This window comes from Flexivirga aerilata (assembly GCF_013002715.1).
Lineage (GTDB): Bacteria > Actinomycetota > Actinomycetes > Actinomycetales > Dermatophilaceae > Flexivirga > Flexivirga aerilata.
The window spans coordinates 1867448-1923069 of the sequence record NZ_JABENB010000001.1; the positions used below are offsets into that span (position 1 = coordinate 1867448).

58 protein-coding genes and 4 tRNA genes (2 of these 62 running past the window's edge) are annotated in these 55622 nt (G+C 68.8%); 40 read left to right on the forward strand and 22 right to left on the reverse strand.

What is annotated here, in order from left to right:
* The 5 genes from ilvN to HJ588_RS08870 form a co-directional block, all read left to right on the forward strand.
* On the forward strand, positions 1–36 hold the final stretch of the coding sequence (ilvN, locus tag HJ588_RS08850) for an acetolactate synthase small subunit (protein WP_171154090.1). The gene continues 477 nt to the left of window position 1, outside the view; 36 of the gene's 513 nt are visible here — the last part of the coding sequence; its start codon lies off the left edge, out of view; the stop codon is at positions 34–36.
* Between the two features lie 49 nt (positions 37–85).
* A complete protein-coding gene (ilvC, locus tag HJ588_RS08855) occupies positions 86–1120 on the forward strand; it encodes a ketol-acid reductoisomerase (RefSeq protein ID WP_343036643.1) in 1035 nt (344 codons plus the stop codon).
* Between the two features lie 556 nt (positions 1121–1676).
* Complete coding sequence (locus HJ588_RS08860) at positions 1677–2729, forward strand: 3-isopropylmalate dehydrogenase (protein ID WP_171154092.1); 1053 nt, start codon at positions 1677–1679, stop codon at positions 2727–2729.
* A gap of 103 nt (positions 2730–2832) precedes the next feature.
* Entirely contained in the window at positions 2833–3933 is a 1101-nt protein-coding gene (locus tag HJ588_RS08865) for a branched-chain amino acid aminotransferase (RefSeq protein ID WP_171154094.1), read from the forward strand.
* Between the two features lie 3 nt (positions 3934–3936).
* A complete protein-coding gene (locus tag HJ588_RS08870; protein ID WP_171154095.1) occupies positions 3937–4755 on the forward strand; it encodes a Cof-type HAD-IIB family hydrolase in 819 nt (272 codons plus the stop codon).
* Here the strand turns inward: HJ588_RS08870 and HJ588_RS08875 are convergent.
* Complete coding sequence (locus tag HJ588_RS08875; protein ID WP_171154097.1) at positions 4735–4893, reverse strand: hypothetical protein; 159 nt, start codon at positions 4891–4893, stop codon at positions 4735–4737. The two genes, HJ588_RS08870 and HJ588_RS08875, sit on opposite strands and share 21 nt — an antisense overlap.
* A 388-nt stretch (positions 4894–5281) precedes the next feature.
* On the opposite strand from HJ588_RS08875, the gene cimA reads away from it, so the two are divergent.
* A complete protein-coding gene (gene cimA, locus HJ588_RS08880) occupies positions 5282–6865 on the forward strand; it encodes a citramalate synthase (protein ID WP_171154099.1) in 1584 nt (527 codons plus the stop codon).
* Here the strand turns inward: cimA and HJ588_RS08885 are convergent.
* Positions 6837–7718 carry a 3-methyladenine DNA glycosylase gene (locus tag HJ588_RS08885; protein WP_171154101.1) on the reverse strand — a complete coding sequence of 294 codons (882 nt, stop codon included), beginning with the start codon at positions 7716–7718 and terminating at the stop codon, positions 6837–6839. The two genes, cimA and HJ588_RS08885, sit on opposite strands and share 29 nt — an antisense overlap.
* Positions 7719–7778: 60 nt before the next feature.
* Between HJ588_RS08885 and HJ588_RS08890 the strand changes: the two genes are divergently transcribed.
* The 4 genes from HJ588_RS08890 to HJ588_RS08905 all read left to right on the forward strand — a co-directional run bounded on the left by HJ588_RS08890 (position 7779) and on the right by HJ588_RS08905 (position 11364).
* Positions 7779–8870 (forward strand): SGNH/GDSL hydrolase family protein, encoded by a 1092-nt coding sequence (locus HJ588_RS08890; RefSeq protein ID WP_171154102.1) that lies wholly within the window; start codon positions 7779–7781, stop codon positions 8868–8870.
* Between the two features lie 31 nt (positions 8871–8901).
* Complete coding sequence (locus tag HJ588_RS08895; RefSeq protein ID WP_171154104.1) at positions 8902–9681, forward strand: fumarylacetoacetate hydrolase family protein; 780 nt, start codon at positions 8902–8904, stop codon at positions 9679–9681.
* Between the two features lie 67 nt (positions 9682–9748).
* Entirely contained in the window at positions 9749–10582 is an 834-nt protein-coding gene (gene murI, locus HJ588_RS08900; RefSeq protein WP_171154107.1) for a glutamate racemase, read from the forward strand.
* Positions 10579–11364 (forward strand): MBL fold metallo-hydrolase, encoded by a 786-nt coding sequence (locus HJ588_RS08905; RefSeq protein ID WP_171154109.1) that lies wholly within the window; start codon positions 10579–10581, stop codon positions 11362–11364. The genes murI and HJ588_RS08905 overlap by 4 nt, the downstream gene beginning before the upstream one ends.
* Here the strand turns inward: HJ588_RS08905 and HJ588_RS08910 are convergent.
* A complete protein-coding gene (locus tag HJ588_RS08910) occupies positions 11350–11706 on the reverse strand; it encodes a GatB/YqeY domain-containing protein (protein WP_212755353.1) in 357 nt (118 codons plus the stop codon). The genes HJ588_RS08905 and HJ588_RS08910 overlap by 15 nt on opposite strands.
* A 75-nt stretch (positions 11707–11781) precedes the next feature.
* Between HJ588_RS08910 and rph the strand changes: the two genes are divergently transcribed.
* The 3 genes from rph to HJ588_RS08925 all read left to right on the forward strand — a co-directional run bounded on the left by rph (position 11782) and on the right by HJ588_RS08925 (position 14802).
* The gene (gene rph, locus HJ588_RS08915; RefSeq protein WP_171154114.1) at positions 11782–12543 is read left to right on the forward strand and encodes a ribonuclease PH; all 762 of its coding nucleotides are present in this window, start codon (positions 11782–11784) and stop codon (positions 12541–12543) included.
* Positions 12544–12554: 11 nt separating this feature from the next.
* Positions 12555–13166, forward strand: a complete 612-nt coding sequence (gene rdgB / locus HJ588_RS08920; protein ID WP_171154116.1) for an RdgB/HAM1 family non-canonical purine NTP pyrophosphatase — start codon at positions 12555–12557, stop codon at positions 13164–13166.
* A gap of 73 nt (positions 13167–13239) precedes the next feature.
* Complete coding sequence (locus HJ588_RS08925; protein ID WP_171154118.1) at positions 13240–14802, forward strand: molybdopterin-dependent oxidoreductase; 1563 nt, start codon at positions 13240–13242, stop codon at positions 14800–14802.
* Here HJ588_RS08925 and HJ588_RS08930 read toward each other — a convergent pair.
* From HJ588_RS08930 to HJ588_RS08940, 3 genes are read right to left on the reverse strand one after another with little or no spacing between them, the layout of a single operon-like run.
* Positions 14789–16024, reverse strand: coding sequence for an NAD(P)/FAD-dependent oxidoreductase (locus HJ588_RS08930; RefSeq protein WP_171154120.1), 1236 nt, complete (start codon positions 16022–16024; stop codon positions 14789–14791). The two genes, HJ588_RS08925 and HJ588_RS08930, sit on opposite strands and share 14 nt — an antisense overlap.
* Before the next feature lie 28 nt (positions 16025–16052).
* Positions 16053–17606 (reverse strand): multicopper oxidase family protein, encoded by a 1554-nt coding sequence (locus tag HJ588_RS08935; protein WP_212755355.1) that lies wholly within the window; start codon positions 17604–17606, stop codon positions 16053–16055.
* Positions 17603–18031 (reverse strand): hypothetical protein, encoded by a 429-nt coding sequence (locus HJ588_RS08940; protein WP_171154122.1) that lies wholly within the window; start codon positions 18029–18031, stop codon positions 17603–17605. The genes HJ588_RS08935 and HJ588_RS08940 overlap by 4 nt, the downstream gene beginning before the upstream one ends.
* Positions 18032–18395: 364 nt before the next feature.
* Between HJ588_RS08940 and HJ588_RS08945 the strand changes: the two genes are divergently transcribed.
* From HJ588_RS08945 to HJ588_RS08980, 8 genes are read left to right on the forward strand one after another with little or no spacing between them, the layout of a single operon-like run.
* The gene (locus HJ588_RS08945) at positions 18396–18899 is read left to right on the forward strand and encodes a PhzA/PhzB family protein (RefSeq protein ID WP_171154124.1); all 504 of its coding nucleotides are present in this window, start codon (positions 18396–18398) and stop codon (positions 18897–18899) included.
* Positions 18896–20101: a 3-deoxy-7-phosphoheptulonate synthase gene (locus tag HJ588_RS08950; protein WP_212755357.1), complete on the forward strand. Its 1206-nt coding sequence runs from the start codon at positions 18896–18898 to the stop codon at positions 20099–20101. The genes HJ588_RS08945 and HJ588_RS08950 overlap by 4 nt, the downstream gene beginning before the upstream one ends.
* On the forward strand, positions 20098–20742 hold the full coding sequence (locus tag HJ588_RS08955) for an isochorismatase family protein (RefSeq protein ID WP_171154126.1): 645 nt from the start codon (positions 20098–20100) through the stop codon (positions 20740–20742). The genes HJ588_RS08950 and HJ588_RS08955 overlap by 4 nt, the downstream gene beginning before the upstream one ends.
* Positions 20739–22580, forward strand: coding sequence for an anthranilate synthase family protein (locus HJ588_RS08960; RefSeq protein WP_171154129.1), 1842 nt, complete (start codon positions 20739–20741; stop codon positions 22578–22580). The genes HJ588_RS08955 and HJ588_RS08960 overlap by 4 nt, the downstream gene beginning before the upstream one ends.
* On the forward strand, positions 22580–23410 hold the full coding sequence (locus HJ588_RS08965) for a PhzF family phenazine biosynthesis protein (protein WP_171154131.1): 831 nt from the start codon (positions 22580–22582) through the stop codon (positions 23408–23410). The genes HJ588_RS08960 and HJ588_RS08965 overlap by 1 nt, the downstream gene beginning before the upstream one ends.
* A complete protein-coding gene (gene phzG / locus HJ588_RS08970) occupies positions 23403–24056 on the forward strand; it encodes a phenazine biosynthesis FMN-dependent oxidase PhzG (RefSeq protein ID WP_171154133.1) in 654 nt (217 codons plus the stop codon). Before HJ588_RS08965 ends, phzG begins: the two co-directional genes overlap by 8 nt.
* A 20-nt stretch (positions 24057–24076) precedes the next feature.
* Entirely contained in the window at positions 24077–24520 is a 444-nt protein-coding gene (locus HJ588_RS08975; RefSeq protein ID WP_212755359.1) for a PhzA/PhzB family protein, read from the forward strand.
* Positions 24521–24546: 26 nt separating this feature from the next.
* Positions 24547–25551: a methyltransferase gene (locus HJ588_RS08980; protein WP_171154135.1), complete on the forward strand. Its 1005-nt coding sequence runs from the start codon at positions 24547–24549 to the stop codon at positions 25549–25551.
* Here the strand turns inward: HJ588_RS08980 and HJ588_RS08985 are convergent.
* On the reverse strand, positions 25544–26461 hold the full coding sequence (locus HJ588_RS08985; protein WP_171154138.1) for a LysR family transcriptional regulator: 918 nt from the start codon (positions 26459–26461) through the stop codon (positions 25544–25546). The two genes, HJ588_RS08980 and HJ588_RS08985, sit on opposite strands and share 8 nt — an antisense overlap.
* A gap of 182 nt (positions 26462–26643) precedes the next feature.
* Complete coding sequence (locus tag HJ588_RS08990) at positions 26644–27153, reverse strand: hypothetical protein (RefSeq protein WP_171154140.1); 510 nt, start codon at positions 27151–27153, stop codon at positions 26644–26646.
* 170 nt (positions 27154–27323) lie between these two features.
* On the opposite strand from HJ588_RS08990, the gene HJ588_RS08995 reads away from it, so the two are divergent.
* On the forward strand, positions 27324–28055 hold the full coding sequence (locus tag HJ588_RS08995; protein WP_171154143.1) for a 3-keto-5-aminohexanoate cleavage protein: 732 nt from the start codon (positions 27324–27326) through the stop codon (positions 28053–28055).
* A 9-nt stretch (positions 28056–28064) separates the two neighbouring features.
* Here HJ588_RS08995 and HJ588_RS09000 read toward each other — a convergent pair whose 3' ends face one another.
* Positions 28065–28388 (reverse strand): antibiotic biosynthesis monooxygenase family protein, encoded by a 324-nt coding sequence (locus tag HJ588_RS09000; RefSeq protein WP_171154146.1) that lies wholly within the window; start codon positions 28386–28388, stop codon positions 28065–28067.
* A gap of 49 nt (positions 28389–28437) precedes the next feature.
* On the opposite strand from HJ588_RS09000, the gene HJ588_RS09005 reads away from it, so the two are divergent.
* Together HJ588_RS09005 and HJ588_RS09010 are read left to right on the forward strand one after the other, a co-directional pair.
* Positions 28438–29325, forward strand: coding sequence for an alpha/beta fold hydrolase (locus tag HJ588_RS09005; protein WP_171154148.1), 888 nt, complete (start codon positions 28438–28440; stop codon positions 29323–29325).
* Positions 29322–29807 (forward strand): glutathione peroxidase, encoded by a 486-nt coding sequence (locus HJ588_RS09010; RefSeq protein ID WP_171154150.1) that lies wholly within the window; start codon positions 29322–29324, stop codon positions 29805–29807. The genes HJ588_RS09005 and HJ588_RS09010 overlap by 4 nt, the downstream gene beginning before the upstream one ends.
* A 144-nt stretch (positions 29808–29951) precedes the next feature.
* Here HJ588_RS09010 and HJ588_RS09015 read toward each other — a convergent pair.
* Positions 29952–30033, reverse strand: a tRNA-Leu gene (locus HJ588_RS09015).
* A gap of 37 nt (positions 30034–30070) precedes the next feature.
* Complete coding sequence (gene bcp, locus HJ588_RS09020; RefSeq protein WP_171154152.1) at positions 30071–30538, reverse strand: thioredoxin-dependent thiol peroxidase; 468 nt, start codon at positions 30536–30538, stop codon at positions 30071–30073.
* 77 nt (positions 30539–30615) lie between these two features.
* Here bcp and HJ588_RS09025 point away from each other — a divergent pair, with 77 nt between their 5' ends.
* Positions 30616–30900: a DUF3618 domain-containing protein gene (locus HJ588_RS09025; RefSeq protein ID WP_171154154.1), complete on the forward strand. Its 285-nt coding sequence runs from the start codon at positions 30616–30618 to the stop codon at positions 30898–30900.
* Between the two features lie 45 nt (positions 30901–30945).
* Positions 30946–31245 (forward strand): GroES family chaperonin, encoded by a 300-nt coding sequence (locus tag HJ588_RS09030; protein WP_171155569.1) that lies wholly within the window; start codon positions 30946–30948, stop codon positions 31243–31245.
* Positions 31246–31280: 35 nt separating this feature from the next.
* Here the strand turns inward: HJ588_RS09030 and HJ588_RS09035 are convergent, their stop codons facing one another.
* From HJ588_RS09035 to HJ588_RS09050, 4 genes are all read right to left on the reverse strand, one after another.
* Positions 31281–32510 carry a glycine C-acetyltransferase gene (locus HJ588_RS09035; protein ID WP_171154156.1) on the reverse strand — a complete coding sequence of 410 codons (1230 nt, stop codon included), beginning with the start codon at positions 32508–32510 and terminating at the stop codon, positions 31281–31283.
* A 3-nt stretch (positions 32511–32513) separates the two neighbouring features.
* The gene (gene tdh / locus HJ588_RS09040; protein ID WP_171154158.1) at positions 32514–33551 is read right to left on the reverse strand and encodes an L-threonine 3-dehydrogenase; all 1038 of its coding nucleotides are present in this window, start codon (positions 33549–33551) and stop codon (positions 32514–32516) included.
* A gap of 60 nt (positions 33552–33611) precedes the next feature.
* A tRNA-Lys gene (locus HJ588_RS09045) sits at positions 33612–33687 on the reverse strand.
* A 51-nt stretch (positions 33688–33738) separates the two neighbouring features.
* Positions 33739–34383 carry a hypothetical protein gene (locus HJ588_RS09050; RefSeq protein ID WP_171154161.1) on the reverse strand — a complete coding sequence of 215 codons (645 nt, stop codon included), beginning with the start codon at positions 34381–34383 and terminating at the stop codon, positions 33739–33741.
* A 122-nt stretch (positions 34384–34505) separates the two neighbouring features.
* Between HJ588_RS09050 and HJ588_RS09055 the strand changes: the two genes are divergently transcribed.
* From HJ588_RS09055 to HJ588_RS09070, 4 genes are all read left to right on the forward strand, one after another.
* Positions 34506–36239, forward strand: coding sequence for a YihY/virulence factor BrkB family protein (locus tag HJ588_RS09055; protein WP_171154164.1), 1734 nt, complete (start codon positions 34506–34508; stop codon positions 36237–36239).
* A 145-nt stretch (positions 36240–36384) separates the two neighbouring features.
* On the forward strand, positions 36385–36873 hold the full coding sequence (locus HJ588_RS09060; protein WP_246241786.1) for a BatC protein: 489 nt from the start codon (positions 36385–36387) through the stop codon (positions 36871–36873).
* Positions 36870–38075, forward strand: a complete 1206-nt coding sequence (locus tag HJ588_RS09065) for a cupin domain-containing protein (protein WP_171154166.1) — start codon at positions 36870–36872, stop codon at positions 38073–38075. Before HJ588_RS09060 ends, HJ588_RS09065 begins: the two co-directional genes overlap by 4 nt.
* The gene (locus HJ588_RS09070) at positions 38072–38968 is read left to right on the forward strand and encodes a sucrase ferredoxin (RefSeq protein ID WP_171154168.1); all 897 of its coding nucleotides are present in this window, start codon (positions 38072–38074) and stop codon (positions 38966–38968) included. Before HJ588_RS09065 ends, HJ588_RS09070 begins: the two co-directional genes overlap by 4 nt.
* Before the next feature lie 43 nt (positions 38969–39011).
* Here HJ588_RS09070 and HJ588_RS09075 read toward each other — a convergent pair.
* Positions 39012–39084, reverse strand: a tRNA-His gene (locus HJ588_RS09075).
* 93 nt (positions 39085–39177) lie between these two features.
* The gene (gene orn, locus HJ588_RS09080; RefSeq protein ID WP_343036644.1) at positions 39178–39792 is read right to left on the reverse strand and encodes an oligoribonuclease; all 615 of its coding nucleotides are present in this window, start codon (positions 39790–39792) and stop codon (positions 39178–39180) included.
* Positions 39793–39868: 76 nt separating this feature from the next.
* Here orn and HJ588_RS09085 point away from each other — a divergent pair, with 76 nt between their 5' ends.
* The 6 genes from HJ588_RS09085 (at position 39869) to ettA (ending at position 47326) form a co-directional block, all read left to right on the forward strand.
* Complete coding sequence (locus HJ588_RS09085; RefSeq protein ID WP_171154172.1) at positions 39869–41041, forward strand: PrsW family intramembrane metalloprotease; 1173 nt, start codon at positions 39869–39871, stop codon at positions 41039–41041.
* 108 nt (positions 41042–41149) lie between these two features.
* A tRNA-Arg gene (locus tag HJ588_RS09090) sits at positions 41150–41223 on the forward strand.
* Positions 41224–41366: 143 nt separating this feature from the next.
* Positions 41367–43079 (forward strand): ABC transporter, encoded by a 1713-nt coding sequence (locus tag HJ588_RS09095; RefSeq protein ID WP_171154174.1) that lies wholly within the window; start codon positions 41367–41369, stop codon positions 43077–43079.
* Between the two features lie 55 nt (positions 43080–43134).
* Positions 43135–44787 carry a GTPase gene (locus tag HJ588_RS09100; protein ID WP_171154176.1) on the forward strand — a complete coding sequence of 551 codons (1653 nt, stop codon included), beginning with the start codon at positions 43135–43137 and terminating at the stop codon, positions 44785–44787.
* A 136-nt stretch (positions 44788–44923) separates the two neighbouring features.
* Entirely contained in the window at positions 44924–45568 is a 645-nt protein-coding gene (locus HJ588_RS09105; RefSeq protein WP_171154177.1) for a single-stranded DNA-binding protein, read from the forward strand.
* Positions 45569–45643: 75 nt separating this feature from the next.
* A complete protein-coding gene (ettA, locus tag HJ588_RS09110; protein WP_171154180.1) occupies positions 45644–47326 on the forward strand; it encodes an energy-dependent translational throttle protein EttA in 1683 nt (560 codons plus the stop codon).
* 109 nt (positions 47327–47435) lie between these two features.
* Here the strand turns inward: ettA and HJ588_RS09115 are convergent, their stop codons facing one another.
* Together HJ588_RS09115 and HJ588_RS09120 are read right to left on the reverse strand one after the other, a co-directional pair.
* Complete coding sequence (locus tag HJ588_RS09115) at positions 47436–47849, reverse strand: VOC family protein (protein ID WP_171154182.1); 414 nt, start codon at positions 47847–47849, stop codon at positions 47436–47438.
* Positions 47850–47972: 123 nt separating this feature from the next.
* Complete coding sequence (locus HJ588_RS09120; RefSeq protein ID WP_171154184.1) at positions 47973–48575, reverse strand: GNAT family N-acetyltransferase; 603 nt, start codon at positions 48573–48575, stop codon at positions 47973–47975.
* 76 nt (positions 48576–48651) lie between these two features.
* Between HJ588_RS09120 and pdxR the strand changes: the two genes are divergently transcribed.
* Complete coding sequence (gene pdxR, locus HJ588_RS09125) at positions 48652–50061, forward strand: MocR-like pyridoxine biosynthesis transcription factor PdxR (protein WP_171154186.1); 1410 nt, start codon at positions 48652–48654, stop codon at positions 50059–50061.
* Between the two features lie 27 nt (positions 50062–50088).
* On the forward strand, positions 50089–51030 hold the full coding sequence (locus HJ588_RS09130; RefSeq protein WP_171154189.1) for an alcohol dehydrogenase catalytic domain-containing protein: 942 nt from the start codon (positions 50089–50091) through the stop codon (positions 51028–51030).
* A gap of 19 nt (positions 51031–51049) precedes the next feature.
* Here HJ588_RS09130 and HJ588_RS09135 read toward each other — a convergent pair whose 3' ends face one another.
* Positions 51050–52339, reverse strand: a complete 1290-nt coding sequence (locus HJ588_RS09135) for a YncE family protein (RefSeq protein ID WP_171154191.1) — start codon at positions 52337–52339, stop codon at positions 51050–51052.
* Between the two features lie 86 nt (positions 52340–52425).
* A complete protein-coding gene (locus HJ588_RS09140; protein WP_171154193.1) occupies positions 52426–53382 on the reverse strand; it encodes an acyl-CoA thioesterase domain-containing protein in 957 nt (318 codons plus the stop codon).
* 49 nt (positions 53383–53431) lie between these two features.
* On the opposite strand from HJ588_RS09140, the gene HJ588_RS09145 reads away from it, so the two are divergent.
* On the forward strand, positions 53432–53893 hold the full coding sequence (locus HJ588_RS09145; protein ID WP_171154195.1) for an acyl-CoA thioesterase: 462 nt from the start codon (positions 53432–53434) through the stop codon (positions 53891–53893).
* A complete protein-coding gene (locus HJ588_RS09150) occupies positions 53890–54522 on the forward strand; it encodes a DUF8185 domain-containing protein (RefSeq protein ID WP_171154197.1) in 633 nt (210 codons plus the stop codon). The genes HJ588_RS09145 and HJ588_RS09150 overlap by 4 nt, the downstream gene beginning before the upstream one ends.
* 328 nt (positions 54523–54850) lie before the next feature.
* Here the strand turns inward: HJ588_RS09150 and HJ588_RS09155 are convergent, their stop codons facing one another.
* Positions 54851–55622 carry the final stretch of a glycoside hydrolase family 13 protein gene (locus tag HJ588_RS09155; protein WP_171154200.1) on the reverse strand. Its footprint extends 932 nt past the window's final position, so the window shows 772 of its 1704 coding nt (coding positions 933–1704); the start codon falls outside the window, past its right edge; its stop codon occupies positions 54851–54853.

The following is a 55622-nucleotide window of genomic DNA, read 5'->3' on the forward strand; positions in this document are numbered from 1 at the left end:
AAGTCGATCACCGACCGCGGTCGCAAGACCGCCTGAAAACTTTTCTGCCCCAACGAAGTTCACGTAACACAACAAGGAGATTCCAGTGGCCGAGATGTTCTATGACGACGACGCCGACCTGTCGGTGATCCAGGGTCGCAAGGTTGCCGTCATCGGCTACGGCAGCCAGGGCCACGCCCACGCGCTCAACCTGCGCGACTCGGGCGTCGATGTGCGCATCGGCCTGCGTGACGGCTCGACGTCGAAGGAGAAGGCCGAGAACGAAGGCCTGCGGGTGGTGCCGGTCGCCGACGCGGTCAAGGAGGCCGACGTCGTCGTCATCCTGGCTCCGGACCAGGTGCAGCGCACCCTCTACACCGAGGAGATCGAGCCCAACCTGCAGGAGGGCGCGGCGCTCGTCTTCGGGCACGGCTTCAACATCCGGTACGACTACATCAAGCCCAAGTCCGACTCGGACGTGCTGATGGTCGCGCCGAAGGGTCCCGGTCACATCGTCCGGCGCGAATACGTCGACGGCCGTGGGGTGCCCGTGCTGCTCGCGGTCGAGCAGGACGCGTCGGGCAAGGCATGGGACCTGGCGAAGTCGTATGCCAAGGCGATCGGCGGCCTGCGCGCCGGCGGCATCAAGACGACCTTCACCGAGGAGACCGAGACCGACCTGTTCGGTGAGCAGTCGGTGCTCTGTGGTGGCGCCTCCCAGCTGATCCAGTACGGCTTCGAGACGCTGACCGAGGCCGGCTACCAGCCGGAGGTCGCCTACTTCGAGTGCCTGCACGAGCTGAAGCTGATCGTCGACCTGATGATCGAGGGCGGCATCGCCAAGCAGCGCTGGTCGATCTCGGACACCGCGGAGTATGGCGACTACGTCTCCGGCCCGCGCGTCATCGACCCGCACGTGAAGGAGAACATGCAGGCGGTGCTGAAGGACATCCAGGACGGCACCTTCGCCAAGCGCTTCATCGACGACCAGGACGCAGGTGCACCGGAGTTCAAGGCGTTCCGGGAGAAGGGCGCGCAGCACCCGATCGAGAAGACCGGCAAGGAGCTGCGCGGCCTGATGAGCTGGCTGAAGGACAACGACACGGACACGGACTACGTCGAGGGTTCAGCCGCCCGCTGACAGCAGCGCGAGGACACGAGCGAGGTAGGAGTGAGGCCCGGAGCGGTGCGCGGAAGCGGGCAGTTCTACTCCGCCCGCTGACAGCAGCGCGGTCCTTCGTCGTTGGGCCGGTGGACGCGTCCGCATCGTGGGAATTGGGTATCGCGAAGTGGACGACGCGGCGTACTCTTCGACGTTATGACGCGGTGGATCATCCTCATTCCCAGCCGCGGCGAGCTCTAGGTCAGCCCCTCGCCGCGGAGAACCCGCGCTGCGCTGACCACTCGCAATTTCCTTTATTCGCAACACCGTTCGGCTCCCGAACTTGGGGGATGAGCCGACCCGAGATCCCCCGGAGGATGACATGACCGAAGAGCAGCAGGACGCCCGCCGCGCATTGCAGGAGTCGATGGACCTGCGCGACTGAGTCCGACTGAGTCCGACTGAGTCCGCTCGTCTCGCACGCCCGAGCCCGGGTGACCGCAACGGTCACCCGGGCTTCCTGCTGTCCGCGAGCGACTGTCCGGCATACAAGACTCAGATATCGTATGGCGAGACGCGCGCCTATGGTGGCGGCATGACGACAGCAGGCGACACGATCAATCTGGCGGTCATCGGGGGCGACGGGATCGGGCCGGAGGTGGTGGCCGAAGGTCTGAAGGTGCTGGACGCCGTCTCCGACGCGAAGGTCGCGCGCACCGACTACGACCTCGGCGCCAAGCGCTGGCACGCGACCGGCGAGACGCTGCCCGACTCGGTGCTGGAGGAGCTGCGCGGCCACGACGCGATCCTGCTCGGCGCGATCGGCGATCCGAGTGTGCCGAGCGGCGTGCTCGAGCGAAACCTGTTGCTGCGTCTGCGATTCGAGCTCGACCACTACATCAACCTGCGGCCCTCCAAGCTCTACCCGGGCACCGCATCGCCGCTCGACGTCGACCGCGTCGCACCCGACGGTATCGACTTCGTCGTCGTGCGGGAGGGCACCGAAGGTCCCTACACCGGCAACGGTGGCGCGCTGCGCGTCGGCACCCCGCACGAGCTCGCGACCGAGGTGAGCGTCAACACCCGGTTCGGCGCAGAGCGCGCGGTGCGCGACGCCTTCGCCCGCGCCCAGGCGCGCGACCGCAAGAAGCTGACGCTCGTGCACAAGCACAACGTGCTCACCCACGCCGGACACCTCTGGCGGCGCACGGTCGAGGAGGTCGGCACGGAGTTCCCCGACGTCACCCACGACTACGCCCACGTGGACGCGGCGACCATCTACCTGACCACAGACCCCGGCCGGTTCGACGTGATCGTCACCGACAACCTGTTCGGCGACATCGTCACCGACCTGGCCGCGGCCGTCACCGGTGGCATTGGCCTGGCAGCATCCGGCAACGTCAACCCCGACCGCACCGCGCCGAGCATGTTCGAGCCGGTGCACGGCTCGGCACCGGACATCGCCGGGCAGGGCAAGGCCGACCCGACCGCGGCGATCCTCTCGGTCGCGCTGCTGCTGTCCCACCTCGGGCGCGACGCCGAGGCCCAGCGCATCGAGGACGCGGTCACTGCCGATCTCGCGGCGCGAGGTGAGCAGCCCCGCACCACGAGCGAGGTGGGCGACGCGATCGCCGCCCGCATCGGATAGCAAGCCGTCGCGGCGGCCACACCGCCGCGCAGCACCCTCCGGCGGTAGCTCTACCCTTAGTAGGAAGACCTAGTACTACGTCCCGGAACCGTCGGAGGTTGCCATGGCCCTGGAGTTCACCGTCACCGAGCGCGCCGATCGCGCAAGCGACGCGCAGCGTCAGGAGGTCCTCGCCAACCCCGGCTTCGGTGACCACTTCACCGACCACATGGTGCGCATCGAGTGGGACGCCGAGAAGGGCTGGCACGACGCGAGCGTCGCGGCATACGGCCCCTTCCAGCTCGACCCGGCGGCCGCCGTCCTGCACTACGCGCAGGAGATCTTCGAGGGTATGAAGGCCTACCGGCACGCCGACGGGTCGGTCTGGACCTTCCGCCCGGAGGCCAACGCCGCCCGGTTCGCGCGCAGTGCCACCCGTATGGCGCTGCCGCAGCTGCCCGAGGAGGACTTCCTGCAGTCGCTGCGCGAGATCGTCTCGATCGACCAGGCCTGGGTGCCGGACGCCTCCGGCGGTGCCGAGACCTCGCTCTATCTGCGGCCGTTCATGTTCGCCTCCGAGGCATTCCTCGGTGTCCGGCCGGCCCGCAAGGTCACCTACTCGGTCATCGCCTCCCCGGCCGGCGCCTACTTCGGCGGCGACGGGATCAAACCGGTCAAGCTCTGGATCTCCACCGACTACGCCCGCGCCGGCGAGGGTGGCACCGGTGCCGCCAAGTGCGGCGGCAACTACGCCTCGTCGCTCGCCGGCCAGCTCGAGGGCATCGCCCACGACTGCGACCAGGCGGTGTTCCTGGACTCCTCGACGCACACCTACATCGAGGAACTCGGCGGGATGAACCTCTTCTTCGTCTACAAGGACGGCCGCATCGTCACTCCGGAGCTGACCGGCACGATCCTCGAAGGCGTCACCCGCAGCTCGATCCTCGAGCTCGCCAAGGACCTCGGCCTGTCGCCGGAGGAGCGCCGCATCCCGATCCAGGAGTGGAAGGACGCCGCCGAAAACGGTGAGTTGGCAGAGATTTTCGCCTGCGGCACCGCCGCGGTCGTCACGCCGGTCGGCGAGCTCCGGTGGGACGGCGGCTCGGTCGACCACCGCCGCGAGGGTCACACCGACGAGATCGCCACCAAGATCCGGTCGACCCTGCTCGACATCCAGTACGGCCGCGCCGAGGACACCCGCGGCTGGATGACGCGCCTGGTCTAGTCGGTGAAACGTCCCCGCCTGGTCGCCAGCGATCTCGACGGCACGCTGCTGGCACCGGACGGGACGGTCTCGCCGCGCACCGCGGCCGCCTGGAGCAGGCTGCCCGCGCTCGGCATCGAGTCGGTGCTGGTCACCGCCCGGCCGCCGCGGTGGCTGCACCCGCTGCAGGACATCGTCGGCGCGCACGGCCTCGCCATCTGTGCCAACGGCGCCTTCGTGTATGACGTGAGCAACCGAACCCTCCTGCAATCACAAGGGATCGAGCGTTCGCTCGTGTGCGAGCTGGTGGCCGAGTTGCGCGCGGAGCTGCCCGGAGTCGGCTTCGCCGCCGAACTCGCCGACGGGCTGCACATGGAGGACGCCTATCCGGATCTGCACTCCCAGTGGGTGCCGGCGGACGCGGTGCGGGCCCCGATGGACGACCTCGCCGACTCGGCGGTGGTCGGCAAGCTGCTCGCGCGGAGCATGCAGGTGCCGGAGCAGTGGTTCCTCGACCGGGTCGCCGAGCTGGTCGGCGACCGCGCCGTCGTGTCCTACTCCGGCGCCGGCGGGCTGGCCGAGATCGCTGCGGCCGGCGTCACCAAGGCGTCCGCGCTCGCGCGGTGGTGCACGGCTCGGGGCGTCGACGCGGCCGACGTGTGGGCGTTCGGCGACATGCCCAACGACCTGCCGATGCTGCGCTGGGCCGGCACGTCATACGCAATGGTCAACGGGCACCCCGACGTGCGCGCCGCCGCCGATCACGTCTGCCCGAGCAATGCCGAGGACGGGGTGGCGCAGGTGCTGGAGGGGCTGCAGTCGTCAGGTCCAGGGCGCGGTTGATCGCTCTACGCGCGCGGCCAGTGTGGGGATGTCGTCGAGGGCACCAGTGGTGACATCGATGATCAGGGTGTACGCCTCGTCGTTGCTAAGGACGAAGCGGTAGCCGTTGATGCCGCAAAAGGCGATGGTCGCCGTCAACGCGAGGCGCTTGTTGCCGTCAATGAGCGCGGGATTGCGCGTTATCGAGTGTAGGAGTGCAGCGGCTTTGTCGTGGATTGTTGGGTAGGCATCTTCTCCGAACGCTGTCGCTACCAAGATTGGTATCGCGCGGCGTCCTGATATTCGAGACACCCATTCCGCGCACCGGACGCGCAGTGGCAAGCTACGACCGTGGCTTCAGCACTGACCACGGTCACCACCGCACAGGTCATTATCAGCTAGCGCGTCGGACCCGGTCCGACGCGCAACCTCCCGTTACCCCGGGAGGTTTTTTCGTGTCCGGGCCACCCACACCCGACGCGAAGCCGAGGACCGGCCGACGCGGCCACCGAAGACACCGCGACGAAAACACCTGAAGGACAAGGCAATGAGCGACTTCCACGTCTACGACACGACGCTGCGGGACGGCGCGCAGCAGGAGGGGCTGAACCTCTCGGTCGCGGACAAGCTCGCGATTGCGGCCTACCTCGACGAGCTCGGCGTCGGCTACATCGAGGGCGGCTGGCCCGGCGCCAACCCCAAGGACACCGAGTTCTTCCGGCAGGCCCGCACCGCGCTCGACCTGCGCAACGCCAAGCTCGCGGCGTTCGGCTCCACCCGGCGGGCCGGGGCGGTCGCCGCCGACGACCCGCAGGTGCGCGCGCTGCTCGACGCGCAGACCGACGTCGTCACGCTGGTGGCCAAGTCCCACTCGCGGCACGTCACGGAGGCACTGCGCACCACGCCGGAGGAAAACCTGGCGATGATCCAGGACACCGTGAGTTTCCTGGTGGGAGAGGGGCGTTCGGTCTTCCTGGACGCCGAGCACTTCTTCGACGGCTATCGTGCCGACGCGGCATACGCACTGGAGGTCGTGCGCACCGCCGCAGCCGCCGGCGCCGAGGTCATCGCACTCTGCGACACCAACGGCGGCATGCTGCCGCCTCAGGTGACCGACGTCGTCGGCGAGGTCATCGCCGGCACGCAGGCGCGCCTCGGCATCCACTGCCACAACGACACCGGGTGCGCGGTCGCCAACTCGCTCGCCGCGGTGGAGGCCGGCGCCAGCCACGTGCAGGGCACGATCAACGGCTATGGCGAGCGCACCGGCAACGCCGACCTCGTCACCGTGGTCAGCAACCTGCAGCTCAAGCAGGGACGCGAGGTCGTCGAGCCCGAGCGACTGCGGCAGGCGCTGCACCTGTCGCACGCGATCAGCGAGGTCACCAACGTGGTGCCCTACAGCCGCCAACCGTATGTCGGGGCAAGCGCTTTCGCGCACAAAGCAGGCCTGCACGCCTCCGCCCTGAAGGTCGACCCGGACCTCTACCAGCACACCGATCCGTCGCTGGTCGGCAACTCGATGCGCACCCTCGTCTCCGACATGGCCGGCCGCGCGAGCATCGAGCTGAAGGGCAAGGAGCTCGGCTACGACCTCACCGGGCAGCCCGAGCTGCTCGGCCGCGTCGTCGCCCGGGTGAAGGAGCTGGAGCAGCAGGGCTGGACCTTCGACGCCGCCGACGCGTCGTTCGAGCTGCTGCTGCGCGAGGAGGTCACCGGCGACAAACTCGACTACTTCGACGCCGAATCCTGGCGGATCATCACCGAATCCGGCGACCGGTCACCATCACTGTCCGAGGCGACGGTCAAGCTGAGGGCAGCCGGCAAGCGGGTCGTCGCGACCGGCGAGGGCAACGGTCCGGTCAACGCGCTGGACCACGCGCTGCGCGAGGCGCTGACCGACGCCTACCCGGAGCTTGCGACCTTCGAGCTGATCGACTTCCGGGTGCGCATCCTCGACGCCGCGCACGGCACCGACGCGACGACCCGCGTGCTGATCGAGACCAGCGACGGCAAGGACAGCTGGCAGACCCTCGGGGTGGCCCCGAACATCGTGCACGCCAGCTGGACCGCGCTCGTCGACTCGTTCAGCTACGGGCTGCTCAAGCAGGGAGTGCTGCCGAGGACGTGAGCAGGGCGTCGCATGCGCTGATCAACCGCGCCCGCAACGCTTGGCCCCGGTCAGTGAATGCCCTTTGCTGGCGGACATATTCGGCCTTGCCCTCCGGCGTTTCGATCGGCACGGGCAGGTAGCCGAGCTCGCGCAGGTCGTACGGCGACGCCCGCATGTCGAGGGTGCGCACGTCACGGGCCAACTCGAAGCAGTCGGCGACCAGCTCGCTCGGCAGCGCGGGAGTCAGCTTGTAGGCCCACTTGTAGAGATCCATGCCGGCATGGAGGCAGCCCGGCTGCTCGTCGGCGACCTGCGTCGCCCGCGACGGGGCCAGGGTGTTGCGCGGCCTGGCGTCGTCGGTGAAGAAGCGGAACGCGTCGTAGTGCGAGCACCGGACCGTATGCCGCTCGACGACCTCGTCCGTGCCGTCCTGCCCGAGGCGCAACGGCCACGCCTCGTGCCGGATGTCCTGCGCCCGGTAGACCATCGCCCACTCGTGCAGCCCGAAGCAGCCCAGGCTCGGCGGGCGTTCGGCGGTCGAGGCCAGCAGGGAACGCACGAACCGCACCGTGCTCCCGCGCGCGTCGAGGAAGGCGCGGGCGTCGAGCGACACCGCGCCGTCATACGAGCGGTAGAACTTCCAGCCGGTGTGCTCGGGCGCCTCGATGAGCGCGGTCCCGGCGCCCGGGGGCCACCGTCGCAGCAGCCGCGGCCGGTGCGAGTAATAGGTGAAGAGGAAGTCCTCGACCGGGTGGGCGCGGCCCCCGGCGGCGCGTTCGCGGTGACCGCAGGTGAGGTCGTCGACACGCCGCTCGTGAGCGCGGGCGAGCGGGCGCCATACCCCGGGCGCGAGGATCTGCAGATCAGCCATCCGGACCAGCGTAAACGTGGCAGAGTAACCGTGATTCGGCTCACTTCCGGGAGGAAATCCATGTCTCGTGCTCTGCGGGTGGCAAGCGCCCTGGCACTGGCGGCGGCATCGGCGGGCGGCGCCGCGGCGTTCGCGCAGGCTGCTGCGGCCGCGCCGTCGACCGGCGGCTACTACCTGGCACTGGGCGACTCGCTCGCCGCGGGCTACCAGCCGGGGCAGGGCGACGACAAGACCGGCGGTTATGTCGGGGACGTCCTCGCGCACCTGCAGCAGACCGAGCCCGGCTTGCAGCTGCAAAACCTCGCCTGCTCGGGGGAGACCACCACCACGATGCTCGCCGGCGGCAAGTGCAGCTACCCGCAGGGCAACCAGGTCGACGCGGCGGTCGCCTACCTCAAGGCGCACCCGAAGGTCAGCCTCGTCACCATCGACATCGGCGCCAACAACGTGCAGAAGTGCGCGACCACCAGCAACGTCGATCTGCCGTGCGTGATCAAGGGCCTCGGCGAGGTGTCCGCGGACATGCCGAAGATCCTCGGCAAGCTCCGCGCAGCCGTGCCCAACGCCCGCATCGTCGTCGCCAACTACTACAACCCTTTCCTCGCCGCCTGGCTCACCGGAACCAGCGGGCAGGCGCTGGCCAAGGCGTCCGTGCAGCTGCAGGGGCAGCTGAACGGCGCCATCGAGGGCGCCGCCAAGGGCATCAACGCCCCCGTCGCCGATGTCGCGACCGCGTTCTCCAGCACCGACTTCACTACAACGAAAACCGTTGCCCCGTATGGCGCTCTGCCGCTCAACGTCGCGCGGATCTGCGAGTGGACCTGGATGTGCGCCCAGAAGGACATCCACGCCAACGACCTCGGCTACCCGGTCGTGGCCAAGGCGGTCATCGCCGCGATCCCGGCGGCGCCGAGCAGCCCGACCCCGAGCTCGTCCGGCACGTCATCCAGCACCGCGACGTCGACCAGCAGCACGACCAACACTGCGACCTCGACTGCGACGTCGACCACCACCGGGCCGCCGATCATCACCGACGGCGGCGAGACCGGCGGCAGCAACGACGGGCTGCTCGTCGGCGCCGGAGTGGCGGCCGCCGGAGCCGCGGCGCTCGCCGGTGGAGCGCTGGTCCGCACCCGCCGCCGTCGCGACTGACGACCCCCGTCATACGCACTAGGGTTGACGGGTGCGCATTGCGAGATACACCACGGGTGACGATCCGACGTACGGGCTGGTCGACGGGGCGGGCGAGAAGATCGCCCAGATCAGCGGCGACCCGCTCTACACCAAGATCGAGCTCACCGGAGTCACCACCACGGTCGATGAGGTGCGGCTGCTCGCGCCGGTGATCCCGCGCTCCAAGATCATCGGCATCGGCCGCAACTACGCCGAGCACGCCGCCGAGCTCGGCAACGAGGTGCCGAAGCAGCCGCTGATGTTCCTCATCCCCAACACCGCGGTGGTCGGTCCCGGCGACCCGGTGGTGATGCCGCCGCAGTCGCAGCGCGTCGACTACGAGGGCGAGCTCGCGGTCGTCATCGGCCGGCTCTGCAAGGACGTCAGCCCGGACGAGGCACGCACCGCGATCTTCGGTTACACCTGCGCCAACGACGTCACCGCGCGCGACCTTCAGAAGCCGGACGGCCAGTGGGCGCGCGCCAAGGGCTTCGACACCTTCTGCCCGCTCGGGCCGTGGATCGAGACCGACCTCGACCCGGCCGCCCAGCGGGTGCGCACCCGAGTGGCCGGCGAGACCGTGCAGGACGGCACCACCGCCGACCTGATCTTCGACATCCCGACGCTGATCTCCTACGCGTCCCACGCCTTCACGCTGCTGCCCGGCGACGTGATCCTGACCGGCACCCCGGAGGGCGTCGGCCCGGTCGAGCCGGGCCAGCGCGTCGAGGTCGAGGTGAGCGACATCGGCGTGCTCGACAACATCTTCGTCCGGCACGACGAGGACTGAGCCGGTGTGATCGGACTGACGCCCCGAATGGTCATCCCGGCGTCGCCGAGGTTTTACCCTGGACATCGTGTCTGACGCGCCGATCGGGATCTTCGACAGCGGGTACGGCGGTCTGACCGTCGCTCGTGCGGTGCTCGATCAGTTGCCGCACGAGTCGATCGCCTACCTCGGCGACACCGCCCGAGCGCCCTACGGCCCGCGGCCGATCGGGCAGGCGCGCGCCTACGCGCTGGAGTGCCTGGACCGGCTGGTCGCCCACGGCGTCAAGGCCCTCGTCATCGCCTGCAACACCGCGTCGGCGGCCGTCCTGCACGACGCGCGCGAACGCTATGACGTGCCGGTCGTCGAGGTGATCCGTCCCGCCGTACGCCGCGCCGTGCGCGCCACCCGCAACGCCCGGGTCGGGGTGATCTCGACCCGGGGCACCCACCAGTCCGGCGCCTACATCGACGCGTTCGCCGCCGCACCCGACCTGCACGTGCGCAGCGTGCCGTGCCCGCGTTTCGTGGAGTTCGTCGAGGCCGGGATCACCGCCGGGCCCGAGCTCATCGAGTGCGCCCGCGCCTACCTGGAGCCGCTGCAACGCGACGAGGTCGACACCCTGGTGCTCGGCTGCACCCACTATCCGCTGCTCACCGGCGTCATCTCCTATGTCATGGGTGACGGCGTGACGCTCGTGTCCTCCGCGGAGGAGACGGCCAAGGACCTCTACCGCGTCCTCGCCGACGGCGACCTGCTGCGCGACGACGCGCTGCCGCCGCCCGGCCACTCCTTCACCACTACTGGGGACACCGACGAATTCCGAAAGCTGTCAAGGAGATTCCTCGGTCTGGGTCCGGAGTTCGACCACGTCTTCCGCAACAACTTCCATCACGTCGGGGTCGAGGCGGGGGCGTCATGAAGGTGACCGTCATCGGTTGCTCCGGGTCGTTCGCCGGCCCGGAGTCCCCGGCGTCCTGCTATCTGGTGCAGGCGCGGCACGAGGGCCGCGACTGGCACCTCCTGCTCGACTTCGGCAACGGCGCCCTCGGGGTGCTGCAGCGCTTCCTCGACCCGGCCGCGCTCGACGCGATCGTGATCTCGCACCTGCACCCCGACCACTGCGCGGACCTGTCGGGGCTGCACGTGATCTACCGCTACCACCCGCAGTCCGACGAGCCCCTCACGGTGCCGGTCTGGGGGCCGCCCGGCACTGACCTGCGTGCGGCGCGCGCGGCCGGCGTCACCGACGAGGAGGCCGAGGACCCCGACCTGTTGCGGCCGGAGTTCGACTTCCGTGACCTGGTCGACGGCGGATCCTTCGAGGTCGGCCCGTTCACCGTCACCGCCTACCGAGTCAACCACCCGGTGACCGCGTTCGGGCTGCGCGTCGAGGCGGACGGCGCGGTCCTGGCCTACACCGGCGACACCGACAGCACCCCCGCGCTGACACCGTTGCTCGCCAATGCCGATGTGGCACTGATGGATTCGGCCTTCTGCGAGGGCCGCGACGACGAGGTCGTCGGCGTGCACCTGACCGGCCGCCGCGCCGCCGAGGCGGCCGTGGCCGCCGGAGGAGTCAAGCGACTCATGCTCACGCACATCCCACCGTGGAACGACCCGCAGTGCTGCCACGACCAGGCCGCGGCTGTCTGGCCGGGCGAGGTCGAACTCGCGCAGCCGCTCGCGTCATACGAGATCTGAGAGGTATGCCGAGAGCGTCTCGGCCTCGGTGCGCAGGCGCGCCGCCCGGTCGGGCGCAGCCGCCTCGTATTCGGTTGCGGCCGAACGCCGTTCACTGATCTCGTCCTGCAGAACTGCTCGTATGTCGTCAGCGGTCAGCTCCCGGCGGGCAGCCTCGGTCGTGCCCGCGCCGACCGACGCCTGCTTGATGGCCCCGGCCTTCGCCTCCGTCGGGACCGCCTCCGCGTTGTCGATGGCGGAGAGCGCGCCGCGCAGCGTGCGGGCCCGGTCGGCGTCGCGATCGCGCATCGCCTGCAGCAGGTCCGTTCGAAGGCGGGTGCGGACGGTCTCGATCGCGGTCATACCGAGCACGGTAACGACGCTCGCGCTCGCGGCCCAGCGCATTTGGCGGCGGCCGACCTCTCTACCCTGGTCGGCATGAGCGAGAACGACGCAGCCCGCCACGACGGACGCACACCCGACCAACTCCGCAAGGTGCGGATCACCCGCAACTGGCTGGACCACGCCGAGGGCAGCGTGCTGGTCGAGTTCGGGCGCACCCGGGTGCTGGTCGCGGCGTCCTTCACCGAGGGTGTGCCGCGCTGGATGAAGGGTCAGGGCCGCGGCTGGGTCACCTCCGAATACGAGATGCTGCCGCGGTCGACCAACACCCGCTCGGACCGTGAGGCCCGCAAGGGCAAGGTCGGCGGCCGCACCCACGAGATCTCCCGGCTGATCGGCCGGTCGCTGCGCGCGATCATCGACCTGAAGGCGTTGGGGGAGAACACCATCGTCGTCGACTGCGACGTGCTGCAGGCCGACGGCGGCACTCGCACCGCGTCGATCACCGGTGCGTATGTCGCGCTCGCCGACGCCGTCGAGGACGCCCGCAAACGCGGACTGATCGCCGCCAAGGCACAGCCGCTGACCGGGTCGGTCGCGGCGGTGAGCGTCGGCATCGTCAAGGGCACACCGGTGCTCGACCTCGACTACCCCGAGGACTCCACCGCAGAGACCGACATGAACGTCGTGATGACCGGCGAGGGCCGCTTTGTCGAGGTGCAGGGCACCGCGGAGGGCGCGCCGTTCGACCGGGCCGAGTTGGACGCACTGCTCGGTCTCGCGGAGAAGGGCATCGCCGAGTTGACCACGCTCCAGCAGGCGGCCCTCGACGCGCCCGCGCGGGAGCGCCTCCAGTGAATGACCTCGACGTGAGGGAGGTCGTGCTCGCCACCCGCAACGCGGGCAAGCTGCGGGAGATGCAGGAGATCGTCGCGTCCGTGCCCGAACTCGCCGGCGTGAAGGTGGTGTCGGTCGCGTCGTTCGAGGACGTGGACGACGTCGTGGAGACCGGCGTGACCTTCGAGGAGAATGCCGCGCTCAAGGCGCACGCGGTCGCCAAGGCCACGGGTCTGCCTGCGATTGCTGACGATTCAGGTCTTGCCGTCGACGTGCTCGGCGGCTGCCCGGGTGTCTTCTCGGCACGCTGGTCGGGCGCGCACGGCGCGGACCAGGCGAACATCGACCTGTTGCTGGCGCAGACCGGCGACGTCGACGCCGAGCGACTCGCCGCGCATTTCGTGTGCTGCGTCGTACTCGCCCTGCCGGACGGCACGGAGCGGGTGCGCTTCGGCGAACTGCACGGCCGGCTGACCCGCGACCAGCGGGGTGCGGGTGGCTTCGGCTACGACCCGATCTTCGAGCTGCCCGACGGCCGGACCCTCGCCGAGCTGGACTCGCAGGAGAAGAACGCGATCTCGCACCGCGCCAAGGCATTGCACGCGCTGCGCGCCGACCTGGCCGAGGTGCTGACCGGCTCCTGAGCAGCCGGCCATGGCAGCGGCCCCGAGCAGCGTTCCTGCGGCTCCTGCCAGGAACGCGTGACACGATCGAGGCATGCACCAGAAGGCACCGACCATCACGCCGTCGTGGGCGCTCGCACCACTCGGCGGCCTGCTCGCCGGTGTCGTCACGGTGGGCATCGCGGAGTTTCTCGCCGGTGTCGTGCAGCGCATGGGGTGGAGCAACGGCACCCCGTCGCCGGTGCTCGCCGTCGGCGGCGCGTTCATCGACCGCACTCCGCCCTGGCTGAAGACCTTCGCCGTCGACACCTTCGGCACTCACGACAAGCAGGTGCTGCTCGGCGGCATCGCGGTCGTGCTGGTGCTGCTCAGTCTGCTGATCGGGTGGCTGGCGCGCACCCGCTTCACGATGACGCTGGTGGTCTTCGTGGGTTTGGTCGCGGTGGCTGCCGCAGCCGTCACGTCACGTCCGCACGCGGGCGTGCTCGACGTCCTACCCCTGCTGGTCGGGGCGGTCGCCGGCCTTGGCGTGCTCTCGCAGTGGCGGCGAAACCTGTTGGCGCCCAAGGCTTCCGACGACCGCGTCGTGGCGCTCGACCGGCGGCGTGCGCTGCTGCTCGGCGGAGGGGCCGCGCTCGGCGCGGTGGTCCTCGGTCTCGCCGGGCGGGCGTGGAGCACCGGGGCACGCGCGGTCCAGGACGCGCGCCGGGCGTTCCGGGTGCCTCGCGTCGCGCGCCCGGTGGCGGTGCCGCCGGGCGCCTCCGTGGGGGTGTCCGGGGTGACGCCGTTCGTCGTACCCAACGCGGACTTCTACCGCATCGACACCGCGCTCACGGTGCCGCAGGTCGACCCGGCGAGCTGGCGGCTACGGGTGACCGGCATGGTCGACCGTGAGGTCGAAATCGACTGGCAGACCTTGCTGTCCAAGCCGATGCAGGAAGCCATGGTCACGCTGATGTGCGTGTCGAACGAGGTTGGCGGAAGTCTCAATGGCAACGCGATCTGGACCGGGTGGCCGGTGCGCGAACTCCTCGCCCAGGCCGGGGTGCGGCCCGGCGCCGACATGGTGCTGTCCCGGAGCGTCGACGGCTTCACCGCCGGCACGCCGATCGAGGCACTCACCGACGACCGCAACGCGCTGATCGCCGTCGCGATGAACGGCGAGGCGCTGCCGGCCGAGCACGGCTTCCCGGTGCGTCTTGTGGTGCCGGGGCTCTACGGATATGTGAGCGCGACCAAGTGGCTCACCGAGCTCAAGGTCACCACCTACGCCAGGGACATGGGTTACTGGACGCCGCGCGGCTGGTCGGCGAAGGGGCCGGTCAAGACATCGTCGCGCATCGACGTGCCCCGCAGCGGCGCCAAGCTGAAGGTGGGCACCATCGCCGTTGCCGGCGTCGCCTGGCATCAGCACACCGGCATCGAAAAGGTCCAGGTGAGAGTCGATTCCGGCGACTGGCAGGACGCTCGCCTCGGCACCTCCGCCGGCGCGGACGTATGGCGGCAGTGGGTCTACGAGTGGTCTGCGACGCCCGGGCACCACACGCTCACCGTGCGGGCGATCGACGCCGTCGGGCAGGTGCAAAGCTCGGTGGTGGCGCCGCCCGCGCCCGACGGGTCGAGTGGTTATCACTCGGTGTCGGTCACGGTGTCGTGACCTGCTGCCCGAGCTCGTCCAGTGGCACGGACTCGTCGGCCAAGGCGACCGCATCGACCTGGGCATGACTCTCGATCAACCCGCGGATCGTGTCGGCGGCGCCCCAGGAGTTCGCGTTGAGACCGGCCTGAATGACATTGTCCTGCAACCAGAAGGCCATGAAACTGCTATCGGTGGGGTCGCCCCGCAGGACCAACCGGTGCGTCGCATCGGGGCGGCCGGTGACTTCGATGGTCACGTCATACTGGGTGGAGAAGAAGTAAGGCACCCGCTCGTAGACGCCGTCAGCGCCGAGCATCGACGAGCCGGCGAAGCCGCCTTGCTGCATCGCGTTGTCCCAGTGCTCGACCCGGATGGCCTCCGCGTAGCGAGGATGGTCCGCCCTCGCGACGTCGCCAGCGGCGTACACCTCGGGTGCGCTCGTGCGTAGTCGGTCGTCGACCAGGACGCCGCGGTCGACGCGGATGCCCGCCTGCTCGGCCAGTTCGGTGTTGGGCTCGGCGCCGACGGCGACCAACACCAGGTCGGTCTCGATGACGTCGCCACCGTCGGTGCGGACCCCCGTGACGCGGCCGCCTTTGCCGTCGATGCCGGTGACGAGCCGACCGGCGCGCAAGTCCACTCCGTTGTCGGTGTGCCGGACACCGAACGCCCGGCCGATTTCGGCGCCCAGGACAGACTCGAGTGGAACTGTCAGCGGATCGAGCACTGTCACCTCAGCCCCCAGCGAACGGGCCGTGGCCGCAACCTCCGACCCCACCCAACCCGCACCCACGATGGTCAGGTGCACTCCGGGCGCGAGACGTGCGCGAAGCGCGTCGGAGTCGTCGATCGTGCGAAGGTAGTGCACGCCGTCCAGGTCGATCCCGGGCAACGCAGGGATGCGCGGGCGAGCGCCGGTCGCGAGGAGCAACTGATCGTAGGCGATGTCGTCGCCGTCATCCACGGACAGGCGCTGCGAGGCGGTGTCGATCGCGGTCGCCCGGGTGCCAAGACGGAGGTCGACGGCCAACTCCCGATAGCGATCCTCGGGGTGCACCAGCAGCTCCTCGTGTCCGTCCTTGCCCCGAAGGTATCCCTTGGACAGACCTGGCCGCTGATACGGCAGGTGCGACTCCGCGCCGACGAGGACGATAGCGCCGTCGTGACCACGGTCGCGCAGCGCACTGGCGGCGTGGGCACCGGCGAGGCTGGCGCCCACGATCACAATTGTGCTGGGCATGGCTCTGCCTTTCGTTGAGAGTTGCTGATCAGATGACTTTGAAGTTGGCCATCATGGCCATGTCTTCGTGCTCGGAGTTATGGCAATGGAAGACGAATCGACCTCGGTATGCGTCGAATCGGGTGATGACCTCGGCGGCTTCGCCAGGACGCAGGTCGATGGTGTCCTTCACGCCTGTGTCGAAGGCTCCCGGCGGCTTGCCCCCACGGGACAGCACCTGGAAACCGACCTGGTGCAGGTGGATCGGGTGGTGCAAGTCGGTGATGAAGCGCCAGATCTCGACCGCGCCCAGTCTTGGCTCCGCAGCGAAGTAGTCCGGGGCGAAGGGGCGGCCGTTGATCACCCAACCGGCGTGGCCACCGTGCACTTTGCCCGCGCGGAACGAGAACTCCCGGGTCACTGTGGCATCCGAGCGCTGAAGCGGCTGGATCTGTCTGAGCGCAGCTGGGATCCGGCTCTCATCGGCCGCGCGACGGACGACGTTGAAGCGCATGACGCGGCTGGTAGTTCCCCTGCCGAGGGAGTTGACCAGTTCCACCTTGGCGCCTACCCGGACCTTTGCGAAGTCGATGACGAGGTCAAATCGTTCGGCCGGTGCGATGACGAGGTGCTGATGCTCTCGTGGCCGGTCGAGCAGGCCCTGATCGGCGCCGATCTGCACGAACGGCACCGGCTTGCCGTCGACCCGGAACGCGAGGTCGTAGCGACGAGCATTGGACGCGTTGAGGATTCGCAGGCGATACCGGGCAGCGTCGACCGGATGCTCAGGCCAGGGTGCACCGTTGACCAGGATGACGTCGCCGAACACGCCCTCGATATACGTCTCCCGCACACCCGGTGTGCGGGTCAGCGTCGGGTCCTTCGACGGGTAGGCGAACTGGCCGTCGGCGGCGAATGCGCGGTCGGCGATCGCCAGCGGCAGATCGCGGACGCCGGAGGGCAGCCCGAGCCCCTGCTCGTGGTCGTCGGAGACCAGATGGAATCCGGCCAGGCCGCGGTAGACCGCGGGGCCGGTGAAGTCCATCCGGTGATCGTGGTACCAGAGGGTGGCGGCTGGCTGCTGCAGGGGATACACATAACGCCGCGAGCCGCGGGTGAGCTTCGCGAGCTGGTCGCCCATGGGTGCGGAGGCCGCCCAACCGTTACGGGGCAGGACCAGATCGGTTGGATATCCGTCGGATTCGGCAGGCGTGCGTGCTCCGTGCAGGTGGACAACCGTCGGCACCGGCAGCTGGTTGTCGTGCTCGACCTCGGTGCGGCGGCCGCTGCGGCTGACGATCGTCGGCCCGGGAAATCTCCCGTCATACCCCCAGATCGGGGTCTGCACACCCGGCAGGATCTCGGCGATCGCCTCGCGCTGCACCATGCGGTAGCTGTCATGGTCGGACCCACTGCTGACCGGCCGGGCGACGGGCGGGATCGGGAGCGGGAGTTTGTACGGCGCCGGAAGCTTCAGCTGACTGCGCACCAGGTGCCCGGTGCTGCCCGAGCCGATGACTGCCGGCAGACCGACCCCCGCGCCGACGGTCAGGCCCGCGCCGACGACCCCACCGACGAACATGCGGCGTGACATGTGGGTCATGGCTGCTCCGACGAGCGGGACGGACGCTTCCACCGGAAGATCCACACGGCGAAGAGGACGACGCCGACTGCGATGCTGACCCCGAGTGGAATGTGCAGGTAGAGCGCGCCGGCGACGCCGGCGAAATACTGGGCGGTCTCGGCGATCACGATCAGCGCGGTGAAACCCGCGGCGGCCCACGAGTGGCTCGACCAGCCGAACCCGAGGGTGAGGAGCAGCTGCAGCAGGCCGCCGTACCAGACCAGGTCGGCGCCGTGCTGGTGCAGGCCGAGCATGTCGTAACGGCCGCTGAGGAAGAGTCCGGCGAACGACGCCTGCCCCATGACGGCGACGACCTGGATCACCGCGAGCACGCGCACGACACCGAGCAACACGCCGGTCGTCCTGGACGGTCGTGCTTCCGGCGCTGCGTCGACTGCGACCATCGTCTCTCCTTCGGAGCGCATCAAGATGCTTCGAAGTTATGTCGCTGCGGATATGACGTCCAAGACCAGTTGGGTTATGGCGGCATGTCTCTCGAGCTATCAGATTGCATCGTCGAGGACTGCGAAAACATCGGGATATGTCGCGAAAAGCGTTGGTATTGAAAAGGATTCAGCGACTCGCGGGCGCCGGATTGTGGTATGTGAACAGTGCCTGTCGTGGTGGTTTCCCACGGCTTCATCCAGCGGGTCTTGTGGCGACTTCCAGGCGACCCACAGGCTTTCACCTGGTCGATCGACCGGGGCTGGCGGAAGTGCGGCGCGGCCCCTCGGTGGTGCAAGCAGATGTGAGTAAGGGGAAGACGAGATGTCGGAAGACAAGATTCTGCGCAAGCCGGATCCGGAAGTGTTCGCAAGCGACGTGGATCTGCGACGCAAGAACCAGGCGACGGTTGAGACGTACATGGTCTGCACTGGGCAGGCTCGGCTCCGTCGGCATGAGCTGTTCGCGGAGGACGGGGAGGGCGGTCTGTGGACCTCGGACAAGAACGAGCCAATTGTTACGAAGGGCCGGGAGCGGCTCGCAGAGCACGCGAAATGGTCGCTGCGCTGTTTTCCGGACTGGGAGTGGTACAACATCGAGATTTTTGCAACCCACGACCCCAACCGTTTCTGGGTGGAATGCGACGGGCGTGGAACAATCGATTTCGATGGATATCCAACGGGTTTCTACGAAAATCACTTCATGCATTCATTTGAGCTTGCAGACGGGAAAATTCTTCGCAATCGCGAGTTCATGAATCCCCTGAGGCAGATGGCTGCTCTGGAAATCGACGTTCCGCAAATCTCCAGGGAGGGAATTCCGCTATGACGACGAACCTCATGCCGCGTGAAAGAACCGGGCCGCTCGCGTCGATCGAAGAGCGGATGGCAGCCGCGCTCCAGCAACCGCAATGGCCCGATCCAGATCGGGTCGACGCGGTCCGTGCCGCGCTGCGCGGACGCCCGGCGTTGGTTCGGCCCGAGCATGTCATCGAGTTGCGCACGCGACTGGCGGCGGTGGCCGGTGGGGAGGCGGTCGTCATCCAAGCCGGCGACTGCGCAGAGCACCCCGAGGAGACGGATCCGATCTCAGTGGGCCGCAAGGTCGCGTTGATCAGTTCGCTCGCCGGGATCCTCGGTGCTGAGTTGGGTTGCCCAGTGGTCAAAGTGGGCCGGATCGCAGGTCAGTTCTCCAAGCCTCGATCGCGTGCGACTGAACTGGTGGACGGTGTCGAACTCACGGCGTACCGCGGTGAGATGGTCAACTCCCAGCAGCCGACGGAGTCCGACCGGCGCCCCGACCCGATGCGGATGTTGACCGGCTATCTCGTGGCTTCGGACGTCATGCGCCACTTGGGCTGGCTGACGTCCACCCGTGGTGCCAGGAGCATGGCCAGGACGTGGACCTCACACGAGGCGCTCCTCTTGGACTACGAGCTGCCAATGGTCCGGACGGACGACTACGGCCGGCTCTTTCTCGCGTCGACCCATTGGCCGTGGGTGGGTGCTCGCACCCGGAACCTGAATGGTCCACACCTGGAACTCATGAGTCGCATCATTAATCCGGTCGCCGTCAAGATCGGGCCAGATGTTGGGGTTCCGGAGATTCGCGAGCTTTGCCGCTTGCTCGATCCGCACCGGCTGCCCGGCCGGCTGACGCTGATCTCGCGGATGGGTGCGGGCCGAATCGGTGAGGGGCTACCCAGTCTGGTCGGTGCGGTTCGCGATGCCGGACATCCGGTGATCTGGATGTGCGATCCGATGCACGGGAACACCATCACGGTCGCGGGCCGAAAAACGCGAATGGCACGGGACATCGTCTCGGAAGCGGAGAATTTTGTCCGAATAGTCCGCAATGCCGGGGTGCATCCCGGAGGACTCCACTTGGAGGCTACGCCCGACGCTGTCACTGAATGTGACCTTGTGGACGGCCCTGCTGAGCCGGGCACGTACCGCACTCTGTGCGACCCGCGGTTGAACCCTGAGCAGGCGACTCGCATTGCCTCGGCGTGGGCGCGGGGTGTGCGGTGAACGCCACAGCGAGCGGGGCGACTGGGTTGCCAGTCATCGACAGCTATCGGCTGCCTGCCCGAAGACCGACGGTGCCGGTGGCATTGGGTTGGACCGTTTCGCCGGAGCGCGCCGTCGTCCTTGTCCACGATATGCAGCGGTACTTCGTGGAGCCATTCCCCGAACGCATGCGAGCGGACCTCGTGGGCAACATTGCCGCGGTCAGTCAAGCGCTCCGTGAGCGAGGGGCGATGGTGGCGTTTTCTGCACAGCCGGGCGATATGACGAGCAGTGAGCGCGGCCTGCTGAACGATTTTTGGGGGCCGGGAATGAAGGCCTCGGCCGATCAGCGTCAGATTGTGGCAGAGCTTACTCCTCATCCAAGTGACTGGCATTTCACGAAATGGCGATACAGCGCGTTCCACAGGTCGGATCTGCTGCAGTGCATGCGGGAGTCCGGACGGGACCAGTTGATTTTGTGCGGCGTGTATGCACATGTCGGCATTCTGGCGACGGCTCTCGACGCATTCACAAACGACGTACAGACCTTCATCGTCGCGGATGCCGTCGCCGATTTCTCTGAGCAGGAGCATCAGTGGGCTCTGGACTATGCGGGCCGTCGGTGTGCTCAGATCGTTATGAGCACCGAGGTGGTCGCATGAGTCTCTTGCAGCAGATCCTTAAATCGCCGCCACCTGCCTTCGCCATCATCGCCCGCGGTGAAGACAAGAAGGTCAGTGTGCATGTGGGCGATGTGGCTTATCCCCGCACCATCGATGAACTACCCGACGGTGACATGGGGCCGACGATCGCTGTCGTTCCTTTTCGGCAGGTTTCTGAGCGAGGGTTTACCTGCGAGGACGACGGCACCCCACTCCTTGCCATCCGATCATTTTCCCACGAGCACATTTCGCTGAGTGAAGCACTTGAAGACCTGCCTGATGTCGACACCGAACTCGTGGGCGGAGCGTTCGACCAGTCCGACGATGAGTACGCCGACATGGTGAACACCGTCAAACAGGACGTGATCAGTGCCGGTGACGGAGCGAACTTCGTGCTCGCACGACAGTATGAGGCGCGCCTCGCCCGGCCCGACGCGAACGCCGCTCCGAGCGTGTTGCGCCGACTGCTGGCGAACGAGGTATCGGCGCACTGGACGTTTCTCGTGCACGCAGGAGGTCGCACCCTCGTCGGCGCGAGCCCGGAGTTGCACGTGAGTCTGCGAGGCGGCATCGCAGCAATGACGCCGATCAGCGGCACGTACCGATATCCGGTGACGGGTCCGAGCGAGCTGGGCGTCCTGCGATTTCTTCGCGATCAGAAGGAGACGAGTGAGCTCTTCATGGTCGTGGACGAGGAACTCAAGATGATGGCCGAGATCTGCTCGGAATCGCCGACGGTCACCGGGCCGTTCTTGCGCACCATGGCGCGTCTCGCTCACACCGAGTACCGAATCGAGGGCAGGTGCGACAAGGATCCACGGGTTGTGCTCCGCGAGACACTGCTTGCCCCGACCGTCACTGGTGCGCCGTTGGAGAACGCTTGCCGGGTAATTGCTCGGCACGAGCCGTCTCCTCGGGGGTACTACAGCGGGGTAGCCGCATGGATTGACTCCGATGACGACGGGACGGCGGCACTGGATTCCGCAATCCTTATCCGCACCTGTGAGATTGACTCGGAGGGTGGGGTCCGCTTGGGTGTCGGAGCCACACTCGTGAGTGGTTCGGATCCCAGGACCGAGGTTGCGGAGACACACACCAAGGTCGCGACACTCCTGGCCTCCTTCACGAGAACTGCAGAGGTTCCGGACCTGCATACCGAATCTGTGCAGCGCGCCCTTGCGCAACGTAACTCCCATCTGTCTCAGTTCTGGGCCGGCGCACGGCCAACGCGGCCGATGCAGCGGCGCTGCCGTGGCCTGTTGGTTGACGCGGAGGATTCGTTCACCGCGATGCTTGAGGCCCAGCTGGACGCGATCGGGATCGAGGTGCGCACGTTACGCGTCAACGAAGTCCACGGTCTCGACCATGACTCTGATTTGCTCATTCTCGGCCCCGGTCCTGGTGACCCGACCGACCTGTCACTACCGAAGAATCAGGTCCTCGGGTTCCTTGCGGACCGGGCGTTGAGTGCGAAGCAGCCCATGCTCGCGATCTGCCTCAGCCATCAGATCTTGTCGGCCAGGATGGGCGTCTCGGTTCGGCGCAAGGAGACGCCGAACCAAGGTGTGCAACAAGAGATCGATCTTTTCGGTGCGCGCGAGCGGGTTGGCTTCTACAACTCCTTTGCAGCAGTGTTGGCGGGAGATCAGCCGCCACCGGCCGACCTGGAGATTGCCTGTGATCCTGCGACGGGCGAGGTACATGCCATGCGGGCGGCCGGCCTATCGTCGATGCAGTTCCACCCGGAGTCCGTGCTGACGATGAACGGGCCGGATCTCCTGGCTCGGGAGATTGATCATGTCTTGGCGACGTCACCGGTCCGAGCGGAGGCGGATTGATGAGACGCTATGTGACTGTCGACTGTTTCACGAAGACCAGGCTGCACGGCAATCCGGTGGCAGTCTTCGACGATGCAGACGGGATGAGTCCGGGGCTGATGCAACGCGTCGCTCGGGAAATGAACCTCTCAGAGACCACTTTCGTGACTCGTCGGCCACAACGTGGAGAGTTCTCGGTAAGGATCTTCACCCCGGTCAACGAACTCGCATTCGCAGGCCACCCTTTGCTCGGCACGGCGCTTGCGCTCGCAGCGGAAGCCGAGGGCGGCGAGCTCGGACTGCATACCCAGATGGGGCGAGTACCGGTGCGCCTGTCGGACGACGACAGCTGTGCGCGTATGACGCAACCCACCCCGACCGTGAAGACGTTCGACCGGTCGGAGGATCTGTTGGTCGCCCTCGGCGTGCGTGAGGCCACCATGCCGTTGGAGATTTACCACAACGGACCGCGGCACGTGCTCGTCGGTCTGGCCAGTATCGCTGAGTTGGCGAGTCTGCGGCCCGATCATCGCGCGCTCGGCGCCTTCGAAGACATGGCTGTGAACTGTTTCGCCGGCTCCGGGACGCAGTGGCGAAACCGAATGTTTTCGCCGGCCTACGGTGTGGTCGAGGACGCCGCGACCGGCTCGGCCGCCGGCCCGATCGCCATACACCTCGCGCGCCATGGAGCGGCCACACTCGGCACACCGCTACGCATCACCCAGGGCGTCGAGATGGGGAGGCCGTCGGATATGTACGCGTGTGTTTCGCAAGACCACGACGGTGGAGCCCGGGCGGTCCAGGTCTGGGGCCACGGCATCCTATGCGCGGAAGGTCGAATGCATGTCTGACCTTGCCGAGCAACACCGATCCGAGTCGATGACGGCTGCTCGGCCGGCCGATTTCCCCGAGTATCACTCGCCGCCGCCCGATCCAATGCCGTTGCTGCACAAATGGATCGAGGAGGCCGCCGAGCTTGGAGTCCGAGAACCATTGGCTCTCGCGCTTGCGACGGTCGACGCCACCGGCCAGCCATCCAGCCGCACCGTCGTGGTTGGTGCGGTGACCAACGTGGGTCTGGTTATCGCCACCCACTCAACGAGCCGCAAGGCCCACGATCTCAGGTCGAACGAGCGCGCGAGCGGTCTGCTCTACTGGCGTGAAACGAGCCAGCAATTGCAGTTCGAGGGACGAATGATCGCTCTCGACGAAGCATCGTCCGATCGACTCTGGGAGAAGCGGCCCGTCTTCACCCACGCGATGACGGTCGCATCCGAGCAAAGCGCGACGCTGGCAGATCCCGCTGAACTGCGTTCTCGTGCAGCCCAGTTGGCCACCGGAGCACCCCTGCCTCGGCCCGCGCGGTACACGGCATACGAGTTCGTCATATCGGCGATCGAGTTCTGGGCGAACGGCACAGACCGCCTGCACGAGCGGCTGCGCTACACCCGGACACCGGCATCGGCCGGCTGGTCCTGGAACCGGCTTCAACCGTAAATCGGCAGAGGAGAGTGACATTGAAACCCGGACTCGCATTGATTGACGCTTACCTCGACGTCAGCCACGAGGCGCGCCTGAACCGCTACCAGCTTTATGACGAGAACGGTGCCGCATCGTTGTGGTTCACCGATCGTGGCAGACCGATTACGGTTCGTGGCCGCGACAACCTGCGTAAGCACAACGAGCTGTCCATCCAAGTGCTGCCCGACTGGCGGTGGGGCGATGTCGAGATCCATCTCGATGACAAACGCCGCACGGCGTGGGTTGAATGCACAGGGGAGGGGACGATCCAGTTTCCTGGCTACCCCTGGGGTCACTATCGCAACAGCTTCGTGCACCGCTTCGAGTTCGGGGACGGCCTGATCGTGTCGACGCGTGAGTACACCAACCCGTTGGAACACATGCGAGCATTGCGCATCGCGACCCCACAGATCCGGCGCGATTGGATACCGGAAGCATGACCGGGTCGGGCCGGACGGAGACGTCCGTGATCGAACTCTTGACGGGCGGATGGCGCGCGCAGCTCGCGCGCGTCGGGGTCGAGCTGGGCATACCAGATCTCCTCGCTGGTGCTGATCTCACGGTCGCCGAGCTGAGTACACGCACCGCCGTCCCGCAGAACCTTATGTATCGGCTGATGCGCGGACTGGACTCGATAGGCATCGCCGCGAGGATTCCGGACAGGCCGGACGGCACGACCGACGCCGGCGCGACCTACGCGCTCGGGCCGTTGGGTGTCCACATGGTCGATGGGCCGGGGAGCATGCGTGACGCATGCCTGCTCTACGGTGACGAATTCCACAGCGCGTGGGGCAACGCTCCAGTGGCCTTCGGCTCCTCCGCAACCGGATTCGAGGCTACCTACGGCACCGAGCTGATCCCGTATCTCGCGGCGAATCCACCTGTCGCTAAACGGTTCCAGAGCGCATTGGCGGCGACAAGTTTCTACTTTGATCTGCTGGCTGACGCGATGGAGGTGCCCGTTCACGGCGTGGTCGTGGACATTGCGGGCGGAAGCGGCGCGTTGCTCACCCAGGTGCTGCAGGCCCGTCCGCATGCCCGTGGTGTGCTCACCGACTTGCCACACATGCTCGCGATCGCCGATGGTGCCTTTGCCGATGCCGGCTTGACCGAGCGAGTGACCACGATGTCCGTCGACCTGTTCAGGGGACGGTTGCCCAAGGATGCGGACATCTACGTCTTGTCACGCGTGCTCGGCGACTGGAGCGACGAAGAGTGCGAGCGGATACTCACCAACATCAAGGTCGCAATGGGCTGCCGATCGAGACTGTGGATAGTGGAGCGGCTCACCAGGGATGACGGCTCCGCGCCACTGGCGACGCTTTGGGACCTCCACCTCCACGTCGTCAACGGGGGACGTCAGCGATCGATCCGGGAGTATCAACGGCTGGCCGAGGACTGCGGGTTGGAAATCCTCGAGGACAAGCGCCTTCCTGCGGACAACGCCGCGCTGGCCCTGCGGCTCAGGTAGCGTGCCGACCGCGCCTCCGTGACTCTTGCGCACGGTGGTTCATGAACGGTCGGCTGGTGACGACTTCCCGGAAAGCAACTGCGGGCGCGGGAAGCTCGCGGTCTCTGCGCCACATGAGCCGCAGGGTGCGCTGGGCGCCGGGCGAGTCGATGTGGGCCCACGCCACCGGCGCGTGAGTGCCGGCCCGCTGGGACATGGCCGGAATCAGGCCGATGCCCAGACCAGCGCTGATGAGGTCTTGGGAGACGCCCGGTTCGTTGGACTCGCACGCGATGATCGGCTGGGCGCCGGCATCGGCGAAGAGGCGCTCCAGCAACTCCCGCTGCCAATGCCCACGGCGCGTCGTCACCCAGTCCTCGGTGGTGAGGTCAGCAACGGGTATCGCGTCCTGCTGGGCACGCGGGTGTGACTGTGGCATGGCGAGGAGCACCTCCTCCCGCACCAACTCGACCGACTCGAGATCTTCGGCATTCACGGATTGGGATGCGATGCCGAAATCTATTTCCCCGGAACGCAATTGGCGGCGCATTTCTCCGGCAGCCGCCTGCTGCAGGCGCACTCTAATGCCGGGTTTGGCACGACGAAAGGTGGTGAGTACGCCGGTGAGGGTGAGCAGCGACTCGGCTGCGACCACGACCTCTCCGCCGGCACCGCCCTTGAGGTCGTCCAAGGCGCGGCGTCCGTCATCCAGCTCGCTCAGCGCACGTTCGACGTGTCGCAGGAACACCCGACCGTTCTCGTTCAGACGGACGCGACCCTGCCGGGTGAACAGCGGCATGCCCAGCTCGTCCTCGAGCCTTGCGATCGTCCGGCTCAGCGACGGCTGGGCGACGCGCAGCTCGTCGGCGGCCCGGCTGAGGTGCTCGAGCCGGGCAACCGTGCGGAAATATTGCAGTGCGAGTAGATCCATCCACCCTCCTCAACGATGCGACGGTATCGGGTGAACAAAACTCGATGGACCAGCACCGATGGATGCCCTCGGGGCGCACGGGTGGAAGTGTCGACCCGTCATACCCGATCGAGCGGCGGCCGGTCCCGGCTCGGACCGACCTGCCGCTCGACGTGTGACGTGCAGGATCTGACGACTTGGTGTTACAGGCCCTTGCCGTTGTTGTCCGCGCCCGCCCAGTTGTTGTCCCAGTTGACGTCGGTCGTGCCCGACGGGTAGCTGTCGATGTAGACCTCGACGTGCACCCGGTGCCACGGGGCGTAGTGGTAGACGCTCCAGTTGAAGGAGAAGGACTGCCCGGGGGCGAGCGGCTTCAGCGTGCGCAGGCCGTTGCCGTTGAGTCCGATCGGGAAGACGCTCAGCTCGCCGGAGCCCTTCGGCGAGACCATCGTGGCGTGGACCTCGTTGGGCATGCCGGGCATGTTCATCACGCCGTACTTCACGACCGTCCCGGCGGGAATGGTCGTGGTGCCGTTGTTGACAATCGAGGCGACGCCCCAACCGCTGATGCCCTGCATCTCGCCGGTCTGCTGCATCGTGACGGCCCCGTCGACCATCGTGTCTGCGGCGTGTGCCTGCGGCGCCGCCATACCAAATGTGGCCAGGGCCGCTACCGCCGCGCCTGCGGTTGCGACTGCGACTTTGCGTTTCATGTCTTCCTGCCTTCGGGTGTGAGTGCCAACGACTGGACAGCCGCGACTAGACAGCCGTCCAGTCGCACACTAGCGGTCGCAGCAGGGCCGGCGGGTTAACAGTTCGTACGGAGATCACCAAGAATGTGCCGAGGCGGTCGGGCACCGTGGCACTCCGAGGAGGTTGGCTGATGGACCTGCAGGTTTGCGTGAACGGAGCACGGTCCGTGAGTGAACATCCGCGGCTGTCATCCGATGCCTCCGAGGTGGCGGAGGAGGCCGCCGCCGCGGTCGACGCCGGCGCCGGCAGCGTGCACCTGCACCCCAAGGACGCCGACGGCACGGACACCCTGGACGAGGATTGCGTTGCGCACTGGGTGCGGGAAGTGCGGCGGAGGTGTCCGGGCGTCCCGGTCGGGGTGACGACGGGGGCATGGATCGCACCCGACGTGGACCGCCGAGTGGCCGCCATCGCGGCCTGGAGCACGATGCCCGACTTCGCCTCCGTCAACTGGCACGAGCAAGGAGCGGAGGCGGTCGCCGCCGTCCTGCTGGAGCACGGTGTCGGCATCGAAGCCGGGATCTGGCACCTCGACGGCCTGCGGGCGTGGCAACGCTCCGCGCTGCGCAGTCAGTGTCTGCGGGTGCTGATCGAGCTGCCGGACATCGGGGACGTCGACGCAGTGCGGCAGCATGCCGAGTCACTCGTGACCGGGGTGCGACGGGTCGCCCCGGGCTCCTCGATCCTGCTGCACGGGGAGGAACGCTCCACCTGGCCGGCGATCGACCTCGCGGTCGAGGCAGAGCTGCCGACGCGCATCGGGCTGGAGGACACGCTCACCCTGCCCGACGGCACCCCGGCGAGCGGGAACGCCCAGCTTGTCGAGGAGGTGGTGCGATGCTTCGGCCGGCGGGCGCGGTGAGGGGCGCGGTCACGGGCGCGACTCCCGCCATACGTCGTGGAAGTGGTCGACGGAGGGCACCGGGTCGTAGAAGTGGTGCAGGGCCGTGCGCCAGCGCTGATAGTCGTCGGACTCACGAAATCCGACGGTGTGGTCGGCGAGTGAGTCCCACTCGACATGGAGCAGGTATTCGTTCGGACGCTCGATGCAACGCGACAGGCGAAGGCTGCGAAAACCCTTCTGCCGTTTGATGATCGGCACAGCGTCTGCGAACGCCGCTTCGAACCCGGCCTCGTGCCCGGGACGAACGGGCAACACGACGGACTCGATGCAGGGTGCGCTGTCGGAGGTCATGCCCGCACGCTACCGAGCCGGCTCACCTCCGCCGTGGCAGTCTTGCCCCATGACCCTGATGAAGCTGCCCGACGGGCGCGACCTCGACATCCGGATCAGCGGAGCGGACGACGGACCCGTCTTGCTCTTCCACCACGGCACACCGGGGTCGGTGCTCCCGCGGTCCGCGATGGCCGAGTCGGCGAAGGAGCGGGGCATTCGCCTGGTGACGTATTCCCGTGCGGGGTATGGCGATTCGACGCGCAACCCGGGCCGGTCCGTGGCCGATGTCGCGGACGATGCCGCCGCCATACTCGACCACCTGGGTGTCGAGAAGGCGATGACCGCCGGATGGTCCGGCGGCGGGCCGCACGCGCTGGCGACGGGAGCCCTGCTGCCCGACCGCGTCACCGGCATCCTCAGCATTGCGGGTGTCGCGCCGTACGACGAGCCGGACCTGGCCTTCCTCCAGGGCATGGGGGAGGGCAACCACGTCGAGTTCAATGCTGCTGCCGAGGGCGAGGACGCGCTGCGCCGAGTGCTCGAGCCGATGCGCGCCGAGCTCGCCGACGCCACGCCCGACGACATCATCGGCGAGCTGAGCACCCTGCTGCCCGACGTCGACCGGGCCGTCATCACCGACGAGACCGGTGCGGAGGTCGCGGCCAACTTCGCCGAGGGTCTCAAGAACGGCGTCGACGGCTGGGCCGACGACGACCTGGCCTTCACCCGGCCGTGGGGTTTCGACCTCAGCAGCATCACCGTGCCGACCTTCGTCTGGCAGGGCAGCCTCGACCTGATGGTGCCGTTCGCGCACGGCCAATGGCTGGCTGGCAACATCCCGGGCGCGACCGCGCACCTGGTCGACGGCGAGGGGCACCTGTCGATCGGCATCGGCGCCATCGACGCGATGCTGGACGAACTGCGTGAGACCTTCGCCGAGCGGGACCCGAGATGACCACGCTGGGCGACTTCACCGCCGACCTGCTCGACGGCACGCCGCAACCTCTCGATGCGTATGACGGCAAGGTCGTCCTCGTCGTCAACACCGCCTCCAAGTGCGGATTCACCCCGCAATACAAGGAATTGGAGCAGTTGTGGCAGGACTACCGGGACCAGGGGCTGGTGGTGCTCGGCTTCCCGTGCAACCAGTTCGGGCACCAGGAGCCCGGTGACGCTGACGAGATCGGCGGCTTCTGCGAGCGCAACTACGGCGTCACCTTCCCGATGTTCGCCAAGGTCGACGTCAACGGCGACGACGCGCACCCGCTCTACGCCTGGCTGCGCAACCAGGCGAAGGGCGCGCTCGGCAGCAGCCGGATCAAGTGGAACTTCACCAAGTTCCTGATCGGCCGCGACGGCTCGGTGCTCGCGCGCTACGGATCGGCCACCAAGCCGGGCAAACTCGCCCAGCCCGTGGAGCGAGCGCTGGCCGGCTGAGGGAGTGACTAGAGCTCCCGGTGGTGCAGATCGCGGGGTATACGGCGCGATCTGCACCTCCCCGGGCGAGTCCGGCCGCTACCGCTCTACACATCGTGCGCCATACCGCACGATGTGCAGAGCGACGGAACGCCGAGTCAGCTGTGCGCGAGGCGGGACTCGAACCCGCACACCCGAAGGCACCAGAACCTAAATCTGGCGCGTCTGCCTGTTCCGCCACTCGCGCGCAGTCACCGAGTCTAAGCGGCTCGGCGACGCTCGCGTCATACCAGCTGGAGCGCCTTGCTCAAGGAGGCGACGTGGCCGGTGGCCTTGACGTTGTAGCGGGCGAGCTCGACCGTGCCCTCGGGGTCGACCACGATCGTCGAGCGGATGACGCCGACGACGGTCTTGCCGTAGAGCTTCTTCTCGCCGTAGGCGCCGTAGGCCTCGAGCACCTTCTTGTCCGGGTCGGCGAGCAGCGGATAGGTGAGCGACTCCTTCTCCACGAACTTCGCCAGCTTCTCCGGCTTGTCGGGGGAGATGCCGACGACCTCGTAACCGGCGCCCTGCAGGGTGGCGAGTGAGTCGCGGAAGTCGCAGGCCTCCTTGGTGCAGCCGGGCGTCATCGCGGCGGGGTAGAAGAAGATCACCAGGTGCTTGCCGGCGTAGTCGGAGAGCGACACCCCCTTGCCCGAGTCGGACGTCAGGGTGAAGGCGGGGGCTGTGTCACCGATCTCGAGCCGCGGCATGGCATGTCCTCCTGGTTACGAACGGGGGTTCCTGCGTTATCGTCTCAGGCGAATCGCGACCCGCCTAAGGAGACATCATGGCTGACAAGGCCCCCGCGAAGCCCGCGACCCGATCCGCCCAGCAGATCGAGGCCGACCTCGCGGCGACGCGCGAGCGACTCGCCGGCACGATCGACGAGCTGTCCTTCCGCGCGCAGCCGAAGGAGATCGTCAACCGGGCGGTCGAGGACGTCAAGCTCAAGGCGAACGACGCCACCCACACGCCCGACGGTGAGCTCAACACCCAGAAGCTCGGTATGGCGCTCGGCGGCGTCGCGGCGATCCTGCTGACGCTCGGCATCATCCGCCGCGCGCGCAGCTGACCCCCCGTGGCTGACGCAGCCGCGTCGGGGAATCTCCCCATCAAGATGCTGCACGACCGGCTGCTGGTGTCCGCGGACGCCGAGTCGGGGGAGCGCAAGTCCGGCGGCGGCATCGTCATCCCCGCAACCGCGTCGGTCGGCAAGCGACTCGCGTGGGCCGAGGTCGTCGCCGTCGGGCAGCACGTGCGGCAGGTGCAGCTCGGCGACCGCGTGCTCTTCGACCCCGAGGAGCGTGCCGAGGTCGAGCTGCAGAGCAAGACCTACGTGTTGCTGCGCGAGCGCGATTTGCACGCCGTCGCCGCGCAGCGGGTCGACTCCAGCAGCTCGACCGGGTTGTACCTCTAGTCGCTGGTTTCGATACGCGGCTCGTGGCTCGCCGCTCAACCAGCGGGATTTTCGTCGCCGCGCAGCGGGTTCGTAGCGAGCACCTCGTCGCGCGCCTCGACGAACGCCTGCACGCAGGCGCGCACGTCGGCCTCGCTGTGCGCGGCCGACAGCTGCACCCGGATGCGCGCCTTGCCCTGCGGCACCACAGGGTAGGAGAAGGCGATCACGTAGACGCCGCGCTGCAGCATCGCGTCCGCGATCTGCGTCGCCTGCCGGGCACCGTCCTCGCCGGGGAACATGATCGGCGTGATCGGGTGGCTGCCCGGCAGCACCTCGAAGCCGGCCTCGGTCATCAGTGACCGGAACAGCTCGGTGTTGGCCGTCAGCTGCGCGCGCTGCTCCGTCGAATTGCCAGCAATCTCAAGGGCTTTCAGTGACCCTGCGACGACCGATGGGGCGACGGCGTTGGAGAAGAGGTAGGGGCGCGACCGCTGGCGGAGCAGGTCGACGATCTCCTGATGCGCCGCGACGTAGCCGCCGGAGGCCCCGCCGAGCGCCTTGCCGAGCGTGCCGGTGATGATGTCGACCCGGTCCATCGTGCCGGTGAACTCCGGTGTGCCGCGGCCGCCGTCGCCGACGAAGCCCACCGCGTGGGAGTCGTCGACCATCACCAGGGCGCCGAATTCCTCTGCCAGGTCACAGATCTCGGCCAACGGCGCGTAGTAACCGTCCATCGAGAAGACCCCGTCGGTCACGATCACCGTATGCCGCGCGCCGGCGTCCTTCGCCGCCTGCAGCTGCGCGCGGAGATCGGCCATGTCGGCGTTCTTGTAACGGAATCGCTTGGCCTTGGACAACCGGATGCCGTCGATCAGCGACGCGTGGTTGAGCTCGTCGGAGATGATCGCGTCCTCCGGGCCGAAGAGCACCTCGAAGATGCCGCCGTTGGCGTCGAAGCAGGAGGAGTAGAGGATCGCGTCGTCCGTCGACAGGAAGGCGGCCAGTGCGCGCTCGAGGTCGCGGTGCTGCGTCTGCGTGCCGCAGATGAAGCGCACGCTCGCCATGCCGAATCCCCACTCGTCTAACGCGTTTCGCGCCGCGTCGAGGACATCGGGGTGGTCGGCGAGGCCGAGGTAGTTGTTGGCGCAGAAGTTGAGCGCCTCGGAACCACCGGTGGCCACGTGCGCCGACTGCGGCGTCGTCAGCTCACGCTCGTGCTTGGTGAGCCCGGCGTCGTCGATCTCGCGCAGCGTCTGCTGCAGGGCGTCCTTGTTGGCGTACATCCGTCAGCTCCAATCCATCACGACTTTGCCGACCTCGCCGGACCGTGCGGCGTTGAAGGCGTCCTGCCACTGCTCCGCCGGGAAGCGGTGGGTGATCACCGAGGCGACCGCACGCTCCAGCTCCGGGGAGGACTGCAGCATCGAACTCATGGCATACCAGGTGTCGTACATCTCCCGGCCGTAAATGCCCTTGATCGTCAGCATGTGGGTGATCACCCGGCCCCAGTCGATCGCGAACTCGTCGGCGGGCAGGCCGAGCATCGCGATGCGTCCGCCGTGATTCATGTTGTCGATCGCCTCGCGCACCGCCGACGGGTTGCCGGACATCTCCAGCGCGATGTCGAAGCCCTCGCGCATCCCGAGATCGCGCTGCGCGTCCGCGATCCGCTCGCGCGACACGTTGACCACCCGGTCGGCACCGGCGGCCTTGGCCAGGTCGAGCCGGTAGTCGCTCACGTCGGTCACCACGACGTAGCGGGCACCGACGTGCTTGGCGATCGCGGCGCCCATCACCCCGATGGGTCCGGCGCCGGTGACCAGCACGTCCTCGCCGGCGATCGGGAAGGACAACGCGGTGTGGGTGGCATTGCCGAACGGGTCGAAGACCGCGCCGACGTCGGGGTCCAGGTCGTCCGGCTGCACCCACACATTGGAGGCAGGTATGACGACGTAATCCGCGAACGCACCGTCGCGATTGACACCGACGGAGCTGGTCCGGATGCACAGCTGGCGACGTCCCGCGCGGCAGTTGCGGCACTCGTTGCACACGACGTGCCCTTCGCCGGACGCGAGCTGACCGACCTTGACGCTGGTCACGCCCGGCCCGACCTCGACGACCTCGCCGAAGAACTCGTGCCCGATGATCAGCGGCGGCTCGACCGTGGAGGCGGCCCAGTCGTCCCAGCCCTCCAGATGCAGGTCGGTGCCGCAGAGGCCGGCCCGCCATACCTTGATCTTGACTTCACCCGGGCCGGCAGTCGGCTCCGGAGCGTCGATCAGCTCCAGACCGGGACCGGCACTCGTCTTTGCAAGTGCACGCACTGCACCAGTCTCGCATGCGAAAAGCCCCAGGTCACAAGGGGACCCGGGGCTCTTCGAGGGTGGTGCGCCATCAGGGACTCGAACCCCGAACCCGCTGATTAAGAGTCAGCTGCTCTGCCAATTGAGCTAATGGCGCAACGAGGAAAAACCTTAGCAGGCAGTGGTCGCAGATCTGAAATCGAGGCGGTCAGCGACGCATCTCGCGCAGCGCGACGCCCGCGGCGAGCAGGGCAACCACCGCCGAGCCGGCGACGATGACGGTGCGCGTGGTGTCCGACGAGCCGCCGTCCGGCTGGGCGGTTGCCGCCGACGAGGTCGGCGGCGTGCTGAACGACACCGTCGCGCTGGATGATGAACCGGCCGAACTGGCCGGGCTGTTCGTCGCCGCACCGGTGTCCCAGGTCGTCGTCTCCGGCTGCTGCGTCGTGACCGCCGTCGAGGTCGCACTCTCCGGACCGGCGTATGACGGTGCTTGCGGTGAGCCCGACGACGTCGAGTAGGGCCGATCGGCACCCGCACTGGTTGAGGTGGTCGCCGCCGGGTCGCTCGGTTGCAGCGGCGGCGGCGCGATCGTCGTCGGACCGATGGTCGGCGGACGGTAGGTCGGCCGCGTCGGCGGACGGTAGGTGGGCCGGGTCGGCGGTCGGGTGGACGGATCCGACGTCACCGACGAGGAAGAGCTCGCACTCACCGAGGTCGACGTACTCGGCGAACCCGACGTACTGGCCGACGGGCTCACCGGTTCGGCCGTGGCCGCGCTCGCCGCCAGGGCAAGGGCGCAGCCCGTGCCCAGCACCAGACCCGCCGCGGTGAGACCACCCCTCCACCTCATGGCGACATTGTGCACTGCGGCGCGCGGGATCTCGCCTCTTTGGCGGACGGGCGCTAAGTTGCACAGTCAGTGCCAGAAGACGCCAGAAGACGTGGCCCCCGATTCTGCGAGGACTCATCCCGATGTCGCTGCTGTTGCTCAATGACGAAGAAGTGGAACGTCCGAAGGAAGACATCCCGGACGCACCCGCCAAACCGAGCTGGAGCGTCGCCCTGAAGCGGGCGGCGAGCAAGTTCTCCAGCGATCAGTGCACCGACAAGGCCGCGGCGCTGACCTATTACTCGATGCAGTCGCTCTTCCCCGGCCTGATCGCGGTGCTGTCGCTGATCAACGTGTTCGGCAATGGCAAGGAGACCACCGACAGCCTGGTCAAGATCCTCGCCGGGATCGCCGGCAAGGACCCGAACGACAAGTCGCTCAGCACGATTCGCGACTTCATCGACAACATCAGCACCCAGGGCGGCGGCGGCGTCGCGCTGGTCGTCGGCATCCTGCTGTCGATCTGGTCGGCCTCCGGTTACGTCGGCGGCTTCAGCCGTGCGCTCAACAAGATCTACGAGATCCCCGAAGGCCGCCCGGTCTGGAAGCTGCGGCCGGCGCTCTACCTGGTCACGATCATCGAGGTCATCCTGATCATCGTGGTGATGATCGCGCTGACCACGACCGGCAGCGTCGCCACGTCGATCGCGAACGAGATCGGCATACCGAGCAACCTGGTGACGATCTGGGACATCGCCAAGTGGCCGTTCGTCGTGCTGATCGTGGTCTTCATCATCGGGATGCTCTACTGGGCCACCCCGAACGTCCGCAAGACCAAGCGCGATATCTTCACCTGGGGTGCGCTCATCGGCTTCGTGGTGTGGGTGGTCGCTTCCGGTGCGCTCGTCACCTACTTCGGGCTCACCCAGGGCGCGAGCTACCAGAAGACGTATGGCGTGTTCGCCGGCGCGATCATGTTCATGCTGTGGCTCTGGATCACCAACATTGCGATGCTCTTCGGCGCGGAGGTGGACGCCGAGCTGATCCGCACCCGGCAGCTGAAGTCCGGCCTGCCGGCCGAGGAGATGATCCTGTTGCCGCCGAAGGACGACTCCGGTTTCGCCAAGCAGGATCTCAAGGCCGCCACGACTCTCGACGTGGCGCACGACCTGCGACTCAGCTCGATGAAGGACGCGTCCGGCGACCCGACCAGTTACGGCCGGGCGTCGCTCGCCGCCGGGCACGCCGCGCTGGTCAGCGGTGCGGCCAGCACCGCGGGCCGCGGCACCAAGACCGGCATCGTCGGTCCCCGCGACGCCGGCGCCCCGCGCGGCACCGGGAGCACGTTGACCGGATCGAACGACCGAAAGGCAGGAACCACCGTGACGCCATACGACCCGCAGTTGCCGCCGGCCGTCGAGGAGGCGCGACTGCTGCGCCGCGACGCCGCGCTCATCAAGGCCCAGCGCTCGCGCAAGGAACGTGACCGTCTCGAACGCCAGCAGGCGAAGGCGAAGGCCGCCGCGAAGCAGCAGGAGAAGAAGGAAGCGCAGGCGCACAAGATCGCCGAGTCGCACATCACCCGTGAGGAACGCTGGGCCTCGGTCGAGCGGGTGCGGGCGCAGTATGCGCCGCCGGAGAAGCCCGAGCGCGACCAGGTCGCTGCCGAGCGTGCCGCGCGTCGTGCGGCGTATGACGCGAATCTCGCTGAGCGGCAAGCGAAAGCGGCGGCCGAGCCGCCCAAGCCGCCGGAGCCGAAGAAGCCCAAGGTGAAGAAGCCGCCGATGCCGAGCGAGCTGCGCACCGAGACCGAGCAGGAGCAGCAGCGACGTCGCGACGAATGGTTCGCCACGCACCCGCCGCGGTCCACTGATTGAAATCGATTGCACCCGTGCCCTTTTGGATGTGGCGAGGATGGGGTAGACACGGTGGTGGCGTCGGCATCGGCCGCGCCCGGCGGGCGGACAGCCCGCAGTGCACCCAACAGGTCCCTGGTGGACCACGAGATTCGCAGGAGGACGCATGACTGATTCCACGCAGGACTCGTTCGGGCAGGAAGACTCGACCGGGGGTAACGACAACCTCTCCGGCGGCCAGGACAGCAACACCGGCGGTTCCGGTGGCTTCGGTGGCTCGGAGGGCCCCGCTGACGGCGGCGCCTCGGGCCAGCAGGGTGTGCAGGACGGCGGCGCCGACGGTGGCGCGGGCGGTGGCTCCGGTGAGGGCCCGGCCGACGGTGGAGCTGCCGGTTCGACCGGCCAGGACGGTGGCGCCGATGGCGGTGCCGACGGTGGCGCGGGCGGTGGCTCCGGTGAGGGCCCGGCCGATGGCGGAGCTGCCGGTTCGACCGGCCAGGACGGTGGCGCCGATGGCGGTGCCGACGGTGGCGCGGGCGGTGGCTCCGGTGAGGGCCCGGCCGACGGTGGAGCTGCCGGTTCGACCGGCCAGGACGGTGGCGCCGATGGCGGTGCCGACGGTGGCGCCGGTGGTGGCTCCGGCTACAACAATTGAGCATTTCGCGCTCTGACCTTCGCGACCCCGGCGCCACTGCAGGCGCCGGGGTCGCGTCGGCTCGCCTCATCGACATACCTCTGCCGACCTTCGCCGACGAGCACTGGGGGTCCCGGGCCCTGCTCACCCGCGGCGCCGACGACTACTCCGATCTCTTCTCGGCCGGCGCGGTCGACCAACTGCTCTCCGAGCGCGGTCTGCGCACGCCGTTCCTGCGGATGGCCAAGGACGGATCCACGCTGCCCGAGCGCAGTTTCACCGCCGGCGCCGGTGTCGGCGCGACGATCACCGACCAGCTGGACGACACCGCGATCTGGCGGCAGTTCGCCGACGGGGCGACGATCGTGCTGCAAGCGCTGCATCGCACCTGGGCGCCGATCACCGACTTCACCGCCCGGCTCGGCACCGAGCTCGGCCACCCGGTGCAGGCCAATGCCTACGTCACGCCGCCGCAGAATCGCGGCTTCGACGATCACTACGACGTCCACGACGTCTTCGTGCTGCAGATCGAGGGCAGCAAGCGCTGGATCATCCACGAGCCGGTGCACCCCGACCCGCTGCGCGACCAGCCGTGGACCGATCGCCGCGAGGCGGTCGCCGACGCCGCGGCGGGGGAGCCGGTGATCGACACCGTGCTCGGGCCCGGGGACTGCCTCTACCTGCCGCGCGGCTGGCTGCACGCCGCGCAGGCGCAGGGGGCGGTCTCGATCCACCTCACCCTCGGCATCCACAACTGGACCCGCTATGCCGTCGCCGAGCAGCTCGCGCAGGACGCGCTCGCCCGGTTGCGGCAGGAGCCGGACCTGCGGGCGTCGCTGCCGCTCGGGGTGGACGGCACCGACGAGGTCGTCGACCAGGTGCGCAAGGCGCTCACGGCCGCCGTCGAGCAGGCCGACCCCGAGCCGGCCTTCCGGCGTACCCGCCGCACGCAGGCGCGTCCGGCCGCGCTCGGTCCGCTGGCGCAGCTCGCGGCCCTCGACGCATTGACCCCGCAGACGGCGCTGCGGCTGCGCGGCAATCTCGCGCCACGCCTCGACGGCACCCGGCTGCACACCCGGGTCGGCTGGCTCGACCTGCCCGCCGACGATGTGGCGGCGGCCGAATTGCTGCTTGCCGGAGGGGTTTTGGTCGCCGACGAGCTCGGACTGGACTTCGCCCGTCGCGTGCTGCGCGCCGGCATCGCCATACCCGCCCGGCCGTGACGCAGAGCGGGGACTTCAGGTGTGCCGTCCAGGCCCGCCTGCGGGGTGACGACCAGGCCGGCACGGCGGCCCCGGCGCACGGTTGGGTGCTGATCGAGCACCACGGGCCGTGGCCGTTCGGCGGCTTCGCGGAGTTGCCGATCGACCCCTCGATCGTGCAGCCGGTCCGGCACGCGGCGCAGCGAATCGGCGCGCGGGTGTTGCTGATCCGGCGCTACGGGCGCCGGGCGGCGGGCGTGCCGCTGCGCTGGGCCGTGCTGCGCTACGACGCCGCCGGCAACCACAGCCAGCAGTGGGGCACGTGGACCACCGACGAGGACCTGCTGCAGATCGTGCCGGGGACCGAGGCACCGGGACGCACCGACCTGCCGCCGGTCTTCCTGGTCTGCACACACGGTGTGCACGACGCGTGTTGCGCGATCCGAGGGCGGCCGGTGGCGGCAGCGCTCACCGAGGTGTGGCCCGAAAACACCTGGGAATGCAGCCATGTCGGCGGTGACCGGTTTGCGGCGAACCTGCTGGTGCTGCCGTCCGGCGTCTACTTCGGCGAGGTCGAGCCGGCCGAGGCGGTCGAGGTCGTCCGCGACCTGCTGCACGGGCGGGTGTCCGCCTCCCACCTGCGCGGGTATGCCGACCTGAACCCGCCGGCCCAGGTGGCGGTGATCGAGGTGCTGCGTCGCTTCGGTCCCGCGGGCCGGCACGCCATACGGGTGGAGAAGGCCGTGCGTGCGGGGGAGCGGTGGCGGGTCCTGCTGGCCTGTGCGCCGCCGCTGCCGCCGCGGATCGAGGTCGAACTGCAGGCCCACCAGCTGCCGGAGGCGAAACTCACCTGCCGGGCGCCGATGCCGACGCAGGCGGTCGGTTTCGCGCTCGTGGAGCTGCGGGCGGGATGACGAAAAGGCCCGGCCGTCCGACGACGACCGGGCCTCATCCCGGGGTGAGTGACGGGGCTTGAACCCGCGACATCCGCGACCACAACGCGACGCTCTACCAGCTGAGCTACACCCACCATGGCTGCCTCTGGCGGGAGGCAACGCCGACTATCGTACCTGCTCCGAAGGGGTGGTCGTGACCACCACCGGGGCGGGGACGTGGCGGCGGTCTACTCGCCGCTGTACTTCTCGGCGATCTTCTTGGCCTGCTTCGAATCCGGGCCGGGCGGCGGCACGAAGACCGCCTCGCGGTAGTAGCGCAGCTCCTCGATGGACTCCCGGATGTCGGCGAGCGCCCGGTGGCCGCCGTTCTTCTCCGGGGCGTTGAAGTAGGCACGCGGGAACCAGCGGCGGGACAGCTCCTTGATGGAGGAGACGTCGATGATGCGGTAGTGCAGGTGCGCCTCGAGCTCCGGCATGTCGCGGGCCAGGAAGCCGCGATCGGTGGCGACGGTGTTGCCGCCGAGCGGCCAGCGGCCCTCGTCCGGGGCGAACTCCCGGATGTAGTCCAGCACCTGCTGCTGCGCCTCCTCCATCGTGACGCCGTGTGAAAGCTCTTCCAGCAGACCGCTTTTGGTGTGCATGTCGCGCACGAAGTCGTTCATCTGCTCCAGCGCCCCGTCGGACGGTTTGATGATCACGTCGACGCCGTCGCCCAGCTGGTTCAGGTCGAAGTCGGTGACCAGCGCGGCGACCTCGATCAGCGCGTCGTCGGTCAGGCTCAACCCGGTCATCTCACAGTCGATCCAGACGATGCGGTCGCTGCGTGCCTTGTCCTCACTCACCCGCTCACTGTAGGGGTTTGTTCGCGATGCGGAGCACCGTGCAGGCCCGCGGCTGCCGTCATACAGTGCCGTGGTGATGCCGACCATGCAGCCCCGAGCGGACCGTCGCCCGCTGCTGCGCAAATGGCTGTATGGCGCACTCGGCGCTCTCGTGTTCGGCTTCGGCGGTGTGGCGATGCTCACCCTGATCGGCATCCAATCGGGCGTCACGGCAACGGTTTTGGGCTTCGTCCTGTCGCTGATCGTCGTCGGCGTCGTCGTGCCGGTGTTTCTCTGGCTGGACCGTTTCGAGCGCGAACCACCGTGGATGCTTGTCTTCGCGTTCCTGTGGGGCGCGTGCATCGCGACCCTGGGCGCGGCGATCCTCAACGACGTCGGCTCCTACCTGATCGACCCGTTGCGCGACCAGCAACCCGGCGTCGCGGTGTGGGTTGCGCCGGTCGTGGAGGAGTCGATGAAGGGCCTCGGCCCGTTGATCCTCCTGCTGCTGCGGCGGCGGGAGATCGACGGCGTCGTCGACGGGATGGTCTACGCCGGCCTGACCGCCGCGGGGTTCGCCGCGGTCGAGGACATCGTGTATCTCGCTGCGGGATATGCCGATTCGGGCGACAAGGGACTGGTCGCCACCTTCATCGTGCGCGTGCTGATGAGCCCGTTCGCGCACCCGATGTTCACGATCTGCACCGGCATCGGGATCGGCATCGCCGCCACGACCCCGCACCGGTGGCTGCGGTTCGTCGCACCAGTGGTCGGCTGGTGCTGTGCGGTCGCGTTGCACACCGTCTGGAACCTCGGCGCGGTCCTCTCCCAGAACGGCTGGCTGATCTTCTACATCGCGCTCCAACTGCCGCTCTTCCTCGGCTTCCTCGCGCTGATCGTGCTCGCGCGGCGGCACGAGGCCCGGACGATCGCGGTCGAACTCGGCCGCTACGTCGGTCCCGGGCTGTTGTCCCCGCAGGAGGTGACGATGCTCGCGTCGGTGAAGGAGCGGCGCTACGCGGTCGCCTGGGCCGAGCGGCACGGCGGCAAGCGGGCGCAGCGCGAGATGCGCGAATTCCAGGAGGCCGGCAGCGAACTCGCGATGATCCGCGCCCGGCTCGACCGCGGCCAGACCGACCCCAAGACGGTGCAGGCCGAGCACGAGCTGCTGCAGCTGGTCGGCCGGCGTCGCGCACAGTTCCTCGGCACGGCGCTCTACCGCTACTACGACGACAGCGGGATCACCCGCGGCGGGGAGCAGCCGGTATGACGGGACGCCCCGATCTGACGACATACATCGACGGGCGCCGGGTCACCCGCGACCAGGTGCTCCAACGGTGTGGCTCCACACTTGCGCCTCCTACACTGAGGGGCGTTTGCCCCCGTAGCTCAGCTGGATAGAGCGTGTCACTTCTAATGACTTGGTCGCAGGTTCGAGTCCTGCCGGGGGTGCTTCGGGCAACACGATCTCCCGGCGATGGGTGCGGAGGCGACTGATCGGGTCGCTGCTGCCGGTGCAGCGGCCCGCCGTTTCGCGGCTGCCTCGCCGGAGTGCCAAGTTGAGTCGGGGGCGCTGACACGAAATGCTGTGCCCTGTGTCCCACGACGTCGAGGGCGAACGCCTACTCACCGCGCTGCAATCGCTGCGTCGTGGCGTCGACGCGACGGCGCTCCCGCTCGACCTGCCCGCGGTCGACCAGGCCCGGCGTGAGCGCGCCGAACTCCTCGCCCAGCTCGACGACTACATCATCCCGCGGGTCACCGCACTCGACGCACCGCTGCTGACCGTCGTCGGTGGCTCGACCGGGGCCGGAAAGTCCACCCTGGTCAACTCGCTGGTCGGCACGGTCGTCACCCGCAGCGGCGTGCTGCGCCCGACCACCCGCGCGTCGACGCTGATCCACAACCCCGCCGACGAGCGGTGGTTCACCGGCACCCGGGTGCTGCCCGGCCTCGCCCGGCTCACCGGCGCCGCACCGGAGACCGGCGACCCCAACACGCTGCGGCTCGTGGCGAGCACCGGCGTGCCCCAGGGCCTCGCACTGCTCGACGCGCCCGACATCGACTCCGTGGTGTCCGCCAACCGCGACCTGGCCCGGCAGCTGCTGTCCGCCGCCGACCTGTGGATGTTCGTCACCACCGCGGTCCGCTATGCCGACGCCGTCCCCTGGGACCTACTGCAGCAGGCGATACGCCGCGGCACGTCCGTCGCGGTCGTCCTCGACCGGGTGCCGCTCGACGCGATGGAGGAGGTGCGCGCCGACCTCGCCGGGATGTTGATGGAGCAGGGGCTCGGCCAGTCGCCGGTGTTCGCGATCGCGGAGTCGTCGCTCACCGAGGACGGACTGCTCCCGCCGAACGAGGTCGAGCGGATCAACGGCTGGCTGCGCTCGCTCGCGGCCGACGCTCACGCGCGCAGCATCGTCATACGACGCACCCTGCAGGGAGCGCTCGACTCACTCGACGGCCGGGCACGGGCGCTCGGCAACGCCGCGCAGGAGCAGACCGACGCACGCGGCGCGCTGCACACCGCCGCACTCGACGGCTACGCGTCGGCGCGAGCCGGCGTCGAGGAGGGCATGCGCGACGGGTCCCTGTTGCGCGGCGAGGTGCTGGCCCGGTGGCAGGAGTTCGTCGGCACCGGCGAGCTCTTCCGGCAGCTGGAGGCCGGGGTCGGGCGCATGCGGGACCGGGTGGTCTCCGTGCTGCGCGGCCGCGGTCGGCAGCAGCCCGCGAACGACCTCGGTGAGGCCCTGCAGAGCGGTGTCGCGGCCCTGCTGCAGGCGCACGGCGAGACCGCCGCAATCACCGTCAGCCGGGCCTGGCGCAGCCTGCCCGGAGGAGCCCCGATCATCGGGTCGCATGCCGAACTTGCAGAGGTGTCAACCGATTTCATCGCTCGCTCCGAGAAGCTCGTCCGTGTCTGGCAGGACGACGTGATGGAGATGGTCCGCGACGAGGCCGGCGGCAAACGCACCACCGCGCGTTTCCTCGCTTTCGGCGTCAACGGCATCTCGGTGCTGCTGATGCTCGTGGTCTTCTCCGCCACCGCCGGCCTCACCGGCGCCGAGATCGGCATCGCCGGGGGATCGGCGATCCTCGCCCAGCGGCTGCTCGAAGCGGTCTTCGGCGATCAGGCGGTCCGCTCGCTCGCCGCCCGCGCGCGCACCCGGCTCCTCGAGCTCACCGACGAGCTGTATGGCGCCGAGCGCGCCCGATTCGAGGACGTGCTCGAGCAGGCAGCGCCCGCCGGCGAATCGCCGGCAGCGCTCACGCGTGCCATCTCCGACGTACAGGCGTCACGATGATCACCCCCCAAAGTTCTCCGCTCGTGCCTCGCTCCGATACTTTGCGGGGACCCCGATGAGCAACTTCTTCCGCCGCGACGACACGGCCACCGCCGACAGGGCGGTGTCCCGCGCCGAGCTGACCTCCCGCGGCGAGGCCCTCGCCGAAGCATTGCGCAGCGGCGCCGGGCGGCTGCCCGCGGACCAGGTCGCGCAGACCGAGGAGCTGCTGCGCAAGGTCGACTCGCGCACCTCGATCGCGGGCTCGCGCACGGTCGTCGTGCTCGCCGGGGCGACCGGCAGCGGCAAGTCGAGCCTGTTCAACGCCCTTGTGGCAGAACCTGTTTCGCGCATCGGCGCTCGCCGTCCGACGACCTCCGTGCCCAGTGCCGCGATCTGGGGCGACGAACCGAGCGGCGAACTGCTCGACTGGCTCAAGGTCGGCGCGCGCCACCAGGTGCCGCCGACGGCGCGTCGCGCCGAGTCGCTCGACGGCCTCGTCCTGCTCGACCTGCCCGACTTCGACTCGCGGGTGGCCGCGCACCGCGCCGAGGCCGACCGGGTCATCGGGCTCGCCGACGTCTTCATCTGGGTCACCGACCCGCAGAAGTATGCCGACGCCGTCCTGCACGACGACTACCTCAAGCGGCTGGCCGGCCACAACACCGTCACCCTCGTGGTGCTCAACCAGATCGACCGGCTCACCCGGCCCCAGGTCGCGGCGTGCGTCGACGACCTGCACCGGCTGCTCGCCGCCGACGGTCTGGCCGACGCGACCATCATCCCGACCTCGGCCGCCCGGGGCATCGGCGTCGACGACGTCGCGGGCACGATCGCGGCGATCGTGCAGGAGCGCAACGCGGCCGAGCAGCGGCTGCTCGCCGACCTGCGCGGTCAGGCGCGCACACTGCTCGCCGGCGTCGCACCGGATGAGCCGGCGCTGCACCGCTCGGACGACGCCAAACTGAACGAAGCGCTCGCCCGCGCAGCCGGCGTGCCCGCCGTCGTGAGCGCGGTCGAACGCGACTACCGGATGCAGTCGGTGCGGCACGGCGGATGGCCGTTCACCCGCTGGGTGCACCAGTTGCGGCCCGCGCCGTTGCGCCGGCTCGGCCTGGACAAGGTCGGCGGTATGACGCGCAGCGAGGCCAAGCGGGCGCTCGGCCGGTCCTCCATGCCGCCTCCCACGCCGGCCGCCCGTGCGGCGGTCGACCTGGCGACCCGCAAGGTCGGCCAGGCGGCTTCCGAGGGGCTTCCCGCTCCGTGGGCCGATGCCGTGCAGGACGCCGCGACGCCCAGCGACCGGCACCTGCACGACGCACTCGACCAGGCGGTGCTCGGCACCCAGCTGCGGGAGCGCACGCCGATCTGGTGGACGGTGGTGTCGGTGCTGCAGTGGATCTTCGCGGCCGCCGTCATCGTCGGGGTGCTGTGGCTGGTGCTGCTCGCCGCGCTCGGCTTCGGTCAGATCCACGTGTCCGCGCCGACCTGGATCGGCATCCCGATCCCGTTGTGGCTGGTGGTGGGCGGCGTGCTCGCCGGGCTGCTGCTGGCGCTGTTGTCGCGGTGGTTCGCCGCTCGTGGGGCGCGGCGGCGCGCGGCGCACGCCGACCGGCGGTTGCGCAAGGCGGTGGCCGGGGTTGCGGCGGAGCAGATCCACGAACCGGTGGCCCGGGTGCTGCGCGAGCACCGTCATACCCGCGAGGCGCTGGAGTCGGCCGCGGCCTGAGCCGGCGTCCACATCCCCGGCCCGGCGGCGCGGTCGTCCACAGTCGGACCGATCGGTGCTGTCACCGGGACCGGCGGCGGGTCGAGTGTTGGGGCAGGTGACCGCCCGGTCGCCGCACCGATGCAAAGGACCCGTCATGAACGAAACCACCGTCACCATCCACGGCAACCTGGTCGCCGACCCCGAGCGCCGCAGCGGGCGCACCGGCGACTTCACCACCTTCCGGGTCGCGGTCAACGAGCGCTGGTACGACAAGAAGACCCAGGCGTATGTCGACGGCCCCAGCTCGTTCTACAACGTGCGGGCGTTCCGGACCCTCGGCGAGCACGTGCACAAGTCGTTGCACTCCGGTGCCGCGGTGATCGTCACCGGCTTCCAGCGGATCAACCGCTGGCAGACCTCGAGCGGGGAGCCGCGCGAGACGATCGAGATCGACGCGCACAACGTCGGCCCCGACCTGAAATGGGGCATCGCCACCTTCCAGCGGGTAAGGACGCATGCCGAGGAGGCGTCCGGCTGGGGCGACCAGCGGTCCGACCGGCCGCAGTCCGACTCGAGCGACGTGTGGTCGCAGGGCGCACCCGGTGAGCAGGCCGCCGCCGTCCGGCAGGCGGCACCGGGCTGGCAGACGGGTGTGTCAGTCTCGTCCGGGCCGGCACCGGACTTCGCCACCGACGAGGCGAGCGCCCTGCAGCAATCCGTCGACGGGACAGGCGATTTCGCCGATTCGGGCACGACGGCGCAGGACGACCAGGCGCGGGTGGAGCAGCAGGCCAGTTGACGGGCGCGCTCACCGGCAGCGCGTCCGCCGGGCGCGATTTCGGGGGCGTGGCCCGGCCCCGATAGCCTGACGGTCATGCCCGAGTTCATCTACACCATGACCAAGGCGCGCAAGGCGGTCGGCGACAAGCTCATCCTCGACGACGTCAGCATGTCCTTCTATCCCGGCGCCAAGATCGGCGTCGTGGGCCCCAACGGTGCCGGCAAGTCCACGATCCTGAAGATCATGGCCGGCCTGGACCAGCCGTCCAACGGCGAGGCCCGGCTGTCGCCCGGCTACAGCGTCGGCATCCTGCAGCAGGAGCCGCCGCTCAACGAGGAGAAGGACGTGCGCGGCAACGTCGAGGAGGGCCTCGGGCAGATCAAGGCCGACCTCGACCGCTTCAACCAGATCTCCGAGGAGATGGCGCAGCCGGACGCCGACTTCGACGCCCTGATGGCCGAGATGGGCACGCTGCAGGAGAAGATCGACGCCGCCGACGCCTGGGACCTCGACTCCCAGCTCGAGCAGGCGATGGACGCGCTGCAGTGCCCGCCCGGCGACGCCGACGTCAGCGTGCTGTCCGGTGGTGAGCGCCGCCGCGTGGCGCTCTGCAAGCTGCTGCTGTCCAAGCCGGACCTGCTGCTGCTCGACGAGCCGACCAACCACCTCGACGCCGAGTCGGTCAACTGGCTCGAGCAGCACCTCGCGTCCTACCCCGGCGCCGTGCTGGCCGTGACCCACGACCGCTACTTCCTCGACCACGTCGCCGGCTGGATCTGCGAGGTCGACCGCGGCCGGCTCTACCCCTACGAGGGCAACTACTCCACCTACCTGGAGAAGAAGCAGGAGCGACTGCAGGTCCAGGGCAAGAAGGACGCCAAGCTCGCCAAGCGCCTGAAGTCCGAGCTGGAGTGGGTGCGGTCCAACGCCAAGGCGCGACAGACCAAGAGCAAGGCCCGCCTGGCCCGCTACGAGGAGATGGCGGCCGAGGCCGAGCGCACCCGCAAGCTGGACTTCGAGGAGATCCAGATCCCGCCGGGCCCGCGGCTCGGAGCGCAGGTCATCGAGGTCAAGGACCTGCGCAAGGGCTTCGGCGACCGGGTGCTGATCGACAACCTGTCGTTCACCCTGCCGCGCAACGGCATCGTCGGCGTCATCGGCCCCAACGGCGTCGGCAAGACCACGCTGTTCAAGACCATCGTCGGGCTTGAGGAGCCGGACGGCGGCGAGGTCAAGGTCGGCGACACCGTCAACATCTCGTATGTCGACCAGGGCCGCGGCGGCCTCGACGAGAACAAGACGCTCTGGGAGGTCGTCTCCGACGGTCTGGACCACATCCAGGTCGGTCAGGTCGAAATCCCCTCTCGCGCCTACGTTTCGCAGTTCGGCTTCAAGGGGCCGGACCAGCAGAAGAAGGCCGGCGTGCTCTCCGGTGGTGAGCGCAACCGCCTCAACCTGGCGCTGACCCTCAAGCAGGGCGGCAACCTGCTGCTGCTCGACGAGCCGACCAACGACCTCGACGTCGAGACCCTCGGCTCGCTGGAGAACGCGCTGCTCGACTTCCCGGGCTGCGCCGTGGTCATCAGCCACGACCGGTGGTTCCTCGACCGGGTCGCGACCCACATCCTGGCCTACGAGGGCACCGACGAGAACTCGGCCAACTGGTATTGGTTCGAGGGCAACTTCGCCGCCTACGAGGAGAACAAGGTCGAGCGCCTCGGTGTCGAGGCCGCCCGCCCGCACCGGGTCACCCACCGGCGCCTGACCCGCGACTGACCCGCGACTGGTCGGCCCACAATCGAGCCCTCGTGGATCGAGCGGCCCAGTTACGCATCGAGAGGCACACGAATACGTGTGCCTCTCGATGCGTAGGTGGGCCTGTCGATCAGCCGGGCTGGTCGCCCTGGGCGCGTTCGCGGTCGGCGACCTCGGCGTCCGACATCAGGACGCAGAACTCGTTGCCTTCCGGATCGGCCAGCACCGCCCAGCCGCTGTCGGGCCGGCGACGATCGTCATACATGGTCGCGCCGAGAGCGAGGATGCGGTCGACCTCCTCGTCGCGGGTGCGGTCGGTCGGGCGCAGACAGACGTGCATCCGGTTCTTGACCGTCTTGCCCTCGGGCACCTTGAGGAACAACAGGTAGGTGTCGTTCGGCCCGGCGAGCCCGGCCTCGTCGTCACCCGGCTGCGGCGGGTCGTCGGTCTCGAGGTGGTAGTCGCCCAGCACCTTGCTCCACCAGAGCGTCTGGGCGTAGGGGTCGGCGGCGTCGATGCAGAAGTTGGCAGCGCGTGAGGTCATGACCTCATCGTGCTGCGACCCACCGACACCGGCAACGCGATTTCGCGCGCTCTCGCGGGCGACCGTCGTCGCAACGGCGCGGTGGCCGCTCGCGGGCGGCGTCGGTCGTGGCGGGTGCGCCCGTCAGACCCGGTGCCGCAGACGGTGCTCGAGGTTGGCGCGGACCGTCGGCCACTCGTGCCGCAGGATCGAGAACAACACCGCGTCGAGAAGCGCTCCGTTGCGGTGCCGCTTGTTGCTGCGCAGGACGCCGTCCTGCTTGGCGCCGAGCCGGGCAATCGCCTCCCGGGACTGCGTGTTGACCCACTGGGTGCGCAATCCAACGCATTCGCAGCCGAGTTCGTCGAATGCGTGCGTGAGGAGCAGCAGCTTCGACTCGGGGTTGGTGCCGGTGCCGTGCGCGGACGCGGCGTTCCAGGTGTAGCCGATCTCGAGCCGTGGCACCTCCGGGTCGATGTCGTAGAAGGTGGTCATCCCGATGACCCGGTCGTCGGACTGGCGGATCGCGGTGAACGGCAGCATCTCGCCCCTCGCCTGCAACTCGAGGCGACGCTCGATCTCGGCGCCCATGTCCTCCGGCCGCGGCACCGAGGTGTACCACCGGTCCCACACGTCACCGTCGCGGATCGCCTCGACCAGGCCGTCGTGGTGGTCGGGCGAGAGCGGCGCGAGGCGCACGAGTGTGCCGGTGAGCGTGACCGGTCGCAGGGGAGTCGGCATCGTCATACGGCGATCAGAGCAGATACTGGTCAACCATCTCGGACCAGAATCAGTTGATTGCGAAGACCAGTATGGTGCGCTCATGCCGCGGAACCGTCGCCCCGACACGCTCCACCTGCCGACCGATGCCGGCGCCTCCGCAGAAGCAGTTGCCGAACATGTCGTGCGCCTGATCGCTGCCGGCCGGTTGAGCGTCGGCGACCCGCTGCCGTCGACGCGCGCCGTGGCGCTCGACTCCGGCATACCCCGATCGAGGGTGGTCCGCGCCTACGAGCTGCTCGGTGCCGGCGGCTACGTGACGGCGAGGGCGGGTTCCGGCGTGGTCGTCGCCGCCGGTCGCGAGGCCGCGCGCAGCGTCACCGCGTCGCCCGGCCTGCGCGGGGCGCGCCCGTCCTCGGCTCGGCCGGCCGATCGACGGCAAGCGCGTCGCCCGCGGCTCAACCTGATGCCCGGGGCGCCGGACACCTCCCTGATCGACGAGCGCGCCTGGCGACAGGCCTGGCGCGAGTCGAGCCGACGGGTGCCGGACCTCGACTGGTATCGCCCCAACGAGCACGAGGTTCTCTCGCACGCGCTGCGCGACCACCTCCGACAGGTGCGCGGCGTCGTCGCCGACGCGGCGGACATCGTGATCTTCCCCGGTGTCACGGCCGCGATCACCGCGGTCGTCGATGCGGTCACCCCGCGCCGTGCGGCGATGGAGGACCCGGGTTATCGGTGGGCACGAAAACCACTGCAGGACAATGTTGCTCGCCTTGATCTGCTCGATGTCGACGACGACGGGCTGCGCGTCGACCGACTGCGAGACGCCCACCAACTCGTCTATGTGACACCGGCTCACCAATATCCGCTGGGCGGCCGGATGCCGGTCGAGCGCCGCCACGACCTGCTGCGCTGGGCCCGGACACACCACGGTGTGGTGATCGAGGACGACTTCGACGGCGAGTTCCGCCACGACGCGCCACCGCTCGGACCGTTGCGCGCGATGTCCGGCGCCGCCGACCAGGTCGTGTATGTCGGGACCGCCTCCAAGACCCTCACTCCGCATCTGCGGCTCGCCTGGGCCGTCACGCCCGCGCGGCTCACCGACGACGTGCGCCGCGCGGCCGCCGAGCGCCGTGCGGATGTCTGCCGGATCACCTCCGGCGCACTGGCACACTTCATCCAATCCGGAGCAATGGCAAAGCATTTGGCCCGCACCCAACGCACCTATGCCGCCCGCCGGCAGCGCCTGGTCGCCGCCCTGACCGAGCAGCTGCCCGACCTGCGGATCACCGGCGCGGACAGCGGCATGCACCTCACCGTGCGCTGGGCCGGCGGCCGCGACGACGTCGAGGTGGTCGAGCGCCTGCGCCGGCGCGGGGTGGCGACTGCGGCGCTCTCGTCATACGGGGTGGAACATCGGCCCAACGGCCTGCTGCTCGGCTACGCCCAGCTGCCCGAGACCGCCGCGGCCGGCGCGGTCCGTGACCTGGCCCACGCCCTAGACTGAAGACCCCTCGATCGGAAGGAGCCCGCTGTGCGTGCAGCTACCTATTCGGCCTATTCCCAAGACAATTCGACGCTCTCGGTGACCGACCAGCCCGACCCCAAGGTGGCGCCCGGCACGGTGCTGATCGAGGTCAGGGGAGCGGGCGTCAACCCGGTCGACTGGAAGATCATGACAGGCTACCTCGACGGCCTGATGGACGTCGTCTTCCCGGTGATCCCCGGCTGGGACGTCGCCGGCGTGGTCACCGCAGTTGGCCCGGACACCCCGGAGTTCGCCGTCGGTGACGAGGTCTACGCCTACGCCCGCAAGGAGGTCGTGCACGGCGGGACCTTCGCCGAGCTCGTCGCGGTGCCGGCCGAATCGGTGGCCGCCAAGCCGCGCAGCCTCGACTTCGTGCAGGCCGGCGCGGTCCCGCTCGCCGGCCTCACCGCGCTGAAAGCGTTGCAGCGCACCTGGCTCAGCCCGGACGGCGCCGGCAAGACCGTGCTGATCCACGGCGGATCCGGCGGTGTGGGCGGCTTCGCCATACAGATCGCCAAGGCGGCGGGCGCGCGCGTCATCGCGACGGCCTCCGAGCCTAACCACGACTATCTGCGCGAGCTCGGCGCCGAGCCGGTGACGTATGGCGCAGGTCTGCCCGACCGGGTGCGCGCCCTCGCCCCGGACGGCGTCGACGCGGTCGTCGACTTCGTCGGCGGCGTCGAGCAGGACACCCTGGCCGTGCTCGCCGACGGCGGCAAGCACGCCTCGGTCGCCGACGCCGAGGTCACCGAGCACGGCGGCGACTACCTCTGGGTGCGGCCCAGCCACGACGGGCTGGTCTTCCTCGCCGAGCTCATCGACGCGGGCAAGGTGAAGGTCGACGTGGCGCAGACCTTCGGCCTGGACAGTGTCGGTGAGGCGTTCGACGTCAGCCGCGCCGGGCACACCCGCGGCAAGCTGGTGATCGTGCCCACCGAGCAGGGCTGACTCGCAGGCGGACCGGAGGCTAACCCGAGGTCGCCGGGGCGCTCGGGCTCCCGCTCGCCCCGGCGGCCTTCTTGCAGTCGTCGAAGACGAGCATGCTGCCGCCGTAGCAGGCGACCCACACCTGGCGGGTCGTGTCGTCATACGTGATGCCGATCGGGCTCTCGTCGGTCGGCACCCGCCCGACGACCTTCATGTCCGCGGTGCTGATCTTGCTGACCGACGCGCCGAAGTAGTTGACGGTGTAGAGCGCGGTGCCGTCGGCCGAGATCGTCATGCTGCGCGGCTCCGGACCCGAGATGACCTGTGCCACGGTCTTGTCGGTCGCGGTGTCGATCTTGTAGACGGTGTTGGTGCCGCTCGCGGCGAGGTAGACGTACTTGGCGTCGGGGGAGAGCACGAGGTGTCGCGGCCGGTAGACGTCCTTGATCAGCGTCGTGGTGCCCGCCTGCAGGTCGACCTTGAAGACCTTGTTGCCGTACATCGCAGCCACGTAGGCGGTGCGGTTGTCGGGCAGGATCACGATGCCGCGCGGCTGCTGGCCGATCTTGATGACCTTGGTCTGCTTCGCGCTGGCCCGGTCGACGACGCTGATCGTGAAGTCGCACCAGTTGCTGACCACGACCTTGCTCTGATCCGGAGTGATGGCAACGTATTTCGGCACCGCACCGACCGGGATGACCTGGTCCCAGTCCATCGTGTCGGCGTTGAAGCGGTAGAGGTAGCTCGAGCCGACGCCCGAGTCGGAGGTGCAGTCGTCCCAGCCTTCCTTGCCGAAGCCGGTGCCATACATCGTGTACTGCGACACGTAGGCGTACTTGCCGTCCTTGGTCCAGGCGGCCTCGACCGGGGCGCCCTTGGAGATGCCCGGGTGGCCGTTGATGCCGAACTTCGACAGATCGACCGAGTCGGGCAGCTTCTTCAGCAGCTTGCGGCTCCGGGAGTCGTAGAGCGTCACCGTGTGGCTGTACATCATGTTGTTGGCGATGACCAGGCCACGCTGGCTGGCGTCGACCGACTTCGGGGTGATGCCGCCGGTGAAGCGGTCGATCCGTTGCAGCGTGGTGCCCGACGACGGACCGTCCTGCGCGGGCGGTTTCGGGGCCGACGACGACTCGGAGCCACCGGACGAACTGTCGGGCGAACCGGATCCGTCGGTCCCCGCCGCGGCAGCAGGCGGGTCGGAGCTGAAGGACCGCCATACGGCGATGGTCGACCCGGCGGCCACCACGACCAGCAGCACCACCAGGGCGAGCACCATCCGCCGCCGACGCACGTAGATGTCGTCCTGTCTCCATCGGGCCCCCGCCATGGCAGTGAGCGTACGGGAGGAACGCCCAGATCGATGTGATAACCGAGATCGTCGGCGGGGCGCCGGTGCGGCGGGTCAGCGCCCGGTCACTCCGGCTTCAGCCGCACCATGCCCTCCTGCGCGACGGATGCGATGAGCGTGCCGTCCAGCGCGAAGATCTTGCCCAGGCCGAGACCCCGGCCGCCGGACGCCGACGGGGATTCCTGCTCGTAGAGCACCCACTCGTCGATGCGACCCGGCCGGTGGAACCACATCGCGTGGTCCAGGCTCGCCGCGCGCAGTCGGCGGTTGGCCCAGGCCAGGCCGTGCCCGCGCAGCACCGACTCCAGGAGCGAGTAGTCGGAGGCGTAGGCCAGCACCGCGGCGTGCAGCAACGGGTCGTCGGGGAGGGTGTCGAGCGCCTTCATCCAGACGTGCTGCTGGGCCGCGTGCTGCCGGCCGGGCACCAGGAAGATCGCACCCTCGACCGTGCGCACGTCCATCGCCCGGCGCTTCCAGTGCTCGGCGGCCGGGTGGTCGATGCCGGCGAGCTCCTCGGCGGTGGTGCGCACCCGGTCCGGGTCGGGCACCGAGCTCATGTCGGCCTGGTGGTCCAGGCCATCGGCAGGCTCCTGGAAGGACAGCGTCGCGGAGAGGATCGTGTGGCCGTATTGCATCGCGTAGACGCGCCGGACCGAGAAGGAATTGCCGTCGCGCAGGTTTTCCACCCCGAACTCGATGGGGTGATTGGAGTCGCCCGGCCGGATGAAGTAGCCGTGCAGGGAGTGGATCAGCCGGCTCTCGAGGCCGGCCGACGCGACCGACCGCCCGGCGGCGATGACGGTCTGGGCGAGCACCTGGCCGCCGAACGCCCGCCCGTGCGGGGTGCGCTGGCTCCGGCCGGTGAACAACTGGAGGGTGCGCTCGCTGAGGTCGAGCTCGGGGGCATCCGCCGGCGCGGTGACCACCGAGCTGGACCGGGCCTCGCCGACCGACTGCAGGTCGAGCACGTCGAGCAGGTCCTCGACGGGGTTGATCGCGGGCGTCTCTTCTTCGGAAGTCACGACGCGAGCCTAGTGCGCGCCATTTCGTTGCTGCTGGGACCATGAACCCATGCCGACTCGTCCCTATTACGTCGACGTCCCGCTCCGCTGGTCGGACATGGACGCGCTGCGCCACGTCAACAACGTGCAGTTCCTGCGGCTGCTGGAGGAGGCGCGGGTGCACGGCCTGCGCGAATGGTTCGAGAGCACCGCCGCCGACCGGCACCGACCGCCGATGCTGATCGCCCGTGCCGAGATCGACTACGTGCGCCAGCTGCACTACCGCGAGGAGCCGATCGTCATCGCGATGTGGGTGCCGGCGATCTCCGGGGCGTCGTTCGACCTGGCCTATGAGGTGCTGTCGTCGCGTGAGCCCGACGCGGAGCTGTATGCAGTGGCCGAGACCACCCAGGTCGCCTTTGACATGGAGACCCAGCGCCCGAAGCGGCTGAGCGACGCCGACCGGGAGGTCCTCGAGCGGTATGCCGGGGAGTCGCCCCACCTGAAGCGGCGCCCCAAGGATCACCTGTGACGCTGCGCCTCGCGGACGCCGAGACGCGCGCCGACCTCGCGACCTACGTCGCCCGGGTGCGGCGTCTCGACGAAGGCGGTGCCATGCGGCTGCAGGCGAGCGGCCGCACCCTCGCCGCGTGGGCGGGGGTGCTCTCCGGGCGCGGGTTGTCCGCCGAGGGCACCGCCCTGGGCCTGCGCGTGATGGCGCTGGGGGAGGACGCCGACGAGGACGCCGTGGTGCCGGTCGCCGCCCTCGGGGACCGGCTGGCGCACGCCGGGTCGGGCACCGAACTCGACGTGCCACCGACCCGGGTGATGGTCAGCTGGGCTGCGGTGTCACCGCCCCGTTCGGGGTGGGAGCAGATCGGTGAGGTGGCGACAGGTGTGCTGAAAGATGTTGCCGAGCAAGGCATTTCGGAGATCGCGGCGGGCGCTCCGGAAGGGTCGGGCGCGGCTGCGGTGGAGTCGCTGCGGCACCGCGTGTGGGGCCGTGGCTTCCCGGCGCCGGGCGGTGCCGACGGGTTGCCGGCCGGAGCGGCCTTTGCGGCATACGCCCTGGGATTCGTGGTCGGTGACCACGCCCAGGTGTATGCCGCAGGCCGCTGGCACCGGCTCAGCACGCCCGTCGGGCACGTGCTCGTGCGCTGAGACCGGCGCGGGACCGGCGGGCAGCCGCTGGTCTCGTAAGCGATGGTGACGCCGCACGTGCGCTTACGAGATGCGCGGGGGCGTGCAGAAGTCGCGACGGTTGCGGGCTGTGCACGCGGATCGGCGCGGGGGCGTGCAGAAGTCGCGACGGTCGCGGGGTGTGCACGCGAAACCGGCGAGCGGCCGCTGGTCTCGTAAGCGATGGTGACGTCAGCCGCACGTGCGCTTACGAGATGCGCGGGGCTGTGCAGAAGCCGCGACGGTTGCGGGGTGTGCGCGCCACCGGTCACGACGGACGCATCCATCGCGACCGGCGGCGGCGCGCTGACTACTGCAGCCAGACGGCGGTGTCGGTCGGCAGCTGCCCGGCGATGTCCGGCTCGCTGGCGACGAGCACCTCGCGGTCGGCCGGCAACTGCACCGGCTGGGCGCCGAAGTTGACGATCACCCGCACGGTCTGCGAGCCGCTCGTGACGTCGTAGGCGAGGACGTCGTCGCCGAGGTCGACCGTGGCGAGTGCGCCCTCGCCGAGGTCGAGGTCGCGGCGCACCCGCAGCAGGCGGCGGTAGAGCTCCAGCGTCGAGGCTGGGTCGCCCTCCTGCTGGTCGACGGCGAGGTCGCCATACGCCTCGGGCTGGGGGAGCCACGGCTGGTCTCCCTCGCCGAATCCGTATGACGTAGCGTCCTTCTCCCACGGCATCGGGATGCGGCAGCCGTCGCGTCCCTTCTCCCGGCCCGCGGTGCGGTGGAAGGTCGGGTCCTGACGCACCTCGTCCGGCAGGGCGGTCGCCTCGGGCAGCCCGAGCTCCTCACCCTGGTAGAGGTAGGCGCCACCGGGCAGCGCGAGCATGAGCGTCGTCGCCGCGCGAGCGCGGCGCAGGCCGAGCGCGGCGTCCGGCTGGGGGTCGTCCACGCCGATGCCGTTGGGCCGGGGCTCGCCGACGGGCAGCCCGAGCCGCGAGGCGTGCCGCACGACGTCGTGGTTGGACAGCACCCAGGTGGTCGGGGCGTCCACCGCGTCGTTGGCCAGATAGGACCGGTCGATCGCGTCCGCGAGGTCGCGTGCCCGCCAGGGCGCCTGCAGGAACTCGAAGTTGAAG

Coding starts and splice junctions, on each gene's coding strand:
- HJ588_RS09010 (WP_171154150.1), top strand. CDS start 29,322: ATGACCACGCTGGGCGACTTCACCGCCGACCTGCTCGACGGCACGCCG.
- HJ588_RS09145 (WP_171154195.1), top strand. CDS start 53,432: ATGCCGACTCGTCCCTATTACGTCGACGTCCCGCTCCGCTGGTCGGAC.
- HJ588_RS08935 (WP_212755355.1), bottom strand. CDS start 17,606: ATGACCCACATGTCACGCCGCATGTTCGTCGGTGGGGTCGTCGGCGCG.
- HJ588_RS08860 (WP_171154092.1), top strand. CDS start 1,677: ATGACGACAGCAGGCGACACGATCAATCTGGCGGTCATCGGGGGCGAC.
- HJ588_RS08950 (WP_212755357.1), top strand. CDS start 18,896: ATGACGACGAACCTCATGCCGCGTGAAAGAACCGGGCCGCTCGCGTCG.
- HJ588_RS09100 (WP_171154176.1), top strand. CDS start 43,135: ATGAGCAACTTCTTCCGCCGCGACGACACGGCCACCGCCGACAGGGCG.
- pdxR (WP_171154186.1), top strand. CDS start 48,652: ATGCCGCGGAACCGTCGCCCCGACACGCTCCACCTGCCGACCGATGCC.
- HJ588_RS08940 (WP_171154122.1), bottom strand. CDS start 18,031: ATGGTCGCAGTCGACGCAGCGCCGGAAGCACGACCGTCCAGGACGACC.
- HJ588_RS08965 (WP_171154131.1), top strand. CDS start 22,580: ATGAGACGCTATGTGACTGTCGACTGTTTCACGAAGACCAGGCTGCAC.
- HJ588_RS09000 (WP_171154146.1), bottom strand. CDS start 28,388: ATGACCTCCGACAGCGCACCCTGCATCGAGTCCGTCGTGTTGCCCGTT.
- ettA (WP_171154180.1), top strand. CDS start 45,644: ATGCCCGAGTTCATCTACACCATGACCAAGGCGCGCAAGGCGGTCGGC.
- HJ588_RS09085 (WP_171154172.1), top strand. CDS start 39,869: ATGCCGACCATGCAGCCCCGAGCGGACCGTCGCCCGCTGCTGCGCAAA.
- HJ588_RS08945 (WP_171154124.1), top strand. CDS start 18,396: ATGTCGGAAGACAAGATTCTGCGCAAGCCGGATCCGGAAGTGTTCGCA.
- HJ588_RS09035 (WP_171154156.1), bottom strand. CDS start 32,510: ATGTACGCCAACAAGGACGCCCTGCAGCAGACGCTGCGCGAGATCGAC.
- HJ588_RS08885 (WP_171154101.1), bottom strand. CDS start 7,718: ATGGCTGATCTGCAGATCCTCGCGCCCGGGGTATGGCGCCCGCTCGCC.
- HJ588_RS09115 (WP_171154182.1), bottom strand. CDS start 47,849: ATGACCTCACGCGCTGCCAACTTCTGCATCGACGCCGCCGACCCCTAC.
- HJ588_RS08995 (WP_171154143.1), top strand. CDS start 27,324: ATGGACCTGCAGGTTTGCGTGAACGGAGCACGGTCCGTGAGTGAACAT.
- HJ588_RS09105 (WP_171154177.1), top strand. CDS start 44,924: ATGAACGAAACCACCGTCACCATCCACGGCAACCTGGTCGCCGACCCC.
- HJ588_RS08930 (WP_171154120.1), bottom strand. CDS start 16,024: ATGCCCAGCACAATTGTGATCGTGGGCGCCAGCCTCGCCGGTGCCCAC.
- HJ588_RS09005 (WP_171154148.1), top strand. CDS start 28,438: ATGACCCTGATGAAGCTGCCCGACGGGCGCGACCTCGACATCCGGATC.
- HJ588_RS08960 (WP_171154129.1), top strand. CDS start 20,739: ATGAGTCTCTTGCAGCAGATCCTTAAATCGCCGCCACCTGCCTTCGCC.
- HJ588_RS09135 (WP_171154191.1), bottom strand. CDS start 52,339: ATGGCGGGGGCCCGATGGAGACAGGACGACATCTACGTGCGTCGGCGG.
- rph (WP_171154114.1), top strand. CDS start 11,782: ATGAGCGAGAACGACGCAGCCCGCCACGACGGACGCACACCCGACCAA.
- HJ588_RS08925 (WP_171154118.1), top strand. CDS start 13,240: ATGCACCAGAAGGCACCGACCATCACGCCGTCGTGGGCGCTCGCACCA.
- HJ588_RS09050 (WP_171154161.1), bottom strand. CDS start 34,383: ATGAGGTGGAGGGGTGGTCTCACCGCGGCGGGTCTGGTGCTGGGCACG.
- HJ588_RS09055 (WP_171154164.1), top strand. CDS start 34,506: ATGTCGCTGCTGTTGCTCAATGACGAAGAAGTGGAACGTCCGAAGGAA.
- HJ588_RS09030 (WP_171155569.1), top strand. CDS start 30,946: ATGCTGCACGACCGGCTGCTGGTGTCCGCGGACGCCGAGTCGGGGGAG.
- HJ588_RS08910 (WP_212755353.1), bottom strand. CDS start 11,706: ATGACCGCGATCGAGACCGTCCGCACCCGCCTTCGAACGGACCTGCTG.
- phzG (WP_171154133.1), top strand. CDS start 23,403: ATGTCTGACCTTGCCGAGCAACACCGATCCGAGTCGATGACGGCTGCT.
- HJ588_RS08990 (WP_171154140.1), bottom strand. CDS start 27,153: ATGAAACGCAAAGTCGCAGTCGCAACCGCAGGCGCGGCGGTAGCGGCC.
- HJ588_RS08905 (WP_171154109.1), top strand. CDS start 10,579: ATGAAGGTGACCGTCATCGGTTGCTCCGGGTCGTTCGCCGGCCCGGAG.
- HJ588_RS08985 (WP_171154138.1), bottom strand. CDS start 26,461: ATGGATCTACTCGCACTGCAATATTTCCGCACGGTTGCCCGGCTCGAG.
- HJ588_RS09120 (WP_171154184.1), bottom strand. CDS start 48,575: ATGACGATGCCGACTCCCCTGCGACCGGTCACGCTCACCGGCACACTC.
- HJ588_RS08890 (WP_171154102.1), top strand. CDS start 7,779: ATGTCTCGTGCTCTGCGGGTGGCAAGCGCCCTGGCACTGGCGGCGGCA.
- HJ588_RS09025 (WP_171154154.1), top strand. CDS start 30,616: ATGGCTGACAAGGCCCCCGCGAAGCCCGCGACCCGATCCGCCCAGCAG.
- cimA (WP_171154099.1), top strand. CDS start 5,282: ATGAGCGACTTCCACGTCTACGACACGACGCTGCGGGACGGCGCGCAG.
- bcp (WP_171154152.1), bottom strand. CDS start 30,538: ATGCCGCGGCTCGAGATCGGTGACACAGCCCCCGCCTTCACCCTGACG.
- HJ588_RS08865 (WP_171154094.1), top strand. CDS start 2,833: ATGGCCCTGGAGTTCACCGTCACCGAGCGCGCCGATCGCGCAAGCGAC.
- HJ588_RS09060 (WP_246241786.1), top strand. CDS start 36,385: ATGACTGATTCCACGCAGGACTCGTTCGGGCAGGAAGACTCGACCGGG.